The 46,134-nt window shown below is 66.8% G+C and carries 44 protein-coding genes and 1 pseudogene; 18 read left to right on the forward strand and 27 right to left on the reverse strand.

Features of this window, described 5'->3' with window-relative positions; all coding sequences use genetic code 11:
* Positions 1-446: pseudogene (locus LXN01_RS15030) on the reverse strand (hypothetical protein); the annotation flags it as partial.
* A gap of 239 nt (positions 447-685) precedes the next feature.
* Positions 686-2,311, reverse strand: coding sequence for a lipase maturation factor family protein (locus tag LXN01_RS15035; RefSeq protein WP_236866490.1), 1,626 nt, complete (start codon positions 2,309-2,311; stop codon positions 686-688).
* Between the two features lie 181 nt (positions 2,312-2,492).
* Between LXN01_RS15035 and LXN01_RS15040 the strand changes: the two genes are divergently transcribed.
* Positions 2,493-5,174, forward strand: coding sequence for an ATP-dependent Clp protease ATP-binding subunit (locus tag LXN01_RS15040; RefSeq protein WP_236866492.1), 2,682 nt, complete (start codon positions 2,493-2,495; stop codon positions 5,172-5,174).
* 156 nt (positions 5,175-5,330) lie between these two features.
* Here LXN01_RS15040 and LXN01_RS15045 read toward each other — a convergent pair whose 3' ends face one another.
* Complete coding sequence (locus LXN01_RS15045) at positions 5,331-5,912, reverse strand: dihydrofolate reductase family protein (protein WP_236866494.1); 582 nt, start codon at positions 5,910-5,912, stop codon at positions 5,331-5,333.
* 1,161 nt (positions 5,913-7,073) lie between these two features.
* Positions 7,074-8,093, reverse strand: coding sequence for an aldo/keto reductase (locus LXN01_RS15050; RefSeq protein WP_425547676.1), 1,020 nt, complete (start codon positions 8,091-8,093; stop codon positions 7,074-7,076).
* Positions 8,094-8,322: 229 nt separating this feature from the next.
* Here LXN01_RS15050 and LXN01_RS15055 point away from each other — a divergent pair, with 229 nt between their 5' ends.
* From LXN01_RS15055 to LXN01_RS15090, 8 genes are all read left to right on the forward strand, one after another.
* Positions 8,323-8,985, forward strand: coding sequence for an MBL fold metallo-hydrolase (locus LXN01_RS15055; protein ID WP_236866495.1), 663 nt, complete (start codon positions 8,323-8,325; stop codon positions 8,983-8,985).
* A gap of 77 nt (positions 8,986-9,062) precedes the next feature.
* Positions 9,063-9,551 (forward strand): MarR family winged helix-turn-helix transcriptional regulator, encoded by a 489-nt coding sequence (locus LXN01_RS15060; RefSeq protein ID WP_236866497.1) that lies wholly within the window; start codon positions 9,063-9,065, stop codon positions 9,549-9,551.
* Positions 9,552-9,715: 164 nt separating this feature from the next.
* Positions 9,716-10,810 carry a hypothetical protein gene (locus LXN01_RS15065; protein ID WP_236866499.1) on the forward strand — a complete coding sequence of 365 codons (1,095 nt, stop codon included), beginning with the start codon at positions 9,716-9,718 and terminating at the stop codon, positions 10,808-10,810.
* 90 nt (positions 10,811-10,900) lie between these two features.
* Positions 10,901-12,715 carry a glutaminase A gene (glsA, locus tag LXN01_RS15070; RefSeq protein WP_236866501.1) on the forward strand — a complete coding sequence of 605 codons (1,815 nt, stop codon included), beginning with the start codon at positions 10,901-10,903 and terminating at the stop codon, positions 12,713-12,715.
* A 192-nt stretch (positions 12,716-12,907) separates the two neighbouring features.
* On the forward strand, positions 12,908-13,552 hold the full coding sequence (locus LXN01_RS15075; protein ID WP_236866503.1) for an ABC transporter permease: 645 nt from the start codon (positions 12,908-12,910) through the stop codon (positions 13,550-13,552).
* Entirely contained in the window at positions 13,549-14,748 is a 1,200-nt protein-coding gene (locus LXN01_RS15080; RefSeq protein ID WP_236866505.1) for an ABC transporter ATP-binding protein, read from the forward strand. Before LXN01_RS15075 ends, LXN01_RS15080 begins: the two co-directional genes overlap by 4 nt.
* On the forward strand, positions 14,745-15,542 hold the full coding sequence (locus LXN01_RS15085; protein ID WP_236866507.1) for an ABC transporter permease: 798 nt from the start codon (positions 14,745-14,747) through the stop codon (positions 15,540-15,542). Before LXN01_RS15080 ends, LXN01_RS15085 begins: the two co-directional genes overlap by 4 nt.
* Before the next feature lie 60 nt (positions 15,543-15,602).
* Positions 15,603-16,541 carry a glycine betaine ABC transporter substrate-binding protein gene (locus tag LXN01_RS15090; protein ID WP_236866509.1) on the forward strand — a complete coding sequence of 313 codons (939 nt, stop codon included), beginning with the start codon at positions 15,603-15,605 and terminating at the stop codon, positions 16,539-16,541.
* Between the two features lie 172 nt (positions 16,542-16,713).
* On the opposite strand, the gene LXN01_RS15095 is transcribed toward LXN01_RS15090, so the two are convergent.
* On the reverse strand, positions 16,714-18,234 hold the full coding sequence (locus tag LXN01_RS15095) for an asparagine synthase-related protein (protein ID WP_236866510.1): 1,521 nt from the start codon (positions 18,232-18,234) through the stop codon (positions 16,714-16,716).
* Between the two features lie 185 nt (positions 18,235-18,419).
* Between LXN01_RS15095 and LXN01_RS15100 the strand changes: the two genes are divergently transcribed.
* Positions 18,420-19,970 (forward strand): outer membrane protein assembly factor BamB family protein, encoded by a 1,551-nt coding sequence (locus LXN01_RS15100; protein WP_236866512.1) that lies wholly within the window; start codon positions 18,420-18,422, stop codon positions 19,968-19,970.
* A gap of 42 nt (positions 19,971-20,012) precedes the next feature.
* Here LXN01_RS15100 and LXN01_RS15105 read toward each other — a convergent pair whose 3' ends face one another.
* From LXN01_RS15105 to LXN01_RS15165, 13 genes are all read right to left on the reverse strand, one after another.
* The gene (locus LXN01_RS15105) at positions 20,013-20,822 is read right to left on the reverse strand and encodes a GvpL/GvpF family gas vesicle protein (protein WP_236866514.1); all 810 of its coding nucleotides are present in this window, start codon (positions 20,820-20,822) and stop codon (positions 20,013-20,015) included.
* Positions 20,819-21,142, reverse strand: a complete 324-nt coding sequence (locus LXN01_RS15110) for a gas vesicle protein K (RefSeq protein ID WP_236866516.1) — start codon at positions 21,140-21,142, stop codon at positions 20,819-20,821. The genes LXN01_RS15105 and LXN01_RS15110 overlap by 4 nt, the downstream gene beginning before the upstream one ends.
* The gene (locus tag LXN01_RS15115; RefSeq protein WP_236866518.1) at positions 21,132-22,190 is read right to left on the reverse strand and encodes a gas vesicle protein GvpJ; all 1,059 of its coding nucleotides are present in this window, start codon (positions 22,188-22,190) and stop codon (positions 21,132-21,134) included. Before LXN01_RS15115 ends, LXN01_RS15110 begins: the two co-directional genes overlap by 11 nt.
* Positions 22,187-22,720: a gas vesicle protein gene (locus LXN01_RS16255; RefSeq protein WP_272902542.1), complete on the reverse strand. Its 534-nt coding sequence runs from the start codon at positions 22,718-22,720 to the stop codon at positions 22,187-22,189. The genes LXN01_RS15115 and LXN01_RS16255 overlap by 4 nt, the downstream gene beginning before the upstream one ends.
* A 49-nt stretch (positions 22,721-22,769) precedes the next feature.
* Complete coding sequence (locus LXN01_RS15125; protein WP_236866520.1) at positions 22,770-23,603, reverse strand: gas vesicle protein GvpO; 834 nt, start codon at positions 23,601-23,603, stop codon at positions 22,770-22,772.
* Complete coding sequence (locus LXN01_RS15130; protein ID WP_236866521.1) at positions 23,600-23,854, reverse strand: gas vesicle protein GvpG; 255 nt, start codon at positions 23,852-23,854, stop codon at positions 23,600-23,602. Before LXN01_RS15130 ends, LXN01_RS15125 begins: the two co-directional genes overlap by 4 nt.
* Before the next feature lie 3 nt (positions 23,855-23,857).
* Positions 23,858-24,613 (reverse strand): GvpL/GvpF family gas vesicle protein, encoded by a 756-nt coding sequence (locus LXN01_RS15135; RefSeq protein ID WP_236866523.1) that lies wholly within the window; start codon positions 24,611-24,613, stop codon positions 23,858-23,860.
* On the reverse strand, positions 24,613-24,993 hold the full coding sequence (gene gvpJ / locus LXN01_RS15140) for a gas vesicle protein GvpJ (RefSeq protein WP_236866526.1): 381 nt from the start codon (positions 24,991-24,993) through the stop codon (positions 24,613-24,615). The genes LXN01_RS15135 and gvpJ overlap by 1 nt, the downstream gene beginning before the upstream one ends.
* A 75-nt stretch (positions 24,994-25,068) precedes the next feature.
* Positions 25,069-26,496 (reverse strand): SRPBCC family protein, encoded by a 1,428-nt coding sequence (locus LXN01_RS15145; protein ID WP_236866528.1) that lies wholly within the window; start codon positions 26,494-26,496, stop codon positions 25,069-25,071.
* Complete coding sequence (locus tag LXN01_RS15150; protein ID WP_236866530.1) at positions 26,489-27,160, reverse strand: hypothetical protein; 672 nt, start codon at positions 27,158-27,160, stop codon at positions 26,489-26,491. The genes LXN01_RS15145 and LXN01_RS15150 overlap by 8 nt, the downstream gene beginning before the upstream one ends.
* Positions 27,161-27,304: 144 nt before the next feature.
* Positions 27,305-27,946 (reverse strand): DedA family protein, encoded by a 642-nt coding sequence (locus LXN01_RS15155; RefSeq protein WP_236866532.1) that lies wholly within the window; start codon positions 27,944-27,946, stop codon positions 27,305-27,307.
* 107 nt (positions 27,947-28,053) lie between these two features.
* The gene (locus tag LXN01_RS15160) at positions 28,054-28,878 is read right to left on the reverse strand and encodes an amidohydrolase family protein (RefSeq protein WP_236866534.1); all 825 of its coding nucleotides are present in this window, start codon (positions 28,876-28,878) and stop codon (positions 28,054-28,056) included.
* 12 nt (positions 28,879-28,890) lie between these two features.
* Positions 28,891-29,418, reverse strand: coding sequence for a DinB family protein (locus tag LXN01_RS15165; protein ID WP_236866536.1), 528 nt, complete (start codon positions 29,416-29,418; stop codon positions 28,891-28,893).
* Between the two features lie 120 nt (positions 29,419-29,538).
* Between LXN01_RS15165 and LXN01_RS15170 the strand changes: the two genes are divergently transcribed.
* The 6 genes from LXN01_RS15170 to LXN01_RS15195 all read left to right on the forward strand — a co-directional run bounded on the left by LXN01_RS15170 (position 29,539) and on the right by LXN01_RS15195 (position 35,067).
* A complete protein-coding gene (locus LXN01_RS15170; RefSeq protein WP_236866538.1) occupies positions 29,539-29,742 on the forward strand; it encodes a zinc-ribbon domain-containing protein in 204 nt (67 codons plus the stop codon).
* A gap of 380 nt (positions 29,743-30,122) precedes the next feature.
* A complete protein-coding gene (gene dnaK / locus LXN01_RS15175; RefSeq protein WP_236866540.1) occupies positions 30,123-31,994 on the forward strand; it encodes a molecular chaperone DnaK in 1,872 nt (623 codons plus the stop codon).
* On the forward strand, positions 31,991-32,716 hold the full coding sequence (locus tag LXN01_RS15180; RefSeq protein ID WP_236866541.1) for a nucleotide exchange factor GrpE: 726 nt from the start codon (positions 31,991-31,993) through the stop codon (positions 32,714-32,716). The genes dnaK and LXN01_RS15180 overlap by 4 nt, the downstream gene beginning before the upstream one ends.
* Before the next feature lie 204 nt (positions 32,717-32,920).
* Positions 32,921-33,937, forward strand: a complete 1,017-nt coding sequence (locus LXN01_RS15185) for a DnaJ C-terminal domain-containing protein (RefSeq protein WP_236866543.1) — start codon at positions 32,921-32,923, stop codon at positions 33,935-33,937.
* Positions 33,938-33,985: 48 nt separating this feature from the next.
* The gene (locus LXN01_RS15190; RefSeq protein WP_236866545.1) at positions 33,986-34,510 is read left to right on the forward strand and encodes a heat shock protein transcriptional repressor HspR; all 525 of its coding nucleotides are present in this window, start codon (positions 33,986-33,988) and stop codon (positions 34,508-34,510) included.
* 122 nt (positions 34,511-34,632) lie between these two features.
* Positions 34,633-35,067, forward strand: a complete 435-nt coding sequence (locus tag LXN01_RS15195; RefSeq protein ID WP_236866547.1) for a hypothetical protein — start codon at positions 34,633-34,635, stop codon at positions 35,065-35,067.
* A gap of 67 nt (positions 35,068-35,134) precedes the next feature.
* On the opposite strand, the gene LXN01_RS15200 is transcribed toward LXN01_RS15195, so the two are convergent.
* The 6 genes from LXN01_RS15200 to LXN01_RS15225 form a co-directional block, all read right to left on the reverse strand.
* Positions 35,135-35,917 carry a maleylpyruvate isomerase family mycothiol-dependent enzyme gene (locus tag LXN01_RS15200; RefSeq protein ID WP_236866549.1) on the reverse strand — a complete coding sequence of 261 codons (783 nt, stop codon included), beginning with the start codon at positions 35,915-35,917 and terminating at the stop codon, positions 35,135-35,137.
* Positions 35,918-36,050: 133 nt separating this feature from the next.
* Positions 36,051-36,857, reverse strand: coding sequence for a DUF3618 domain-containing protein (locus LXN01_RS15205; RefSeq protein WP_236866551.1), 807 nt, complete (start codon positions 36,855-36,857; stop codon positions 36,051-36,053).
* Positions 36,854-37,213: a phage holin family protein gene (locus tag LXN01_RS15210; protein ID WP_236866570.1), complete on the reverse strand. Its 360-nt coding sequence runs from the start codon at positions 37,211-37,213 to the stop codon at positions 36,854-36,856. The genes LXN01_RS15205 and LXN01_RS15210 overlap by 4 nt, the downstream gene beginning before the upstream one ends.
* A gap of 299 nt (positions 37,214-37,512) precedes the next feature.
* Entirely contained in the window at positions 37,513-38,511 is a 999-nt protein-coding gene (locus LXN01_RS15215; protein WP_236866553.1) for an ATP synthase subunit B family protein, read from the reverse strand.
* Positions 38,512-39,171: 660 nt separating this feature from the next.
* Positions 39,172-40,281, reverse strand: a complete 1,110-nt coding sequence (locus LXN01_RS15220) for an LPXTG cell wall anchor domain-containing protein (protein ID WP_236866555.1) — start codon at positions 40,279-40,281, stop codon at positions 39,172-39,174.
* A 272-nt stretch (positions 40,282-40,553) separates the two neighbouring features.
* Positions 40,554-41,705, reverse strand: a complete 1,152-nt coding sequence (locus LXN01_RS15225; protein WP_236866557.1) for a diacylglycerol/lipid kinase family protein — start codon at positions 41,703-41,705, stop codon at positions 40,554-40,556.
* 54 nt (positions 41,706-41,759) lie between these two features.
* Between LXN01_RS15225 and serS the strand changes: the two genes are divergently transcribed.
* Both serS and LXN01_RS15235 read left to right on the forward strand, forming a co-directional pair.
* Complete coding sequence (serS, locus tag LXN01_RS15230; RefSeq protein ID WP_236866559.1) at positions 41,760-43,046, forward strand: serine--tRNA ligase; 1,287 nt, start codon at positions 41,760-41,762, stop codon at positions 43,044-43,046.
* Between the two features lie 113 nt (positions 43,047-43,159).
* Positions 43,160-43,963: an HAD family hydrolase gene (locus LXN01_RS15235; protein WP_236866561.1), complete on the forward strand. Its 804-nt coding sequence runs from the start codon at positions 43,160-43,162 to the stop codon at positions 43,961-43,963.
* Here the strand turns inward: LXN01_RS15235 and LXN01_RS15240 are convergent.
* The 3 genes from LXN01_RS15240 to LXN01_RS15250 all read right to left on the reverse strand — a co-directional run.
* Positions 43,948-44,784 (reverse strand): HAD family hydrolase, encoded by an 837-nt coding sequence (locus LXN01_RS15240; protein WP_236866563.1) that lies wholly within the window; start codon positions 44,782-44,784, stop codon positions 43,948-43,950. The genes LXN01_RS15235 and LXN01_RS15240 overlap by 16 nt on opposite strands.
* A gap of 7 nt (positions 44,785-44,791) precedes the next feature.
* A complete protein-coding gene (locus LXN01_RS15245) occupies positions 44,792-45,433 on the reverse strand; it encodes a hypothetical protein (RefSeq protein WP_236866565.1) in 642 nt (213 codons plus the stop codon).
* 2 nt (positions 45,434-45,435) lie between these two features.
* Positions 45,436-46,134: proteasome activator (locus LXN01_RS15250; protein WP_236866567.1), on the reverse strand; the 699-nt coding region annotated here is incomplete at its 5' end.

Consider the following 46,134-nt stretch of genomic DNA (forward strand, 5'->3'; position numbering starts at 1 on the left):
GTTCGGCGGAGCGTTTCGGCTGCTCGCAGCAACGCGACGGCCTCCTGGTCGGAGGTGGTGCCGGCGGTCGCTGCCACCATTCCGGTGTGCTCGGACAGCGCATCGAGGACACTCAGCAGGCCGGGTGCGGCCGATTCCAGATGGGCTTGCGTGGTCTCATCGAGCAGTCCCGACCGGACAGCAGCGGGCGCCTCGGGAGCGGCGTCATTCTCAGGTGCGGCTGATGCTGTGGAAGGTGGGGGAGTGCTGCTGGAGCCGGCTGAGGTCGCCGGTTCGGTGATCGCGGCAGGCTGGGTCGGCGCCTCGGGAGCGGCGCTGCCTCCGGACTCGGCGGGCGCCTCGGCAGGGGTGGGGACATCGTCGGGGATCGGTCTGCTGGGAGGTTCGGCCTTGGCAACCAGCGCGGCCAGAACCTGTTTGACGTTATCGGGATCGATCAAGGTCATGGGGGAACCTCCGATGCTCGTACCCCAAGCCTATCAATAATAGAACGCGAATAGAACAGAATTGCTGATAAAGGTGGAAAAAGTTTGATGGATCGCAGACGACGCCAACCACAGCTCATTGAAGCGAGGCGCGAGCGATGCGCCGGTTCGACGTGCCGCCATGGTTGCCGTGACGCCACGGTCGCCGGACCGCCATGGTCGCCGCGCCTGATTGGACTGGCGCCGCCCACCAAGTCCCGTTAATGCCGTCCCCGCGGCGCGACGAGCGTCCCCAATTCCTCCCGCACCCACCACTGCCCGGTCTCCTGCGTCTCAGCCCGGGTTGCGTAGCGATAGTCGAAGACGCGCGCCCGGATGAGGGCGGGCGGCTCACCATCGAACGGATCGACTCGCAGCAGACGCAGGATTGCGGGATCGGCCGCCAGCAGCTTCTCGAGCAGGCGCGCGAACCACTGCTCGTGCCACGAGCCGAGCGCCAGGAACCACATCATCCAATCAAGCCGCAGGTGATAGGGCGCGAACTGCCTCGGCATCCGTGAGACATCGCCCGGCTTCCCTTTGAACTCGTAGGCGTGCCAGTCCTTCTCCTCCGGCCTTTCGCTCAGCGTTCCTTCGATGATGACCTCTCGGCGCTCCTCCGTCATCGATCCGAACGCGCCGTAGGCGTTGACCAGATGCCATCGGTTGAAGCTCGCGTTCATCAGCTGATGCGGTGAGAACAGATTGCGCAGCGGCTGCCAGCTCAGAAACAGCAGGAACACGAAGACCACGGCGATGAGGGAGTGCCACCAGATGGGCGATGTCTCGACCACTCCCGCCTCGACCACTCCCGCCTCGGCGGCCTGGACGGTGGCGACGACTCGCTCCCATTCCCAGCCCGGCCAGGCCCCGCCGAAGACCCAGCGCAGGAAGGAGTCGCTGATGCCGGAGAAGGCGAGGATGATCGTCAGCCAGTTCAGCCAGGCATAGTTGCCGGTGATGACGAGTGCCAGCTGGCTGACGATGATCAGGCACGCGGCGATCGAGGCAATGGGCTGAGGGAAGAACAGCAGCCATGGCATCACGAGCTGGATGACGTGACTGCCCAGGGTCTCGGACTTGTGCCACCATTCGGGCTTCTGATGCGCCCAGCGACTGATCGGATTGGGCATCGGCTGGGTCTGGTGGTGGTAGTTCATCGCGGTGAGGTTCCGCCATGAGGCATCGCCTCGCATCTTGATCATTCCCGCGCCGAATTCCAGCCGGAACATCAGCCACCTCAGGAACAGCACGATGAGCAGCGGTGGGGCGACCTCGTGCGATCCCAGGAACCCGACGATGAAGCCGGCTTCCAGCAGCATCGACTCCCAGCCGAACCCGTAGAACCGCTGGCCGATGCTCACGATCGACAGGTACAGGCCCCACATCGCGAGGAAGATCGGAATCGGAGCCCAGGCCGGTCCCAGCTGCGGCAGTCCGATGACCGCCGAGGCGGCGAGCACCATTCCCGTCACGCAGATCGCTCGCAGCAGCCGGTCGCTGTACGGGGTCCGGTGCCAGCGGAAGAGGCTCGGCGAGGGGTGTGAAGCGCGCCGTCCGGTCCTACGGGAGTCGCCGTTGCCGACTCTGCCGCCCGCGAAGCCCCCGCCGCCGCGCCGCAATCCACTGCGGCCGGAGCCGCGCCGGGCCGGCGGCTCCGGGGGCATAGTGCGCCGGATGTAGTCCGGCGCAGGAGTCAGTCCCTGCTCTCCCAGCAGTGCGGGGAACTGGTTGAACGTCGAGAGGAACGCGACGAAGTAGACGGCCGCCACTCCGCGCACGACGACCTCGCGCGCGATGGTGTAGTCGTGGGCGTCGAGTATCGACAGCCAACTGGTCCAGTCCATCGTGGCCTCCTCCGTCGTCGTGCTCACTGCGGCCTCGCGGCTCGGCCCTGCTCCTCCGCTTGGCAGGACCCCGACCTGAGGCGGCGAACCGGAACACTACAATTCTGGACTGCCGGGAATACCCCGCATACCCTCGGCGTTACTTGAGTCAGACACACTCAACTTTGCAAGGAGGACACAGATGCCCGCATTCTTCGGCCCTGCCGGATCCCATGGTGGCGACTCCTTCGACGAATTCCTCGCGCGCTTCCTCCAGAGCCAGCGAGGAGGCCGTCAGGGGCGCCCCGTGGACATCACGCAGCTGATGAGCAAGCGGACTCACGAAGTCATCAACCGCGCAGCCGAATATGCTGCGGAGCACGGCCACGCAGAGGTGGATGCCCTTCACATCCTCCGGGTCATGATCCTCGAGGATCCAGCCGCCACTGCGGTGCGCCACGCAGGTGCCGACCCGGAGGCCATCGGCCGCGCAGTCGACGACCGACTGCCCGAGCCTGCCGCTCAGAAGCCGGACAGCGCTCCGTCGCTGACCGGATCGGCGCAGAAGGTGCTGCTCGACGGATACCAGGTCGCGCGCGCCTTCGGCTCCACCTACATCGACCCGGAACACCTGTTCTTCGCATTCGTGCTGAACCAGGATTCGCCCACCGGACAGATCCTGGCTCGCGCCGGAGTCACCCAGGCCTCTCTGCAGGCCGGTGCCCAGGCCGAGGCGCAGGCCGCCCAGAGCGGTGCGCCAGGTCAGCAGGGCGCCCCCCAGGGCCAGAACGGCTCGATGCTCGAGCAGTTCGGCCTCGATCTCACCGCCGAGGCGGTCGAGGGTCGCCTCGATCCCGTCATCGGCCGTGCCGATGAGATCGAGCAGACGATCGAGATCCTGGCTCGCCGCACCAAGAACAATCCGGTGCTCATCGGTGAAGCGGGCGTCGGCAAGACCGCCATCGCGGAAGGCCTTGCACAGGCCATCGTCGCCGAGGAAGTGCCCGCGCAGCTCAAGGGCAAGCGCGTCATCGCGCTCGACCTGCCCGGCATGCTCGCAGGCACCCGCTATCGGGGTGACTTCGAAGAGCGCCTGACGACCGCGCTGGACGAGATCGCGGCGGACAAGGGCAACACGATCGTCTTCATCGACGAGCTCCACACGGTGGTCGGCGCCGGCAGCTCCGGAGAGTCCGGAGCGATGGATGCCGGCAACATCCTCAAGCCGCGGCTCGCTCGGGGTGACCTGCACCTGGTGGGCGCCACCACGCTCAAGGAATACCGGACGATCGAGAAGGATGCAGCCCTCGAGCGCCGCTTCCAGCCGGTGACCGTCGGCGAGCCCAGCGTGGAGGACGCCGTGCAGATCCTCACGGGCCTGCAGGACCGCTACGCCGAGCACCACGGAGTCAGCTACACGCCGGAAGCCATCCGCGCCGCGGTCGAACTGTCGGATCGCTACATCACCGACCGCTTCCTGCCCGACAAGGCGATCGACCTGATCGACCAGGCCGGCGCCCGACTGTCGCTCAAGCGCGGACCGAAGGTCGACGTCGACGCCCTGCGTTCCCGGCTCGGCGAGCTCGAGGCGGAGAAGAACAGCGCGATCAGCGCCGAGAACTACGAGCGCGCCGGCGAGATCCGTGACGAGATGACCGCGATCAGCGAGCAGCTGGAGGCAGCCACGTCCCAGCAGGCCCGCGGCCCGCGCGAGCTCGCCGGCACCGGCACCGCGGCGACCGGCGGGGCCGGCACCTCGGGAATCGGCACCTCGGGAACCAGCACGATCGGTGCCCCGGTGACTGGCGCCTCGGCGGTGGGCGCGGTGGGTACTGTCGGCGAGGACGAGATCGCCGAGGTGGTCGCGCGGGCCACCGGCATTCCGGCGGCTCGGCTGACGGAGGCGGAGAAGTCGCGGCTGGCGCGGCTGGAGGACGAGCTCCACCAGCGCGTCATCGGCCAGGACGACGCGGTGACCGCGATCGCCAAGGCGATCCGCCGCAGCCGCACCGGCATGGGCGACGCCTCGCGACCCGTCGGCAGCTTCCTGTTCCTCGGCCCGACGGGCGTGGGCAAGACGGAGCTGGCCAAGGCGCTGGCGGAGACCCTGTTCGACGACGAGTCGGCGATGGTCCGCTTCGACATGAGCGAGTTCGGCGAACGCCACACCGTCTCGCGGCTGGTCGGCGCTCCTCCGGGATACGTCGGCTACGACGAAGCCGGGCAGCTGACCGAGCAGGTGCGGCGCAGGCCGTACTCGGTGGTGCTGCTCGACGAGGTCGAGAAGGCGCACCCCGACGCGTTCAACATGCTGCTGCAGGTGCTCGACGACGGTCGGCTGACGGACGGACAGGGCCGCACGGTCGACTTCCGCAACACCGTCTTCATCATGACGAGCAACCTCGGCTCGGAATTCATGTCCGGCAAGGGCGCCCCGCTGGGCTTCAGCACGGGCGACACCGAGGACTCCGAGCGCGAGCTGCGCGCCAAGGTGATGGGCCGGCTGCGCGAGGTGATGCGGCCCGAGTTCCTCAACCGGATCGACGAGATCGTGATGTTCAAGCGGCTCGACCGCGAGCAGCTGCGCGAGATCGTCCGGCTGCAGCTGCGCCGGTCCGAGCAGCGGCTGGCCGCGCAGGAGATCACCCTTGAGGTGGACGAGGCGGCCGTCGACTGGATCGCCGATGCCGGATACGAGCCGGAGTACGGCGCCCGCCCGCTGCGCCGCGTGATCCAGCGCGAGCTCGACGACCGGGTGGCAGACCTGCTGGTCGCCGAGGCGGTCGTCTCCGGGGGCACCATCAGAGTCACGGTCGACGATGCCGGGCAGCTGCACGTGAGCGCCGGACGGCAGGCCGAGGCGATGGCCGGGGCAGGTGCATGACGGTCAGCAGCCGGGAGGACTGACACGCTGCGCGGGCAGGTGCTGAGGCGCTGAGGCGGAGCGCGGTTCTTTGCCCGGTAGCGCGAAAGTGCGGAAGTGACATCGCATATGACGTCACTTCCGCACTTTCGCGTCAGCCACCGAATTCTTGCGCGATCAAGCCTGAGCCGTGGGCCGGTGCTTGGGTCGGTAGACGCGCGCGGCGCTGCTGAGATTCTCCTCGTCGACGGAGACCAGCTCCCAGTCGATCCGGCAGCCGCCGGGCACACCGAAGATCCGGGTGCCGTCGCCCAAGAAGACTGGCGCTTCGTAGATCTGGAGCTCGTCGATCAGCCCGAGCTGCAGCGCCTGACGCGCGATGTCGGCGCTGACGATCATCAGATCCTTGTCCCCGGCCGCCTCGCAAGCGGTGCGGATGGCGTCCTCGACGGGCCCGCCGAGCGCGCTGATGTGCGGATCGCCGGCGAGTTCCTCCGGGCGGTGCGTGAGCACGAATTGCGGTCCGTCCCACGCGCCGCCGTAGGCCTCTGCAGTGAGCTCTCCTCGCTCATCGGCCTGCGCCTGGGCGGCATCATAACCGCGACGGCCCGAAAGCATGGCGCCGACTTTCGAAGTGACGCGCTCCATGGTGCCATCGGCCAGCGGTGGGGCGGTTTCCTCCAGCCAGCGCATGTCATGTCCGGGTCCGGCGATGAATCCATCGAGGGATGACGTGAAGCCGTAGACGACTTTTCCCATGTCGAGATCTCCTTTGATCTGGGCAGTTGTGCAGACTGTCTGTCGAGGCCGGCGCTGCCGACGAGCAGGGCGCCGACGAGCGGACCCCGACGAGCGGACCCCGACGAGCGGGCCACGACGAGCAGAGCGCTGGTGCGAGGTCCTCGCGATCAAGCGTAGAAGCTGCGAACGGCGCCCTGCTTATCCATTCCTGCGAACTCGGGCGGACAGCGGCGGCGTTCCCCATCACTGGGAACGCCGCCGCTGTCCGCCCTCGGCCCTCAGCCCTCGGCCCTCAGCCCTCGGCCCTCAGCCCTCGGCCCTCAGCCCTCGGCCCTCAGCCCTCGGCCCTCAGCCCTCGGCCCTCAGCCCTCGGCCCTCAGCCCTCGGCCCTCAGCCCTCGGCCCTCAGCCCTCGGCCCTCAGCCCTCGGCCCTCAGCCCTCGGCCCTCAGCCCTCGGCCCTCAGCCCTCGGCCCTCAGCCCTCGGCCCTCAGCCCTCGGCCCTCAGCCCTCGGCCCTCAGCCCTCGGCCCTCAGCCCTCGGCCCTCAGCCCTCGGCCCTCAGCCCTCGGCCCTCAGCCCTCGGCCCTCAGCCCTCGGCCCTCAGCCCTCGGCCCTCAGCCCTCGGCCCTCAGCCCTCGGCCCTCAGCCCTCGGCCCTCAGCCCTCGGCCCTCAGCCCTCGGCCCTCAGCCCTCGGCCCTCAGCCCTCGGCCCTCAGCCCTCGGCCCTCAGCCCTCGGCCCTCAGCCCTCGGCCCTCAGCCCTCGGCCCTCAGCCCTCGGCCCTCAGCCCTCGGCCCTCAGCCCTCGGCCCTCAGCCCTCGGCCCTCAGCCCTCGGCCCTCAGCCCTCGGCCCTCAGCCCTCGGCCCTCAGCCCTCGGCCCTCAGCCCTCGGCCCTCAGCCCTCGGCCCTCAGCCCTCGGCCCTCAGCCCTCGGCCCTCAGCCCTCGGCCCTCAGCCCTCGGCCCTCAGCCCTCGGCCCTCAGCCCTCGGCCCTCAGCCCTCGGCCCTCAGCCCTCGGCCCTCAGCCCTCGGCCCTCAGCCCTCGGCCCTCAGCCCTCGGCCCTCAGCCCTCGGCCCTCAGCCCTCGGCCCTCAGCCCTCGGCCCTCGGCCGTCAGCCTGCGGCCCTCAGCCCTCGGCTCTCGGCTCTCAGCCTTCAGACCTCGGCCTCAAGCGCTCGGCTCAGGCGAAGGGCAGGGAAGCAGCGTCGAGCTTCTCCAGATCGTCGGCACTGAGCGTGATCCCGGTCGCCGCAAGCAGGGCGGGCAGCTGCTCGGGGGTGCGAGCCGAGGCGATCGGCGCGGTGACGCCCTTGGCCAGCAACCATGCCAGGGCGACGCTGGCCGGTTCGACCGAGCGCGCCTCGGCGACCTCGACCAGCGCGTCGACCACCGCGAAGCCCTCATCGGTCGCGAAGCCGGACGCGAAGTCCTCGCGGGTCTGCCCCTTGAGGTCCTCGGCCTTCCGGTACTTGCCTGTGAGGAAGCCCGAGGCGAGGGCGAAGTACGGAAATACTGCGACCTCGTACTCGCGCGCGATCGGTGCGTACCCCTGCTCGTAGTCCTTGCGATTGACGAGGTTGTACTGCGGCTGGATCGCGACAGGCAGTGTCAGGCCCTCGCGGGACGCGACCTCGAACCATTCGCGCATCCGCTCGGGGGTGTAGTTGGACAGGCCGATATGCCGGACGCGACCCGACTGCACGAGCTCATGGGCGGTGCGGACCTGGTCCTCGATCGACATGGACTCGTCGTCATAGTGCGCGTAGTAGATGTCGACGTACTCGGTCTGCAGACGCTGGAGGGATTCATCGAGCGCGGCGTCCGCGTTCTCGGCAGACAGGCCGGGGCGGGACTCCAGGCCGCCGACCTTGGTTGCGATGATGACCTGCTCGCGGTTGTCGCGCGCAGCCAGCCAACCGCCGATCACCGTCTCCGATTCACCGCCGGAGAGACCCTCGCCCCATGCGGAGTAGAGGTCGGCGGTGTCGATGAAGTTGCCGCCTGCCTTGACGAAGGCATCAAGAACGGCGAACGAGGTGTCGCGGTCGGAAGTCCAGCCGAAGGTGTTGCCGCCGAGGTTCAGCGGGTAGACGTCGAGATCAGTGCGCGGGATGAGTGTGATGGTGGCTCCTTGGTGTGGATGAGTGCGAGGGTGCGGCTCTGGAACAGGCCGAACCTGTCGCTTGACACGGAAACTAATCTAGGAGCAATTGACTTGTTGTGTCAAGTGACTGTGGCGAGAACCCGGTACGGTGCGCAGGCCCGACAGCTTCTCATGGCGCCTCCTCGGCGCTCTGGCCGCGTCGAGGTGCCATCTGGCTCTGGCCGGCCGCGTCGAGGCGCCATCGGCTCTGGCCAACTGTGCGGAGGCGCCATAGGTTGTGAGTGAGGAAGCTGAGAATGCTCGATGAGGAGTGGAAGGAGTCCCGATGGAATCGCTCGAATTCACAGTCTGGGGGCACGCCGGGGTCCGCCTCGAGCGCGAGGGCGGAAGCTTGGCTGTTGATCCCGGCGGCTTCACTGATCCGCAGATCCTCGCAGGCGTGAGTGCTGTCCTGGTCACCCATGAGCATGCCGACCACGTGCAGCCCGAGAAGATGGCCCGCGCGCTGGCGGATACTTCGGGGTTCCACCTGTGGGCGCCGCGAGGAGTCGTCGAGGCGCTGGAAGACGCGGGCGCCTCGGCGGAGAGGGTGCACGTGGCGTCCCCGGGGGAGGATTTCGAGGCGGCCGGGTTCCGGGTCCGCGTGCTCGGCGGTGAGCATGCCGTTATCCACCCGAATCTGCCGCGCGTGGCCAATCTTGCCTATCTGATCGAGGAGTCGGTGCTGCATCCGGGCGACTCCTTCCCGGAGCTACCGGCAGGTGTCGCAGTCGACGTGCTGGCCCTTCCGGTGAGTGCGCCGTGGATGAAGATCGCCGAGGCGGTCGATTTCGCGGCGGCCGTCTCGCCACGGGTCGTGGTCCCCATCCATGACGCGATCCTGTCGGATGAGGGGAAGGCGATCGTCGACAGGCTGGTCCCGAATCTCATCGGCGAGGCGTCGTATCGGCGGCTGGCGCCCGGTGAGGCGCTCGCAGTGAGTCGGTGAGAGTGGGCGGCGCCGGTCCGGCGGGCGGTGCCATGCGCGTTGCTTGCCGTGTCAAGTCGTCTCGATAGAATCGACTCATGACTGAGAGCACTGACGAAGACGTCCGCTGGCTGAATGAGCGGGAGACCCAGACCTGGCTCGACGTGTGGTCGCTGATGGTGTGGCTCCCGTCGCGACTGGACGCCCAGCTGCGGGCCGAAGTCGGTCTGAGCCATGCCGAGTACAACGCTCTGTCCCAGATGTCGATGGCCCCTGACCGCACCATCAGACTGAGTGAACTGGCGGCCGTGTCCAATATGACGCTGTCGCACCTGTCTCGGGTGATCACCCGACTGGAGAAGGCCGGTTGGGTGACGCGATCACCTGACCCGGCCGATGGTCGCTACACCCTGGGCTCGCTCACCGCGGCGGGGTGGGAGAAGATCGTCGATGCCGCTCCGGGACATGTCGAGACAGTCCGGCGCTACGTGTTCGACACTCTCACTCCGCAGCAGGCTGAAGCGCTCGGTGAGGCGGCAGCCAAGATCGTCGCTGCGCTCAGCCCGCCGGGAATGATGCGCGCCTGAGCTGCCGAAGATCGGACAGCTGCGAAGATCTGACCGCTCAGCTCCGGCAGCCACACCGATCACCCTGTCATCCTCTCGCCGCACCGCCCGCGCCCGCTCGCGGCGGCGCGGCAATCGGCAAGCCGACTTGACACATTCGAGGTCCTTCATAGGACGATGGGCGCATGGAAGAGTCGACCGCAACTTTGGGGCTGATGGCGGATCCGGGCCTGCCGGCCCAAGTGGCGGAGGGCATCGCCGAAACGGTAGCCGAAGAGCTGACCGAGGAATTCGGCTTCAGGTGGACGGTGGACGTCAGCCGGCAGCGACTGCCGTTGAATGCGGTGGGCGACATCCCGCTGTTCCAGCAGGCGGGGCGGCTCCGGGACTCTCACGGCTGGGACTACCTGGTGTATCTCACCGACCTGCCGCGCATCCACAATCACGAGATCATGCTGTGCGATGTCAGCGCCGAGGCACGAGCCGCGATGGTGTCAGTGCCCAGCCTCGGGGCCTTCAGGGTGACGAAGCGAGCGCGGAGACTGGTGAGCGCGCTGACCAGCTCGGCGCAGCAGAACACCTACGACTACCCCTCCGAGGAGCTCATGCAGCAGATCATGGCCAGCCGGCCCGTGTACCGACACGCGGAACCGGAGAATGATGACGTCGTCAGCATCTTCCTGCCGGGTGCGCGGAACCGCCTCGAACTGCTGTCCGGGATGATCCGCAGCAATCAGCCCGGCCGCCTCGTGCCGGCCCTGACGAACTCGATCGCGCTCGCCCTGGCGACCGGGGCGTTCGGCGTCTTCTACGGTTCGATCTGGAACCTCGCTGATGCGCTTCACCCCCTGCGCCTGCTCCTCATCAGCGTTGCCGTCACCGCCGTGCTGGGCATCTGGCTGATCGGCCGCAACGACCTGTGGGCTCGGGGCCGCAACCCGGCTGCGGCATGGCAGCCGCGCCTCGACAACGCCGCGACGGTCATCACGATCAGCCTCGGCGTGGTGCAGATCTATCTGGTCATCTTCGCGGTGCTGTTCGTGCTCGCTCTGACGATCGTCGAGAAGGGATATCTCGAGGAGCAGCTGGGTCATGCGGTCAACGCCGTCGACTACCTGCACCTGTCGTGGCTGTCCGCCTCGCTCGGCACCCTGGCCGGAGCCCTGGGGTCGAACTTCAACAGTGAGGAGATGATCCGCGAGGCGACGTACAGCAGGCGAGTCTACGAACGGCGCAAGCTCGCCGGCTCCTTCGGGGACTCGGACGATTCCTCGGACTGAGGTGCGGTGGCGCGCCGGGCATAGGTTCCCAGGCCTGAAGCGGCCGTTGCCGGGCGTGCTCCGAGCGGTCCTGGTGCATAGGCTGTCAACATGCAATCGCCGATCCAGGAGTACCTCGAACATCTGCACGCAGAGGTGCTGAAGCTGCGCGACGGCGCGCCTTATCCTGTGCACCCGGGGGACCGCGAGCCGGACCCGGGTGCCTTCGGCATCTGTCTTGCCACCGTGGACGGGTACGTGTACTCCGTCGGAGCCGCGGACCAGGAGTTCTCCATCCAGTCGATCTCCAAGCCCTTCACCTACGGGCTGGCGCTGGAGGAGCACGGACTTGAGGTGGTGGACGCGAAGGTCGATGTCGAACCCTCGGGCGACCCGTTCAACGAGATCTCGCTGGCGCCGGGATCCGGCAGGCCGGCCAACGCGATGATCAACGCCGGCGCGCTCGCCGTGGTGTCGATGATCAAGGGCTCCGGCGGAAAGTCCGCCATCAAGCGCATCGTCGACCGCTACTCGGACTTCGCCGGCCGCGAGCTGACCAGCAGCAAGGCGGTGTTCGACGTCGAGATGCGCCACAGCGACCGCAATCACGCGCTCGCCTACCTGCTGAGCTCGTTCGGAATCATCGAGGAAGGTCCCACGCGGGCGCTGGAGCTCTACCTCCGGCAGTGCGCGGTGCAGGTGACCTGCCGCGACCTCGCGCTGATGGCGGCGACGATGGCCAACGGTGGGATGAATCCGCGCACGGGGGACCAGGTCCTCGACCTGGAGAACGTGGAGCGGGTGCTGTCCGTCATGATGACCTCGGGAATGTACGACGATGCCGGCTCCTGGGTCAGCAGCGTCGGGATGCCGGCGAAGTCCGGAGTGGGCGGCGGCACCCTGGCCGTGCTTCCCGGCCAGGCGGGTCTGGCGGTGTTCTCCCCGCCGCTGGACGATCACGGCAACAGCATCCGAGGCGTGGAGACGTGTCGGCGGCTGTCGCGGGACATGGAGATGCACTTCGTGCGCTCGGCGCGGACCGGTCGTTCCGCGGTCAGGGCGACCTTCGCCATCTCCGAGCTGCCGTCCCGGATCCGTCGCACCGAGCCCGAGGCCGAGGTCCTCGAGCGGTTCGATGACCGCTGCCGGATCATCGAGGTCAACGGCGACCTGCTGTTCGCCGGCACCGAGTCGCTGGTCCGCGCTGTCAGCGAACTCGACGAGCACGTTGAGCTCGTCGTCCTCGACCTGCGCCGCGTCGACGAGGTGGGCGCTGTCGCGCTGCAGATGCTGGGAGGCGTCGAGCGGCGCCTCCGGGAAGCCGACCGGCAGCTGGTCCTGGTCGAGCGGATCGGGTCGGCTGCCGCCTCGGCGTTCGAGCCCGAGGCGGACGTCCCCTCGTTCCACAGCCGGGGAGAGGCGGTGGAGCACTGCGAGAACCGCCTGCTGGCCAGGTACGGCGGCTCCGCCCGGGAGCCGGACCGGGTGGAGGTCGTCGACAGCCCGGTGCTGGCATCGCTGGAGCCGGAGGAGCGGACCAGGCTGGTGGGGCTGATGGAGCGCCGCACGTACTCCGACGGTGAGGTCATCCGCAGGGTGGGGCAGCGGTTCGGCGGAATCCATTTCATCGTCTGCGGTCAGGTCAGCAACTTCGCCACCGACCCGTTCGGGCAGCGGGCCCGGCTCAACACGCTGAGCGCCGGCATGACGTTCGGCGAGCTCGCCCTGGGCACCGAGGAGCGGCAGGAGACCACCGACAAGGCCGAGGGCGAGGTCGAGCTCATGGTCCTGACCCCGGAGGCGATCGCGGAGCTCGAGGAGGCCGATCCGCAGGCCGCCCTGCGGCTGTGGCACGCGCTGACGCGGGACGCCTACCTGCTGGTCGACCGCTACCTGCGCGAGACTCTGGTCCGGCTGACGTACTGACGCCGAGCTGCGCATCGCGCAGTCCCTGCACCTGCTGTCGCCGGCGAAGGGAGCCGGCCCGATCCGCCGATCCTGAAAGTCGGCCTCATCGGGTTTGAGAGTTCCCTGAACTATAGTGAAACGAGCGGGCGAGAACCGCCCACATGCTCGCCGGCCCGAGAGCCGGCCCCCGACCCAGCAAGGAGGTGCACCGTGGAATTCCTGGAGTTCCTGGTCGATCGAGCGGACGACATGCTCGAACTGGGCCTGGAGCACGCCGCCGTCGTCGGCGCAGCCGTCCTCATCTCCACGGTCATCGGCGTGGCGCTGGGCATCGCGACCTATCGCAGCGAGCGCGCCCGTGAGACGGTGCTGGCGATCACCGGCTCCTTCCTGACGATTCCGTCGTTCGCGCTCTTCATCCTGCTGCTCGGGCCGCTCGGCCTCGGCTGGCGACCCGTGCTGCTGGCCCTGGTGATGTACGGGCTGATGCCCGTGGTGCGCAATACCATCACGGGCCTGCGCGAGGTCGATCCGGCCGTGATCGAGTCCGCCAAGGGGATGGGCCTCAACCGCCGTCAGCAGCTGCTGCGCATCGAGCTGCCGCTGGCGTGGCCGGTCATCATCACCGGTGTGCGAGTGACCACGCTCGTGCTGCTCGGCATCGCCGCCATCGGCGCGATCGTCAACGGACCCGGTTACGGCGAGCTGATCTTCACCGGGCTGGCCCGGGTCGGCACTCCCGTAGCGGTCAATCTCGTGCTGGCCGGCGCCGTCGGCGTCATGGTGCTGGCTGTCCTGTTCGACCTTGTCTTCTACGCTGTCCAGCGAATCACGACCCCGCGAGGTATTCGATGACTCAGACCCCGAACTCCGCCGAGCACCCGGTCATGATCCGCTTGGAAGGCCTGACGAAGCGCTTCCCGGGGCAGCAGCGCAACGCCGTCGACGAACTCACGATGGACATCCGCGAGGGCGAGATCGTCGTCCTCGTCGGCCCGTCCGGCTGCGGCAAGACCACGACGATGAAGATGATCAACCGAATCATCGAGCCCAGCTCGGGGCGGATCGTGCTGGCCGGTCAGGACGTCACGAAGGCTGACCCGGACCAGCTGCGTCGCAGGATCGGCTACGTGATCCAGCAGATCGGCCTGTTCCCGCACATGACCATCGGCGAGAACATCGCCACCGTCCCCAAGCTGCTCGGCTGGGACGCCAAGCGCATCCGTGCGCGGGTCGACGAGCTGCTGCGGACCGTGAATATGGACCCGGACGAGTACCGGAGTCGCTACCCCAAACAGCTCTCCGGCGGTCAGCAGCAGCGGGTCGGCGTCGCCCGCGCCCTGGGCGCGGACCCGCAGGTGATGCTCATGGACGAGCCGTTCGGCGCGATCGACCCGATCACCCGCGACCGGCTGCAGAACGAGTTCCTGCGGGTGCAGTCCGAGGTGCGCAAGACGATCGTGTTCGTCACCCACGACATCGATGAGGCGATCAAGATGGGCGATCGGATCGCGATCCTGCAGGAGGGCTCCCGCATCGCGCAGTACGACACGCCGGAGCGGATCCTCACGGCTCCGGCCAACGACTTCGTCCGGGATTTCATCGGCGGAGGCGCGGCGCTCAAACGCCTCAACCTGTCGCGGATCCGCGACATCGAGCTCAGCAGCTGGCCGACCGTCAGCGCCGGTGACAGCGTGGAGCGCGTGCGCCAGGCGCTCGCCTCGTCCGAGCACTCCGCTGTGCTCGTGCTCGATGCCGAGGGCCGACCCGAGCGCTGGGTCGGTGCCGAGGACCTCCGCCGAGGCGCCGACGGCTCACTCGACCAGGTGGGCTCCGTGCCGCGGGCCGTCCTCGAACCCCGCGCCACGCTCAGCGACGCCCTCAACGAACTCCTCGCAGCGCGGTACGCGGTCACGATCGTCGTCGACGAGCAGGGGCGCTACCTCGGGGTCGTCGACATCGACCAGCTCAATGACGCCATCCGCTCGATGCGCACTGCCGCGGTCGCCGAGGCCCGCAGCGAGCTGAGCCCGCCGGGAGGCCCCCAATGAGCATCTCCACGTCCGAGCGCAGGCGCGACGCGGACGTCGTCACGCAGACCCCGGTGTCCGCGGGCAGGCGCCGCGGCTGGCAGGGCTACCTCGTCATGCCGGCGATCCTCGCCCTGATCCTGCTGGCGCTGTACCTGTGGGTCTCGAGCATGGAGCTCGACTCGATCGAGGCCCGCTCCCTCAATGCCCAGTCGCTCCTGACCGCGCTGGGGGAGCACATTGTGCTGGCCGCCGTGTCGACGGTGGTGACCCTGGTCATCGCGGTGCCGCTGGGAGTCCTGCTGACCCGACCGTTCACGCAGCGGGTGCGCCCGTTCATCATCGGCGTGCTGACTCTCGGACAGGCTGTGCCGACCATCGCCATCCTGGTGCTGCTGGCCGTCGCCTTCCTGTTCCTGGGATTCCAGGCCGCGATCGTCGGCCTGGTCCTGTACGCGATCATCCCGGTGCTGCTCAACACCATGGTCGGATTGGAGCAGGTCGACGAGAACGTGCTCGAAGCCGGGCGCGGAATGGGAATGTCGAAGGGTCGAGTGCTCACCCGCCTCGAGCTGCCGCTTGCGGTTCCGGTGATGCTGGCCGGTGTCCGCACCGCGCTGGTGATCAACGTCGGCACTGCCACCCTGGTCACATACATCAACGCCGGCGGCCTGGGCGACATCATCGTCGCCGGTCTGTCGACCAACCGCGTGGTCGTGCAGATCGTCGGCGCGGTGCTGACCGCCGTGCTGGCCCTCTTCATCGACTACCTGGCAGGCATCGCCGAGGACTTCCTGCGGCCCAAGGGGCTGTGACCTCGTGGACGCGGAACTCGGATCAGACTCGCGAATCGGAACAGAAACGGAGCGAACACCATGACACGGAAGACGAAGCTCAGTGCGGCCGCCGCGGCGGCAGCCGCCGTCTCCCTGCTGCTGGCCGGATGCGGCGGAGGCGGCGGGGAGGAGAGCCCCAACGAGGGACTGCTCGAGGGTGCACAGCTCATCGCCGGTTCGAAGGAATTCACCGAATCGGTTCTGCTGTCGCAGATCACGACCGTGGCGCTCGAGGACGCCGGCGCCTCGATCGAGGACCAGACCGGCATCTCGGGCTCGGCGACGGTCCGCGAGGCGCTGGAGACCGGGGAGGTCGACTTCTACTGGGACTACACCGGCACGGGCTGGGTCAACATCCTGGGCAATGCACCCGAGGACGCGCCCGAGGACCTGTACCAGGCGGTCGCCGATGCGGACAAGGAGAACGGTGTCGCGTGGCTGCCGCCGGCACCGTTCGAGAACACGTACCGGATTGCTGCCAAGCAGGACTTCGCCCAGCAGAACGGCCTGCAGACCATGTCCGACGCCGCGACGTTCATTAACGAGAACGCCGACCAGGGCCGGGTGTGCGCTGCCAGCGAGTTCATCAACCGCGATGACGGGCTGCCCGGCCTGCAGGAGGAGTACGGCTTCGAATTCTCCGAGGTCGTGGAGCTGGATCTCAACCTGATCTACACGCAGGTCGGCGAGACCTGCGAGTTCGGCGAGGTGTTCTCCACGGATGCGCGGATCGTGGCCAATGATCTCCAGGTGCTCGAGGACGACAAGGAATTCTTCGTCGAGTACCAGGGATCGATGACGCTGCGGCAGGAGACGCTCGACCAGTACCCTGCGATCGCGGAGATCATGGCCCCGATCTCCGAGAAGCTGACCAACGAGGTCATGATCGAGCTCAACGGCAAGGTCGACACCGAGGGTGAGAACCCGGAGGACGTCGCCCAGGAGTGGCTCGAGGAGCAGGGCCTGATCGGCGGCTGACGGCTGCTGGTGCGTGAGCCGCTCGGCTCACGCACCGGCCCGCTTGAAAGTCACAAGAGAAACTGATGGTCAGAAAAGTCCGCTGTTCGGCATGAATAGCGGACTTTTCTGACCACCAGATCGTGTCAAGTGCGGGCGCCTCGGGCGTTGTCGCGATCGGGGTCGGTGCCGGTCACGCCTCGGCGAAGCGGCCGACCGTGGCCTGGGCGTTGACTCCCTGCAGGGAGGAGTAGAACATGCGGTAGTAGGCCATCTCCTCGCGGGTGCGCAGCGGCGGGTCCACGACGTCGGCCGCGGCGGAGAGCTGGTCGTCGGTGACGGTCGCGCTGAAATGATCGCGAAGCACGTCGTTCATTCCCGTGCCCTCCCCGAACTGCTCCTTGCGCCGCCACAGCACCTCGTCCGGCAGCCACCCGTCGAAGGCCCGGCGCAGCAGCCATTTGGCCGGCCGGTCCTCCGTGAGGAGCTTCCACTCGGGCGGCAGCGCCATCGCCAGCTCCACGACGTCGAGGTCGAGAAAGGGCAGGCGGGGCTCCATGCCGAGCGCTCCGGCGACGCGGTCGACCCGCTGCAATCCGCCGATGTGCATGCCCCGGAGCGTGTCCAGCAGCTCGGCGTGCAGCTCGGCGGGGTCGGTCAGCTGACCGTAGTGCGAGTAGCCGGCGAACAGTTCGTCGGCACCTTCGCCCACCAGCACGACCTTCACATGCCGGCCGGCCAGCTGGGAGACGAAGTAGTTCGGGACGGCCGAGTGGACGAGTGTGGGGTCGAAGGACTCCAGCCCGGCCACCACACGCGGCACCACGTCGATGGCGTCCTGGGCGGTGTAGATCAGCTCGCGGTGATCGGTGCCGCAGTACTCCGCCACCAGGCGGGCGGCCTCGAGATCGCCGCTGTCGTCCAGACCCACCGCGAAGGTCTTGAGTTTGGTGCCCTTCGGCTGGCGGCGGGCGGCGATCGCCGTGACGATGCTCGAATCGACTCCGCCGGACAGGAGCACTCCCTTGGGCTGGGCGCCGGCGAGGCTGCGCTCCACGGCTCGGATCAGCGTCTCCCGCACCGCGTCGAACACCCAGGCCGGCGGGTCCTCGTCGGGGGCGCGACTGAGCAGCAGCACGGGTGAGGCACCCGGGAACTCCCGGATCTCCTCGAGTCCGGCCTCAGGGGTCCACACGTGCCCCGGCGGGAATGGTTCGACATCCGGCCGCAGCATCTTGTCGAACGCCTTCATCTCCGAGGCGAAGATGACGGTGTCGTCGTTGCGCACCCAGTACAGCGGAGCCAGGCCCAGCACATCGCGACCGGCGATGAAGCGACCGTCCGCGGCGGCGATGACGAGGGCGAACGGTCCCCACAGCTGTTCGAAGGCGGCCTTGCCGAGTTCGTCGAAGAGGACGACGGCGGTCTCGAAGTCTGATTCTGTGCGGAACCGCTCTGCACCCATGCGCTCACGAATGCGGCGGAAGTTGTGGATCATCCCGTCGCCGGTCAGCCAGACGTCGTCATTCCGACCGCCGCTGAGGGGCTGTCCGCCTGTCTTCGGATCCACGATGGACAGGTACCGGCTGCCCACCCAGGCGTTCTCGAGTGCGCGGCTTCCGGATCCGTCCGGTCCGCGGTGAGCCAATCGTTCCAACATGCGCTGCCCCATCCGGTGATCGAATGGGCCGTGGGCTGCAACTACGCCTGACATCGCCGTCCTTTCGCTGGTCTTCCCAGTGTATGCGCCAGGTGGCGGGGTGCGGTGCTTCCCTCTCGAACCATCCGAGATGTTCGATCCGGATCGGCAGTTGCTGGGACCCCGCGCCCGATGCCTTGAGAGAAAGGTCCATAATTGGAACTACTTTCGGTCTTCGGCCCCGAACACGATGGAGTGTCATGTTCCGATATTCGCGAGCAGTGTTGTCAGTCCTTGGTGCGGCAGCCCTGCTGTTGACCGGCTGCACCGCGCCAGGCGCACCCGGCGAAAGCTCAACCCAGGCGGGGGAACCCGCTCCATCCGCTGCTCCTCGCCTGTCCGATCCGATCGACCTCAACTACGCGGCCGAGCTGTTGACGGACGACGGCCGTGGCCGGGCCCTGCTCGTCGACTGGGAGGCCGGGAAGGTGCGCGCAGTAGATTCTGCCGGAGCGGATCTATGGACGAAGCCGATTGACATCGATCCTGAACGTTCCGCCGCTCCCTCTGCCTACACCTACAACGAACTTGTCATCGTCGATGACCAAACCGGGAACTTGAGCGCTCTCGCCTGGAACGATGGTTCGGAAGCGTGGACCTTCTCCGTCTCCGAGGCGGGGGCCGGATGTCACTATGAGTGGGGCTTCGGTTCGCTTGCCACCGGTCCCAGTAGTGTCCTGTCGAGGGGCGACCTCATCCTGATGGAGTATTTCATGGCGGCCAAGGATGAGAACTGCGCGCCGAGGGAAGCCTCAGCGGCCAGTGACGACGGGGGGAATGAGGGCGATCCGGTGGTCTTCGCCATCGATCCCGCGACAGGTGAAGAGGCTTGGCCCGCATTGACTGTCGGTTCTGACGGTCTTCCTTTCGGGGGCCGCTCCGTGCGGGTTGCTCCCCAGGGCGATTATGGATATTTCTCGTGGGCTGATTCCACGGATTCGCTCCTGACCAGGATTGATCTGAGCACTGGTAACACCGCGACTCTGCCAATTACAGATCTTCGCACCATCGACGACACGGGAGCCGAATATTACTCTGTGGTCCCCACAGCTGAAGCCGGATCACTGATCTACGAGTTCGGCCACGAGGATCCTGACGACCCGATGAGCGTCGGCTTCGGTCGTTGGGCACTGATGACATTGCCGACCACGCTGCCGGAGGAAGATCCGGGTGAGCTCGCGCCACTCTCACTGTTGGAGCACCCCGACGTGGCCGATGCGATGTCGATGCAGAACACCTTCGAACCCGTTTGTAGCGCAGAACCGGTGTACACCCCCCAGGGTGACTCGACATGCGTGATGGTGCAGCTCTTCGCTTCGACGATCAAGTACGTGGGCTCGGATCTGAGCACTCCCGCTGGTTGGTACTCCGACGCCGGTGGGATGCGCGATTTCGACTCTGTGGGAACTCACTACAGCCCACAGCGCGCAGCAGTTGACGGGCCTGATGGACCACTGATCATCGTGCCCGGCCTGGAATCGTCCATCATGGCTCTAGATGCCGGGTCAGGCGAGCGGATCTGGGAGGCCGGAGAACATCCTGGTGAAAATCCCTGGGGAGGGCAGGGGTACCTGCCGGCTGTCGGCAAAGTTGTTGTGGCCGACGGAAAGAAGACAACCTTCTACGATGCTGTCACAGGGGAAGAGCAGGATTCGCACCCTGCGGAAGAGTTCGCGGCCCTGTCCTCGGGAACCCGGTTTGCAGTTGTCTCCGGCTCTGAGTCCTCGCAGATGTGGTCGATCGTCGAGTGAGCAGCCGGACCGGCAGGCGCCTCGAGGCGTCTATTCAGGTGCTCACTCCGCCGGTGCGGGTGCTTCCGCTCCCGGCGACGCCGGCTCCGGCACCTCGGCGAACGAGTAGGGCGGCCAGGGGCCCAGGTACCGGATCTCGGTTCCCGGCTGCTCGTCCCGGATCTCGGCCAGCGCGATTCCCACCTGCTCCATGTTCTCCTCCGGAACGAGCAGGGAGACGCTGAGGACCGCCACGGAGCCCGGGGTGCGACCGGGTCGGCGGTTCTCGGTCAGGTCCTCGGACAGCGCCGCCAGGCGTCTCCGGTAGTCGGGATAGAGGCGATCAGCGAGCTTCTCGGTGATCTCCCTCTCGAATGTCTCCAAACGCTTCCGGTACAGCCGCTGCACGCCTGCCGGCCGCTCAGCAACCGACTGGCGCATCTCGCGGACTTCGGGGCTGCTCTCGCTGACCGTCTTCTGATCCAGCGAGATCTCTGCTCGCAGCTCGACCCGGCCGCGCAGCCGTTCGAGGTGGGAGCGCAGAGCGGATTCGCTGTCGCCCAGCCAGCTCGTGAGGCGCTCGTGCGCCGTCAGTGCGCCCTGGGGGCTCACGATGACGTTGAAGCTCACGGGCAGGGCGGTCCCTGCCCTCTCCCACGCCGCGTCGACGACCCGGCTGTGCTCGAGCACCCAGCGCTTCACCTCGTCGTCGGGCCCCTGGATTGGCGTCGTGTCGTGCTCGTGGACTGCTGCGGCGATTCCGCCCGGCGTTCCGACGACGGTGACCGGGGCATCGTCGATGCCGGTTCCGAGCTGCTCGCCGATGAGTTCGGCGGGAACGATCGCGTAGACGTACAGACCGATCTCGCTCACGTGATGTTCTTTCCTTCCTCTTCCGCCCAGCGGGAGGGATTGATCAGCTTGTCCACCACCTCGTCGACGACGTCGTCGAGGCCGCGGTGCAGGTCCTCGACCGAGGCGGTGATTCCGTGCTCGGCCTTGATCTCGTCCATTGCCTCGTCAAGCTCCATCAGCGCCTCGCCGAGCCGGTCCTGCTCCTCTTCCGTCAGGTCGCCGCCCTCGAGCCGTCGCACCGCCTGGGTCTCGAGTGCTTCCTGGATCACCTCGACCAGGGTGACGACCAGGGTGAGCACTCCATGCTTGAGGCTCTTCTCATCGATTTCAAGCGCCATTCTCCGCCTCCGATGTGTGCGCTGATCCCGGATCTCGATTCACCAGGACAGCGATCTCCCGCTCCCATTCTCCGATGTCGGCACTGGTGAGGTAAACCCTGTCGCGGGAGCCGACCACCTGCAGGATGTTGGAGTGTCCGACCGGGGTCTGGCCCTCGGCCGGCTCCACGCTCAGAATCTCGGCCGGCGCGAGGTTCACCGCCGGCCGGGCGTCGAGCGGTCCCTTCCAGGTGAAGCCTGTCCGAGTGTCGAGGCGAGCGTGCCCCGCGCGCCAGATCTGCCCCTGAGCGCGCCGCTCGAGGTACCACATGTGTCCTTCCCGAAGCAGCGTGTCCGGTTCTCTCTGGGCCGGTGGCGCCTCGGGAGGCTGTGCTCCTGCAGCCGTGCTTTCATGAGCCGAGCTCTCGGGCCCCGAGCCCTTCCGGACGTGCGGAAGGCCGATGCTGCCGATCACCAGCTCGCGAATGCGCTGCGGAGCGGCCGCCGAGAGCATTGTGGTCGCATCGTCGGAGGTCCGCACGATCAGGCGTGTGCGCTCCTCTCCGCCGATGGTGCGCTCACCCTGCAGGCTGAGATCCATGATGTCGGACAGGTCGGACTGCCACAGGATCTCCTTCGGATCCCGGCGGAACGCGACGAGACGCTGATTGGTCACGTAGATATTCCCCGGTCGCCAGATGCGTGAAAAACCCTCCTGGAAGTGGCCTCCGGCCATCTTGGCGATGACTTCTTCGCCGGGGCGCAGCGGGAAGTTGCGGGCGACCGATCTCTGCACCCAGAGACGGGTCTTCTCGTCCCAGTCCCGCATCATTCCGTACTCGAGCATGGTTTCCATGCCTGCGATCGTGGCGCGCAGATTGATGCCGATCAGCGGGATGTCGGCGACCGAGATGATGAGATCAAGGTTGAGGTATGTGCCCTTGTTGAGCAGCACCTCGATCAGGTCGGGGAGGGTGACCTGCGGATTGCGAGTCGGCTCCATCCCGGCGGTCTGGCCGGAACCGTGAGCGGTCGGCGCTGTGCTGCCGCGCTCCGCCAGATCTGTCATGAGCGCCCTTCGGCGGCTCTCTGATCGTCGGCAGGCTCTTCCACGGGCTCGGATGTCGAGGAGTCGGTCTCCGACCGGCTGTTCGGGTTCGCCTGTTCGGATGAGTCCGACGGGACGGACCTCGCCCGACCCAGCTCGCCCTCGGATTGGTCCTGGGATTCCTGCGCTCGCAGCGCCTGGGCGCTCTGCCAACCGCACCAGGGGCACATCTCGTTGAGGAGCCGGGATTCGACAACCTTCTTCCCGCAGCTCGGGCAGGTTTCCTTCGTCTCCACGGCATTTCTCCAGGCGACGGTGTCGGTGTTGGTTCCGGCGGGGAACTCCAGTCCGTACTTGGCTGCCGTCTCGAACGAGGCCAAGGCTGCCCGGATCCGAATGCCGAGCAGCTCGACACCTGCGACTGAGACCATGATGTCCGCGTTGAGCACCAGCCCTTTGTCGAGCAGTGTCTCGACGACGTGGATCAGCGTGCCGTCCCGGTCCCGCTGCGGCTCCATCCCGCTGCCTGGGACATTGCGCGCGACTGTCATATTCCGGCCTCCTTACGCCCGCGGGTGTTCCAGGCGAACTTGATAGGAATCACTCCTCACGTGTCCGTCCGCGCAGGTAGCGAGCTCCGCGGGTGTACCCGACCATCTCGCCGTCCTCGTCAAGGGTGACGATGTATTCCGCCATGATGTCAGCTGAGTCCGGGATCCGAGCGGATTCCACCACTTCGACGGTGACTCGCCATCCGTCTTCATGGGGTTCGACGCCGACGATCGACTCGGGTGTCCGGGTCGTCAGCTCCTGCAGCTGTGTCACGGCTTCAGCGGCCGCTCTTCGGGCGTTGAGCTTCCGGCGCTTCTGACCTCCGGAATCGGCAGTGTCCTTGCGGCTGTCATTCCCGGAGCTCCTGCTGCCCCGATCAGCCGACTCCTTGTCTCCCTGGGAACCTTGGCCCGGGGAGGATCTGTCATCGGATCGCTGCCGCTGGGAACCCTGGTCCTGGGAGGACTGCTGTTCGGATCCCGAGTCCTTGCTGCGAGAGCCCGAGGACTGCTGGTTCTGGTCGGAGCCCGACTTCGAGGACTGCTGCTGCGAGCTCTCGCCTCCGGTGTCACGATCGGACTGCCCGTCGGACGACTGCCGGTCGTCCTGAGAATCGGATCGGTCGCGACTCTCAGCCTGCTTCTGCTGGTTCTGGTTGTCCGACTGGCTCTGCTGGTTGCCGGACTGTTGACTGGTCGACGAGTCCTGCGACTGGCTCTGCTGGCCGGACTGGCTCTGCTGGCCGTCTGCCTTCTGCTGGTTGCCGGCTTGCTTCTCGCTGTCGGACTGCTTCTGTTGGTCGCCGGACTGGTTCTGCTGCTTGTCGGACTGCTTCTGGTCGTCCGACTGATTCTGCTGCTCGTTCGATTCCTGCTCGCTCATCCCATGTCCTCCTGTCGTGGTCGGCGATTGGCCTCGATCAGCCGAGCCACCAGTTCCTTCTCCATCTCGGCTGCCTCCTCATCGCTGACTGTCCCGGCTTCACGGGCATCGGCGACCTCTTCGAGTTTGCGGCGGATGATCCCCGGGTCGTAGTACTGGCGTTCGGCTTCCTCCTGCACCTGCTCGGCCACCCAGATCGTTCCCTTGATGGGTGCGAGAGGCCAGCCGAACAGAGCGGAGAAGAGTCCCATCGGTCAGTCTCCGTTCACGAAGTCGTACGGGGCCTGCGGGCCCACGAGCCGAAAGCTGATCTCCTCGTGCATGTCCTTGGCGATGCTTTCGACGGCGTTCTCGAATTCGCTCTGGCGTTCCCGAGGCACCAGCAGGGCCAATTCCACAATGTCCTCGGCCTGACCGGCTTCGCGGTGCACGACGTCGCGGGCGAACGGGGACAGTGCTTCTCTGATGCTCTCGGCGTCGGTCGGCCGCATTCTGTCGAAGGTCGCCACGATCAGCTCCCCGAGGCGGATTCGCTCGTTGCGAGTCTCGTCTTCCGAGGTGCCGGAGATGGCCTCGCGAAGCCGAGCGATCTCCGGATTGCCGGCAATCATCGCAGCCAACGCCACGTCCCGGAGGTAGCGCGCCCGAACAGTGAACTGGACCGCCCCTTCGACGGTGCGAAGCGCCTCGGAGAACTCGGCTTGGCGGGGAGACAGCACTTCTTCCGTGAGTTCCTCGGCCGAAGGCACCACTGTCCCGAAGGTCATCGGCAGCACTGCCACCGACCGTGATGCTGTGTCGAGCACATTCGTGTGGGCGAGCAATCCGTCGGGCGTGCCGAACTCGTCTCCCGGGGAGAGCTCGGTCACGAGTGCCGCGACCGTGCCCTCCGCCAGAGCAGAGACGGGTCTGCCCTCCACGCCTACGAGATCGTCCGGCAGATTCGCATCTGCCTGAACGATCCCGTAGACGTAGAGGCCGTCGAGAGCCTCAGAGGCGGCTCCCGCCATCAGGAGGATTCCTCCCGCTGCTTCTCCTTGTCGGAGTCGTCCGGTGTCAGCGCATCCTTGACGCTGTCGACGGCGCCCCCGATCTTGCCCCTGGTACCGCTCTCGGTGAGTCCTTCCATGAGTTCCGGAAGGTCCTTGCCGCCCTGCGCAGCGAGGTCGAGGCGGTTGGTGGCTTCTGCGAAGCGCAGGTAGGTGTCCACGCTCGCGATCACGATCCTGGCATCGATCGTGAGGATCTCGATGCCGACAAGCGAGACGCGGACGTAGGCGTCGATGACGAGGCCTTTGTCGAGGATGATCTCAATGACGTCCGCCAGTGAGCTGGACGAAGGACGGTCGACGTAGCTTCCCTGTGAACGACGTGCTGTGGTTGTGCTCATGATGTCTGCCTTTCGAAAGGACCGGAACCGATGCTGGTCAGTCGGAGGGTGACGCTCAGCGGCTGGCCACCGAGCTCATTGGTTCTCCGACTGCGCGGGAGGTTCCTCTTGCTGTGTCTGGTCAGCCTCGGGCTGCTGCTTCGAGTCCTCGTCGCCGGACGAGGACTCGTCGCCGGACGAATCCGCGTCGCTTTCCGTGGGCTGGTCGTGCACTGGCTGGTCGGTTTCGGCGGGAGCCTCCTCCTGCTCATCATCTGCGTCGGCCTGGTTCCCGGAGTCTGCAGATGGCTGATCCTCTGCAGGTCCGGTGTCGCCCTCCGATGCTGAACCCTGCGCGTCCTCGTCGGACGCTTGCGCATCCGACTCGGGTTCAGAGGGCGAGCCCTGGGTTTCGCCCTGACTGGGCTCGTCCTGGGTTTCGCCCTGGTCCTGTGCCTCGGTCTGCTGGTCCTGGTCCTCATCCTGGGACTGGTCCTGATCCTGTTCGGATTCGGCTTCGGACCGGTCCTGGGCTTCGTCCTGGGGCTGGTCCTGGCCGGGCTCGCCCTGCTCGAGCTCGCCCTGGGGCTGGTCCTGATCCTGGCCCTCTTCCTCAGAGTCCTCCTGCTGGGCCTGCTCTTCCTGTTCTGCCTCGAGAGCCTCTTCGTGGGTGCGGACAACCTCGCTGTCACGGATCTCGCCGCGCCAGCCCTCCACGCCGTCGGGATCGAGAATGGTCGAGGTCATGACGTGGTTGACGAATAGCTTCAACTCCACCCGAATGCGCCGGCCTGCGGCCCGCCAGATGTTTCCGGTCTTCTCGACGAACCCCTGCGGGTGGTACTCGATGACGACGACGATCCGAGTCAGCCGGGGTGTGATCTCGTGGAAAGTCACGCCTCCATCGAGGTAGCCCTTCTCGCCGGTCGACTTCCAGACGATCTGCTCATCCGGCACCTGCTGGATGACCGTCGACTGCCAGCTGCGATGCGACAGGAAGATCTGGCCCTTGAAGGAGAGCTTCTCGTCGGACTGCTCCTCCGAGTGCTCCAGCTTCTTCATGAAGCCGGTCCAGTCTTCGAACTGGGTCCACTGGTTGTACGCGACCCGCACCGGGACTCCGACCTCGATGGTCTCGACGATGTTGGAGAATTTCTTCTTCTTCTTCCCTCCTCCACCGCCGCCGCCCCCGAAGACCTGCTTCACGGATTCCGTGGCGCCACTCATGAGGCCGCTGAGCCCAGCCTTCACTGGCGAATCTCCTTGCGCGAGCTTCTCCGCACCCTTTGTCGCCGCCGCGCTGACGGCTCCTCCGCCACCGTCTCCGGTGGCCACCGAGTTCAGGCGTTCGATGAGGCCGTCGATCCTGTCACTGAAGCTGCTGATCGCCTTCTCACCGGCGGCGGACGCGAAATCTCCGAGCTGGTTCTTCAACTCGTCCAGCGGGAGCTGGTCGACGATCTCGCCGAAGGCCGACTTTGCCGACTTTCCGGACGAGTTCTGGCCCTGATCCTGCTCAGCCATTCTCGTTCCCTCCGTTCTGCTCGTTGCTCGGGGAGGTGCCCTGCTCGGCGTCCTGGTTCGAATCCGCGCCAGCATCCGAAGACTGTGCTGACTCATCACCCTGCTCCGCGCTGTCCCCGCTGTCCGCGTTTCCGGAGTCATCGTTCGATGCCTCGGCGCTCGCGGACTCATCTGTGGACGAATCGCTGCCCGAGTCCTGGTCGTCCGACGCCTGATCGTTCCCGTCATCGCCGCTTGAGGATTCGCTCGAATCGCCGCTTGAGGACTGGCCGGTCGACTCCTGGCCTGACGATTCTTCGCCCGACGACTCCTGGCCGGAAGACTCGTCGGTTTCTTCTCCGCCGCTCTTCGTCTCTGCGCGAAGATTCTCCGAGCGCTCCTGCAGGCCCTTGCTCAATGCATCGACGCCCTTGCTGGCGGTGGCGATCGCGGCGCCCTTGGCGGCATCCGCCAGTCCGCCGGTGATCTTCTCGGTGGCGCGCTTGATCTCCGGGGAATCCTGGAGCCGCTGCCCGATGGACTTCAGACCTTCATTGTCGCCGGACTTGAATTTGCCGAACGCGATGCCGCTCGCGACCATCAGCGCGAGTTTCATCTTCTTGGATCGTCCGAGCAGATACCCTGCTGCAAGGACTGCGGCCAGTTGTGCGTTGTTGCCCATCATGTGCCTCCGGTGTGGGGAGCTAGGTGCTGCGGCCAGGGAATATTCATTGGACCCCGATATACCTCAGTGTTCAGCGGCACACCGCAAGTGTCAAGGTGTCTTGTGTGAACCCAAGCGTCAAGGAGTCTTGTCCGAAAGCGCCGTCTACATGTCGAGGTCCAGTGAGGGCCTGCCCCGGGGTGCAGGGTCCTGGGACCGGCGTTCCCGCAGCCGTCTGAAGCTCTCGAAGCAGAAGCCGAGCACCAGCGAGATCCCGATGCCGGTCGCGACGCCGATGAGGGGCTGCTCCCGGAACGCCAGCCCTCCTGCGTAGCCGATGCCCGTGCTGTACACCGACCAGATGAATCCGGCGAGCGCCGCGTACATGAGGAAGCGCGACCGCGGATAGCGCACGGTGCCCGAGGTGAAGGTCGCAGCGGTGCGGCCGCCGGGAACGAACCGGGCGGCGATGATGATCATCCCGCCGCGGGTATGCAGCCCCCGGCTGGCCCATGCGAATGCCTTCGCTCCCCGCCTTCGGTGCCGGATGCGCCGCGCGAGCGGCCCTGCGCCTCGTCCGACGAGGTGGCAGGAGAAGTCGCCGACGAGAGCGGCCAGCGTCGCGACTGCCACGAGGGCGATTGCGCTCGGTCCACCGTCACCCGCGGCGTAGGCGCCCGCGGTGATGAGCAGCGTCTCAGCGGGCACAACTGGAAACAGCGCATCGATCGCGGTGACTGCGAAGATGAGCACATAGAGCCAAGGAGAGGCGATCGTGGCTTCCAGCAGGTTCAGGAACGCTTCCATGGCCGTCTTTCAGCAGACGAGACGTGAGCCGCAGCGGACGGGCCGCGGGCAGTCCTCATCCTCCGAGGGTGAGGCAATCATGGCACGGATCGTGGGCTCGGAACGGGTCACCGCTGTTCGGATCCGGCTTGAGGCGCCTCCGGCGGCAGGTCGGCCGATCGCTCGGTGTCCCCGCGTGCGGGCCGCCGGTAGAAGTCGGCGGCGTTGGCCCACAGCACGCCGTCCAGGTGCTCGGCGGGCACCACCTGCCGGACGAGTTCGATGTCGGAGGGGGAGAACGGCCTGCGGGCACGGGTCGATGGCAGGTCGGTGCCGATCATCAGCGCCGTCGGGTCGACCGCAAGGATGGCTGAGATCGCTTCGGCAGGGTCGACCTCGATCCGACCGAATCCGGTGGCCTTGACCTTCGCTCCCCTCTCGACCAGGCGCAGCAGGTGCGGGAGTCCGTCGCTGTGGAGTCCGAGATGGTCGACGCTGACGGCCGGCAGCGCCGCAATCGTGGCCTCCAGCTCGGGCAGTGATCGGGAGTCGATGTAGAGCTCCGCATGCCAGCCCGCGGTGTCGTGGACCCGCCGAGACAGCCGGTCGAGGCCCTTCGGCACCTCTGAACCGCCGCGTCGAACGTTGAATCGGACAGCCCGGACTCCTGCCCGGTCGAGAGCCAGAATCTCCTGCTCGGTGACTGACCCGGGCAGCTGGGTGACTCCGACGAAGTCGGGACCCAGACGGGTGAGCGCGTCGACGAGGAAGGTCTGGTCGAAGCCCTGGAACGACCCGGAGACAACAGCACCCCCCGCGATCTCAAGACCTGCCGTCGCCTCCCGGTACTGCTCGACCGTGAAGGCGGGCGGGAGGTATCCGTCGTTGCCGATGAGCGGAAAGGACGGATCGATGATGTGCAGGTGGGCGTCGAAGATTCGAGAGCGGCTCACCGGTTCGCTCGCTCAGCCCGAGACGTCCAGCAGATGATGCCGTAGCTCATGCAGCCCGTATCGAGTGAGGGTCGTCACGGTGAAGGCTCGTCCGTCCTCGCGATGGCCCGTGCGGTTCCACTGAGCGCCGCCGATCGCCGCGAGGGCGGAGGAGTAGTCCGAGGCGGCATCGCGCAGTCCCGTCAGGACCTCGCCGGGGTCCTGGGATGGGTAGTCCTCGGCCACCGCAACCGCGTCGCCGTCGAAATTCGGCAGCACGGGGTCTTCTTCATTCAGCATCAGCAGCAGCCGGTTTCGGAACAGGGTGAGGATGTCGCGGACGTGCGCGGCGTATTCGACGTCCGACCAGCGTCCGGGCCGCGGCCGCTGCGCTGCGGTCGGGCGCGCCAGGACCTTCTCCCACCGAGTGATCGCGGCGCTGACCTCGGCCGAGGCGCCGCTCACCTCCTCACGGCCGGTGAAGCCGCAGTCGGGGCAGCCCTGCTCGAGCACCTCGGCCCAGTCGCGAGTGTCCGGTTCGATGCTTCCGTGCTCAGCCATGGCATCGACTGTAGCGGGATATCGACGGACCGTGCAGAGGTTCCCTGTGAACCCGTGAGGGAGCCGAATCCGAGCAGCGACTCGGGCCCAGTGTCGATGAGGAGCCTCTAGACTGACGGTGTGCTCTTCATCTTCGGTCTGGGAACGAAACAGCAGCGCCTCGGTGCCGGTACGGTGCGGACGTGTCCCCGCTGCAACAACACCACCCAGTGGGAGCGGATCCGAGAGTTCAAGCAGTTCACGCTGTTCTTCGTCCCCCTGGCGCGCTGGAATCGGCGGCGCCTGGAGAGGTGCAGCATCTGCAGTGCCGCAATCGAAGTCTGAACGTGCTGCTGCGCGGAGAGCGGTGCCCGGTCTTCACGTGAGCCACGATCCCGTGCGATGCGGGACGAGCAATCTCAGCAGAGCCTTCGTTCCCTCTGGTGCTGAGGCCTCGTTCGAACGGTTCTGCCGGCCGTAATCAGCCCGGCGCGGGGGTCGAGCCACGGTGCCGATCGAACTCCGGGAACCGGAACTCGCGACCCGGAATAAATCGCCGCGATCCAAAGTTGAGTCTAGTGTACGCAACTTTCGGAAATCCGATTTGACACCGGATCCACGACATTGAAGGCTTGAGTCAAGCGGACTCAATGCGCGGAGGCAGCCCGAGCGGCTTCGACGCGCACTGATTTCGGCACTCATCGATCAACAGAAGGAGCTCACTCATGGCACGTGCAGTAGGCATCGACCTCGGCACCACCAACTCGGTCGTCGCAGTCCTCGAAGGCGGCGACCCGAAGGTCATCGCGAACGCAGAGGGCGGCCGGACGACCCCGTCGGTCGTGGCCGTCAACAAGAACGGCGACTGGCTCGTCGGCGAGATCGCCAAGCGTCAGGCCGTCACCAACACCAAGAACACCGTGGCCTCCGTGAAGCGCCACATGGGCACCGACTGGAGCACCGAGGTCGGCGGCAAGACCATGTCCGCCCCGGAGATCTCCGCACGCATTCTGCAGAAGCTCAAGCACGATGCAGAGGAGTACCTCCAGGAGGACGTCACCGACGCCGTCATCACCGTTCCGGCCTACTTCAACGACGCGCAGCGTCAGGCCACCAAGGACGCCGGTCAGATCGCAGGTCTCAACGTCCTGCGTATCATCAACGAGCCGACCGCGGCTGCTCTGGCGTACGGCCTGGAGCGCGGCAAGGAGGACGAGCTGATCCTCGTGTTCGACCTCGGCGGCGGCACCTTCGACGTGTCCCTGCTGGAAGTCGGCAAGGACGAGGACGACTTCTCCACCATTCAGGTGCGCGCCACCTCGGGCGACAACAAGCTCGGCGGCGACGACTGGGATCAGCGGATCGTCGACTGGCTCGTGCAGGAGATCAAGAGCGGCTACGGCGTGGACCTGTCGAAGGACTCCACCGCCATGCAGCGTCTGAAGGAGGCTGCCGAGCAGGCGAAGAAGGAGCTCTCCAGCGCCACGAGCACCAACATCTCGCTGCAGTACCTCTCGATGTCGGAGAACGGCCCGATCCACCTCGATCAGTCCCTGACGCGGGCGAAGTTCGAGGAGATGACCAAGGATCTGCTGGAGCGCACCCGCCGGCCCTTCAAGCAGGTCATCGAGGATGCCGGCATCTCCCTGTCGGAGATCGACCACGTCGTGCTCGTCGGCGGCTCGACCCGGATGCCGGCTGTCTCGGAGCTCGTCAAGGACCTGACCGGCGGCAAGGAGCCCAACAAGGGCGTCAACCCGGATGAGGTCGTCTCCATCGGCGCCGCTGTGCAGGCCGGTGTGCTGAAGGGCGAGCGCAAGGATGTGCTGCTCATCGACGTCACTCCGCTGTCGCTGGGTCTGGAGACCAAGGGCGGTGTGATGACCAAGCTCATCGAGCGCAACACTCCGATCCCGACCAAGAAGTCGGAGACCTTCACCACCGCTGAGGACAATCAGCCCAGCGTGTCGATCCAGGTCTTCCAGGGCGAGCGTGAGTTCACCCGCGACAACAAGCCGCTGGGCACTTTCGAGCTCACCGGCATCGCTCCGGCGCCGCGTGGCGTCCCGCAGATCGAGGTCTCCTTCGACATCGACGCCAACGGCATCGTCCACGTGTCCGCCAAGGACAAGGGCACCGGCCAGGAGCAGTCGATGACCATCACCGGCGGTTCGGCGATCCCGCAGGAGGACATCGACCGCATGGTCCGCGAGGCGGAGGAGCACGCGGAGGAGGACAAGCAGCGTCGCGAGGCCGCCGATCGGCGCAACATGGCGGAGAACCTCGCCTACTCGACCGAGAAGCTCATCAGCGACAACGAGGACAAGCTGCCCGAGGACGTCAGGACCGAGGTCACGGCCGACGTCGAAGCCCTCAAGGAAGCGCTCAAGGGCGAGGACGACGGCGCCGTGAAGTCGGCCTACGAGAAGCTCTCGCAGAGCCAGACCAAGATCGGCGAGGCCATCTACTCGCAGAACGCCGCTGACGGTGCCTCCGCAGGTGCTGCGGGCGAAGGCGCTGCGACCGCCGACTCCTCCGCAGATGAGGACGAGGTCGTCGACGCGGAGGTCATGGACGAGGACGAGGAGAAGAAGTGACAGCCGAGAATCCTGACAGCGGCACGGCTGAGCCGGGCTTCTCGTTCAGCGACAAGCGGCGCATCGACCCGGAGACCGGAGAAGTCCGCACGCCGCAGGCCTCGGGCCGGGCCGAGCCGCAGGGCTCGGCCGGGTCCGAAGCACCGGCCGGAGCGGACACTCCGACCGGAGTGCCGGGATCCGACGCTGATCAGCCGGAAGTCCAGATCCCCGAAGCGGGGGACGAGGCGGAGGTGCTCGATGATTCGACCGCCGGCCAGGCAGAGGGCGAGGACGCGGAGGTCGCGAGCGGGCTGAGCGCGGACGCGCAGCTGGCGGCCGACAGGCTCGCGGACCTGCAGCGGCTGAACGCCGAGTACGCGGCCTACCGCATGCGTGCGGAGCGCGACCAGGCGCGGGCGCGCGACGAAGGCGTCCAGACCGTGGTCGAGGCGCTGTTCCCGGTGCTTGACGAGATCAAGCTGGCCGATGAGAACGGTGATGTCACCGGCCCGTTCGAAACGCACGTCACCAAGCTGGTCTCCACTCTGGAGAGGCTCGGCGTGCAGCAGTTCGGAGAGCCCGGCGAGGAATTCGACCCGAACGTCCACGACGCGCTCATGCAGCAGCCGTCGGAGGAGGTCGAGAACCCGACCGTCTTCATGGTCATGCAGCCCGGCTATCGGATCGGCGAGCGGGTCGTGCGCGCGGCTCGCGTTGGAGTGCACACTCCTGCCGAGTGATCCGTTCCCGAGGCGCCTGCAGCACCTGAGCGGTGCCGGCGCCTCGGGCACGGGCCCGGTGAGCGGGAGGACGGGCGTGATCGCCTGCCGCCTGCCGCTCGGCACGTGAGGATCGAAGAGTCCCATGAGACAGAATTCAGACAGCAGAACAATGCAGAATGAGCACGACAGCATGAGCGCGAGCTCGCGGAAAGGAGGTGTCAGGTGAATACCGGTCCTCAGAACGAATGGTTCGAGAAGGACTTCTACAAGACCCTCGGCGTGTCGAAGGACGCGTCCGATGCGGACATCAAGAAGGCCTACCGCAAGCTGGCGCGCAAGTATCACCCGGACACCAATCCGGGCGACAAGGCCGCCGAGGAGAAGTTCAAGGAGATCAGCCAGGCCAACCAGGTGCTGGCCGACAAGGAAACGCGCGAGCAGTACGACCAGGTGCGGGCGATGGGCCGCGAGCCTCGCTTCACCGCGGGTTCGGGCGGGTCCGACGGCGCGGGTGGTTTCGAGGACATCTTCTCCGGTCTCTTCAACACCGGAGGGGGTCAGCGGACTCGCTACACGACGCGGGGGACAGGCGGCTACGGCGGCGGGGACGTGCCCCCGGACCTGTCGGATCTGCTCGGCGGGTTCGGCGGGTCGCCCTACGGCGGCGGTTTCTCGACCGGGCCGCAGAAGGGTGGGGACATCAAGGCGACCACTCGCCTGTCCTTCACCGAGGCAGCCAAGGGCGCCACGGTCAAGCTCAAGATGCCCAGTGGAAAGCCGCTGTCGGTCCGCACGCCCGCTGGAGTCAAGGACGGCCAGAAGATCCGCGTCCGGGGCAAGGGGAAGCCCAGCCCCAATGGCGGCGAGACCGGCGACGTGGTGCTCACGATCAATGTCGACAGACACCCCGTGTTCCGGCGCGACGGCGACAACCTGCGGATGGAGCTGCCGGTGACCTTCGACGAGGCCGCACTCGGCGCTGAGGTCGAGGTGCCCACGCTGGGCGGAATGCCGGTGCGGATGAAGGTGCCGCCGGGCACTCCTTCCGGCCGGGTGCTGCGCATCCGCGGCAAGGGTATCGAGGGCAAGGAGCGCACCGGCGACCTGCTCGTCACGATCGAGGTCGCGGTCCCGCGCAACCTCACACCCAAGGTGAAGGAAGCGATCGAGGACTATCGGAAGGCCACCGAGGGCGAGGACCCGAGGGCGGGCCTGTATCAGACAGCGAAGGCGAGCTGAGCCCGTCGGCTGCGCAGGAGGTGGAGACAGTGAAGGGAGGTGCAGGACATGGACATCAGGTCGAACACGGGCATGTACACGATCTCCGTGGCAGCGGAGCTTGCGGGCATGCACCCGCAGACGCTGCGCCAGTACGACCGGATCGGGCTGGTCATCCCGAAGCGGACTCGTGGCCGCGGCCGGCGCTACTCGGCTGACGACGTCGAGAAGCTGCGGCTGATCCAGCGGCTGTCGCAGGAGGAGGGCATCAACCTGGCCGGAATCAGGAAGATCCTCGAGCTGCGAGCGCAGGTCGACGAGCTCGATCAGCGGGCGAGCGAGCTCGCTGACCGCCTGGGCGAGGCAATGGAGCGGCTGCGCCGGACCGGTCGCGTATTCGCCGCCGGCAGCTCCGGTGATGTGGTCACGATCCTTCACGGCCAGCGGCCCGAGATCCGGATCGCCGGCGCGCTGATGCCGGGGACGACCGGTCGCAACGCGCTGCGACACACCGGCGCGGGAAGCGGTCGCGGGGAGCGGGATCGACGCGATGGCCGTGGCGAGCTGGTCGTCTATCGGCGCTTCAGCGCCTGAGGTTCGCCCCTGACCAGGAAGGGTCGCGGCGGTTAGGCTGGTCTCGTACGACATCGAACCACGAACACCGACCGGCTCATTCGATCAGCTGCACGACTCATCCAACGAAAGGCAGATCACCGATGGCTCTCAACACCGTTGCAAACGTCGCGCTCCGCGCGGTCCCGGGTGCGTTCGTCCTCAACTCCGGCATCAGCAAGCTCGGCATGGACGAGGGAACTGCGAGCTACCTGCAGGCCGAGGCGGCCAAGGGCGTTCCTGCACTGGCCAATCTGGAGGCGGCGCAGTTCGGCAAGCTGCTGACGTACGGGGAGATCGCCGTCGGCGCCACCCTGCTGCTCCCGTTCGTGCCCAATCGGATCGCCGGATTGGCGCTCGGTGCCTTTTCGGCAGGGATGATGAGCGTCTACTTCCGCGACGACTCCAAGACCGAGGACGACGGCATCCGGCCATCCGGCGAGGGCATCGCGCTGGCCAAGGACTCCTGGCTCTCAGCGATCGCGATCGCGCTGCTGACCGGGGGAGCGAAGAGGGCCAAGAAGCGCAAGAAGAAGTGATTCTCACAGCGAAGTGACACTGCCGGCGGGGATTTCTCCGCCGGCAGTGCTGGTTTCGGGGGACGGATCAGAGCCAGGGCGGGGGCGCGGGCAGGTCGACCGGCCGGATGTTTCCGGCTCCGCCCTTGCCTTCGTCCTCGGCGACCGAATTGGGCCAGCCTCGACCCGTGAGGAATGACAGCACCTCGGCGGCTTCGCCCGAGAGCGGGACCGGCTGCGCCGGAATCTGGTCCGCGGGCCCTGATGCGATGACCCACTCGTCCCGGTCGGGCCGGTCGGTGAGCGCGATGCGATAGTGGACGGGTTCATCGCGGCGCCGCCAGACGTCCTCGACGTCCGCCAGCAGCCGATCGACCACCTCGGCGGGAAAATCGCGGGTGGTCATGCCGATCCCCAGGTCGAGCGAGTGAACCCATACCTCTCGGGCTCGCAACCAGGGAATGTCAGCGGCGAGGATCGGCTCTCCACGGCCGGAGATGAGGTCGGCACTCCAGGCCGCCTCGGGCATGGTCCCGAGCTCCTCGGTGAGCTCCTCGGCCACTTCGTGGGCCATCGTCATGGTGTCCGCGCCCGAGGTGTGCGCCGCCGCCTCCTCGATCTGGCGATCCCGAGCCTCTCGGGACGGATACATGCGATTCTCGACGCCGGTCTTCGCCCAGTCGAGCAGACGCAGGAAGCCCTCCGCATTGAAGGTCACGTGCAGCGCCACGTGCTTTCGCGTCCACCCGGGCAGGACCGAGGGTTCGTCGAGGCCGTTGAGCGACAGCTGGTCGAGCGCCTGCAGATAGAACTTCTCGCCCAGCAGGCGGAAGCCGAGATCTCGCTCGAGATCGTCCTGATTCATCTCCATGCCCTCACAGTACAAGTTCTCCGGCTCACGCCCCGCCCTGGTCACCTGCCGCATGTCCCGGTCGGACATGCGATCGGCCCTCGGGACGAAATCCCGAGGGCCGATAGTCAGTGCTGGGCTGCGCCCGTCGCGATCACTGACCGGCGTCTCTCACGTTCTCTCCGGAGGACTGGGCCTCCGACTTGAGGCGTTCGGTTTCGCCCTGCGCGTCGGACTTGACGGTCTCGGCGCTGCTCTGGGCCTGATCGCGGACGCTCTGCACGGCCTCCTGGGCAGGCTCCTGCAGGTTCTGGCCCATGTCCTTGGCAACCTGCTGAGCTTCCTGCATCATCGGCTGCGCGGCGTCCTTGGCCTGGACGGCGAGCTCCTGCTCCTTCTGGGATGCCGGGATGAGGCTGCCGATCAGCCAGCCTGCGCCGAGCGCGATCATGCCGACCGCGAGCGGATTGCCGCGGGTGCCCTGCTTGATCTGCTGGGGCATCTGCTGGACCGCGTCCCGCGCGGTGCCGGCTGCGTCACGGACGCTGCCTGCGGCGTCCTGCGCCGTGCCACGGGCGCTGTCGGCAAGCTGGTGGCCCTTGGCCTGTGCCTGCTGACCGCGGTGCTGAAGCTCGGAGCCGGCATCATCGGCGGTGCCCATGATGCTGTCCTTCCAGGAGCTCAGCTTGTCCGCGATCTTGTTCTTCTGGCGTTCGGCCACCTTCGATGGGGAGACCTTCTCGGCCATCGCATCGACGTCGTAACCGAGATTCCGGCGCGTCTGCTCGATCTCTTCGCGGATCTGCTCAGGCGACTTGTTCGCGTTGTCCGAGGACTGGAAGCCCGGGTCGCCGCCGGGGTAGCCGCTTGCGGGCGCGGTGGGATTGACACCGTAACCGGGATCGGGCTGGACAGCGGGATCGACTGGGTTCTGGTAGGCAGGGTCATACGGATGTGTCATGGCGTTTCCTTCGCGGGGTTCACGGTGGGCGGAATCTCCTTGGCAGTGTCCATGGTCCGAGGAAGACCCTGGATCTGCTTCAGCTTGTTGCGGCCGACGACGGCGAGAACGGCTGCGATGACAGCCCAGATGACTGCCACGACGAGCGCGGACCATCCGTTGCCGATGAGCGAGCCGAGAGCCACCCACAGGGCGTTGGACAGGAACAGAAGGACGAACAGGGCCGCGATCGCAGCACCGACGAGGAGACCTGCGCCGGCTCCGGCGCGCTTGGCCGATTCGGTCGCCTCGGCCTTGGCCAGGGCGATCTCCTGCTGGATGAGCGTCGAGGTGTTCCGACTCAGTGAGGAGAACATGTCGCCGAGCGATTGATGCTCGGCCCTGACCTCGGCCTGCGCCTCGGAGTAGGCCTCTCGGTCGTAGCCGCGGTCCCAGCCATGGCCTGCGGCGTTGGCCGGGTACTGCTCTCCGGACTGCGGCGGCTCCTGCGTGACGTAGGCCGTCTGCGGATTGGGGTGCGCCCCCGGGCCGGTGGCCGGCGGAACACCGTGCGCGTACTGGGGTGCTGCGCCGTGGCTTCCGGCCGGCCCGCCCGGCTGGGCGTTCCAACCGCCCGGAGGCGGAGCAGGCTGCGCACCCTGATTCGGGTCATAGCTCATCGGTTGTACTCACCGCTCTCCGGGAAGTGTCCGGTGGTGCCGGGCCGATCGTGATCAGGAATTCCGTACTGGCCGTAGCCGGCGCCGACGCCGCCGTGGGCCTGGCCCTCCGGCTCATAGGTGCGGGCTTCCGGCGGGACCGCGGGGTAGCCGGTGTGACCGCCTGCAGCGCCGTAGTCCTGCGAGTAGCCGGTACCGCTGAATCCCTGTCCGCCGTACTGGCCCGTGCTGTACTGACCGCCGACTCCGTACTGGCCCGTGCTGTACTGACCGCCGACTCCGTACTGGCCCGTGCCGTACTGGTCCACACCGTACTGGCCGGCGCCCGAGCGGCCGCTGGAATCGGAGTTCTTCCTGCTGTCGGTGAGGCCGCGGGTGGCGCGTCCGAGTACCAGGCCGACGCCGGCGGTGATCGCCAGGAAGGTCAGAGGCTTGCGCGAGGCGAACCGGCGCACGTCGTCGACCAGGTCCATGGGCTCGCCGTTCTCCAGCCGGTCTGCGACTGCAGAGACCTTCTCGTCCGCGAAGCTGAGGATGTTGCGGGTGACCTCCCCCTGGGGAGCCTCCCCGCGCTGGATCGCGGCGAGGTCGTCCGAGACTGCTCGGACCGACTGAGCGGCCCGGTTCTGCTGGGTGGAAGCCTGCTCGCTGACATCGCTCTGGACACGGCTCAGAAGTGAGGATGCCTGGGATTTCGCCTCGTCGGCGACCTTGCCGGCCTCCTGCTGAGCGCTCTCCTTGACGTTCGACGCCGAGGAGCTGGCTTCGCTCTTGAGGTGCTGGCCCTCCTGCTTGGCCGTATCCTTGGCGTCGGAAGTGCTGTCCGATCGGCCGTAGGAGCTGTGCTTGCCATAGGTGGTCGGTTCGTCGCTGCTGAGCACAGCTCCCTGGGATGCCGGCACCGGTGGCTGCGTGGAGAATTCGCCGAATGGGGCGGTCTCCGGCGGGCTGGGCTGTCCGGTGTAAGGGTCGTGGGTGTTTCTGTTCTCGGTCATCAATCCGATCCTTTCGTGAGGCGGCGACTTGAGAGAAGCACTGTAAAAACAAGTTGCCTTGTGTTCTTTACCTTTTCAGCCGGTCAGCAGAAGGTCAAGGGGACTTGAGTTGAAAGGCCTGGGAGTTTGCACCGAGAGGCGCCAGTGCGGCTTGGCGCTGTTCGGACCGGGAAACGCGCGGAGAAGCGAGGCGCGGGTCCGGGGCACACTGTTGCGGTGTGGCGACAATGCCGCTGAGAGTGGTCCGGCGGCGAAGCAAAGAGCCCCCTCCAGCTGGAGGGGGCTCGGTGGGGATCGGTATCAGCAGCGGCCGGATCCTGGAGGGGGATGAATATCACAACCCGGCCGAATTACAGTAGTCAGCTTATGGTTCCCCCCGGCGCGGCCCAACTTCTGTAATCAAAGTTCAGAATCTGATGCACAGTTGAACTACGTCACGAGAGGACTGGCGCGCGCTCATCGTGTGTGCTCTGAACCGCTACTCATCTTTTGGCCGCGCTTGACCGATCTCTTGACTTGGGTCGGCCGCTAGCTGGGAAACGCCGGCGCCTGAACGCGGAAGTGCCCGCGAACCGGTGGGTTCGCGGGCACTCCGTCTGATCTGCTCCCGAGGCGCCTGCTGGGCGTTCGGGTGCCCTCAGCTGGTGCTGGTGGGCTGGATCAGATGTCGGCCGGTCCGGTCTTGGCGGCGCGGCGGCGGGTCAGGAACACGGTGGCCGCGCCCAGGACGAGGAGCCCGGCGCCGGCTGCGAGGCCGGTGAGCTCGGTGCCGGTGCGGGGCAGGGTGCTGCCGGCGGTCGCGTCGTCGTCGGTGGAGTCGTCCGAGCCGGCGTTGGCCTCGTCATCGTCGGTGCTGGGGCGGTCGCCGACGTAGAAGGTGTCGGTCCACTCATTGTCGCCGCAGGCTGCGGTGACGGTGTACTCGCCGATGTAGGCGCGAGCGCTCTCCGGGTCGAGGCCGCGCACACCGTCGACGGCGATGCCGTCTTCGTCGGCGATTCCGGTGGCCTCGTAGGCCTCCACGTCGTCGCGTCCTGCGGTGACGGTGAAGGTGACTTCCTGGCCGGGCTCGCAGCCGAGGACGGCGAAGGCGACACCCTCGTTGACGAACTTGTCGGTGGAGACCTGCTCGGTCTCGAGGTTCAGGCCCTCGCTGAGCTCGCCGAACTCCCAGGTCCACTGATCCTCAGTGGGAGTAGGCGTCGGAGTTTCGGCCTCCTCGCCCTTACTCTCGTCGTCAGACGCTTCGCCCTCGATGGTGATGGCAGCATTGAGCACCACCTCGTCAGCGTCCGGGTGGGTGAGGGTGAGATCGACTTGAACCTCTTCTCCAGGTTCGAAGTCGGAGGCATCGCCGTCGTAGAAGACGGAGACGGCAGCAACACCGTCGTCGTCAGCTTCCTCGACGTCGTCGGTGAGGCTGTTGGCGACACTGGTGCCAGGAATCATGTTCGAGACGACGAAGGTGACGCCCGCATCCTCGTCCGTGAGGTCTTCGGCCGAGACGACCTCCGGCTGAACGGTGACGATGGCTTCTTCATTCGACACGGCAGTCGTCTCGGGCGACACATCACCCTCGTCGGTGACATCTTCTTCAACGGTTTCCTCGGAGGTGTTCTCGTCCTCCGGAGTCCCGTCGTCGACTGGGGTTTCCTGGACTGGGGTCTCGGACGGCTCGGGGGTCGGGGTCGTACCTGCAATTGCGGGAACTGCGCCGAATCCAGCGATGGCGACGGCCACGGCAGGTGCGAGGAGGATGCTCTTCTTCAAGGGGGTGCCTTTCGAAATGGGGAGGGGCTGTTATTGATCTGAACCTAACGTTCTCTCAGCGGACACCAAACTTGTGTTCAGCCGAGCTTTCAAAAGTCCCATTCCGAATCTCGGCAGACACGGCTGGTGCAGCCGGCTCCCACCGGCCCCGTCCCAAAGGGAAAGAAGGAGGCTCCGGGCCCGTGAGGTTCCGCCGGCCGCGTCCTCCTTCGACGTCTTCGGCGACGTCTCCAGGCACCGCCGCAGCGGCATCGAACCGCCGCGCAGCGCTGCTAGGGCACCGGAATGGGCCAGCCCTCGAGGCGAATCAGCCGGGTCTGCTCCCGAGTCGCGGTGCGCACGACAAGGGCTCGCTCATCGAGCCACATCTCCAGGTACCGACTCGCACCGACTGCGTCTCCATCCAGCTGGACCTCGATCGGCTCCTCCGCCTCGACGACGATCCTCCGGCAGCGGTGGAAGTTGGTGTGGATTCCCCTGCGCTTGTGCCGCCCCAGGATGGAGGCGGCGACACCCACCCAGTCGGCCATGTTCTTGGGGCTGATGATGATGACATCGAGGATCCCGTCGTCGTACTCCGCCTCGGGCAGCAGCATGACCCCGCCCTGCAGGCGGCCGCAGTTGCCGCCGATCACTGAACGGATCTTGGTCATATACGGCTCCTCGTCGTCGACGCTGACCTGCACCCGTGTGCGGTGGCCTGCCAGCTTCCTGCTGCCCGCTTCCAAGTAGGCCAGCCAGCCGACCCGGGACTTCAGCTCCTCGTCGGTGTCTGCCATCACCGCGGCGTCGAAGCCGAGCCCGGACATCACCATGAATGCATGGTCCTTGCCGCCCGGCTCGATCCGCGCCCGAGCGACATCGATGTGCTCGTCCTTGCCCCACAGCGCGATCCGCAGCGCCCACTCCGGCCGGTCGAGCACGATCTTGAGGTTGCGCGCCAGCAGATTGCCCGTCCCCATCGGCACGATCCCCATGGGGACCCCGGTGCCGGCGAGCACCTCGGCAACGGCCCGGACGGTGCCGTCACCGCCGGCGGCCACGACGAGGTCGACCTCCTCGGCCAGCGCTTGGCTCGCCATCGCATATCCCGGGTCCTCGATCTCGGTGTCGTACATCAGAGGAGCATCCCAGCCCTCCTGCCGGCAGACGGCCGCTGCAGTCTTGGCGAACTCCTCCGCCCCGATCTTCGACGGGTTGATCACGATCGCCACCCGCGGCCGGGCGGGCGCTGCCTCGACAGCCTGATGCTCCGGTCCCGAGGCGCGGGCGAGTTCGGAGGGCGTCCCAGGCCGGTCCTCGAGGTGGGCGGCCTGCAGGCGACGCTGCCGCCGGCTCCCCAGCATCCCGCCGATGACGATCCCGACGATGAGCGCGATGACGAGCAGGATGGTCAGGAGGACGATGTCGATGCCGGTGCTCATGCTGACAATCTAGCCGGTCGTCGCGTGTCCGCGGCTGACTGTAGGCTTGAAGCCGTGATCGATATACAGCAGCTCAGAGACAATCCCGAGGCGTTCAAAGCCTCCCAGCGCGCACGCGGAGCCGAAGAGTCCCTGGTCGACGACATCCTCGCTGCGGATTCGTCTCGTCGGGCCGCCATCACCACGTTCGAAGAAGCACGTGCGGAGCAGAAGACCTTCAGCAAGTCCGTGGCCACGGAGAAGGACAAGGACGCCAAGGCCGCGCTGGTGCAGCGTGCCAAGACGATGTCGGAGAAGGTCAAGGCGCTGCAGACGGAAGCGGACGAAGCCGCCTTCGCGTTCGAATCACTGGTCTCCAGGCTGCCCAATCTGATCCTCGACGGCGTTCCGCCGGGTGGGGAGGAGGACTCGGTGGAGCTCCGCCGCGAAGGCACCCCGCGTGACTTCGAAGCAGAGGGAATCGAGCCGCAGGACCACCTCGCGATCGGTGAGACGCTCAAAGCGATCGACATGCAGCGGGGAGCCAAGGTCTCCGGCGCCCGGTTCCACTACCTGACCGGCTTCGGAGCCCGCCTGGAGCTGGCGCTCCTGACCATGGCCATGGACACTGCGCAGCAGGCCGGATTCACCCCGGTCATCACCCCGACCCTCGTCAAGCCCGAGGTCATGGCAGGCACGGGATTCCTCGGCGAGCATGCCGATGAGATCTACCGGCTGGAAGCGGACGATCTCTTCCTCGTGGGCACCTCGGAGGTGGCCCTGGCCGGCTATCACATGGACGAGATCATCGACCTGTCCGACGGCCCCATCCGGATGGGCGGCTGGTCGTCCTGCTATCGGCGGGAGGCCGGCTCCTACGGCAAGGACACCCGCGGCATCATCCGCGTCCACCAGTTCCAGAAGGTGGAGATGTTCTCGTTCGTGCGCGTCGAGGACGCTGAGGACGAGCACGCCCGCATGCTCAGCCTGCAGGAGGAGATGCTGGCGAAATGCGAGCTGCCGTACCGAGTGGTCGACATCGCCGCCGGTGACCTGGGTGATTCCGCGGCCCGGAAGTTCGACTGCGAGGCGTGGGTTCCCACCCAGCAGACCTATCGGGAGCTCACCTCGACCTCGAACTGCACCACATACCAGTCGCGGCGCCTGAAGATCCGCGAACGCGGCCCCGAAGGGCAGACCCGCCCGGTGGCCACGCTCAACGGCACCATGGCGAACACCCGCTGGCTCGTGGCGATCCTCGAGAACCACCAGCAGGCCGACGGCTCCGTCCGCATTCCGGAGGCACTTCGGCCCTATCTGGGCGGAATGTCCGCTTTCGGCCCGGAGGGGCCGATCCACTGAGCCACCGACCGTCCGGGAATATCCTGGCCGGTCGCGATGTCTTTTCTGCAGAGAGAATCTGCACGCCAACACGGCCGGTTGACAGGAAGACCGGCGAGAGAACCGGAGGAAGCATGGAACCGCATATCGTGGCACTCGACGTCGACGGCACGATCGTCGATTACGACGACATGATGACCGACCGGGTGCGGAATACGATTCAGAAGGTCGCAGACGCCGGTCATCATGTCGTGATCGCCACGGGGCGTGCAGTCAGCGGTTCGCACGAGGTGGTCAACCGCCTCGACATCAGGAACGGCTTCGTCGTCAGTTCGAATGGCTCGGTCATCACACGCCTCAGCCCGGAACTCGACGAGGGCTGGGAGCTGTTCCACGTGGAGAGCTTCGACCCGGAACCGGCCCTGCGCCGGATGTCCGAGGCGCTGCCCACCGCCCATTTCATGGTCGAGGACACCGAGCTGACACGCTGGGCGACCGGTGAGTTCCCGGACGGGGAGCTGCAGTCGATCACCAGCATGCAGCTCGTATCCTTCGAGGAGCTCACGCAGAAGCGCGCGACCCGCATCGTGATGCGTGATCTCAACGGCACCAACGAGGAATTCGTCGCGGCAGTGGAGAAGATCGGCCTGCACGGAGTGACCTACTCGGTGGGCTGGAGCAACTGGCTCGACATCGCCCCGGAAGGCGTTTCGAAGGCCAGCGGACTGCAGGTCGTCGCGGACGAGCTCGGTGTCGACCGCGTCCACACGGTCGGGGCCGGCGACGGCTCGAATGACCACGAGATGATCCAGTGGGTGGCCCACGGCGTGGCGATGGGTCAGGCCAAGCCCGAACTCAAGGAGATCGCGAACGTGGTCACGGGCACCGTGACTGAGGACGGACTGGCCGAAGCGCTCGAGGACTACTTCGGAGTCTGAGCTCCAGTCGCGCCCCGAGCAGCGCCTGCCAGCCGGGAGAGTGTCGCTGTGATTCCCCCGTCGAGCACCTCGGGCACCACCGCATCGGCCGCGGCGATGGCGAGGGGATGACCATTGGCCATCGCGTATGACGATCCGGCCCAGCTGAGCATCTCCACGTCATTGGGCATGTCGCCGAACGCCGCGACCGCCTCGACCGGGATGCCCTGGGTGCTGCAGTAGGACGCCAGCGTCCTGGCCTTCGTCACCCCGGAAGCCGACAGCTCGACGAGGCCATTGCGTGGATTCGAATGGGTGGAGTGCAGCGTGCCCCCGACCACCGCGCGCACTGCGCTGAGAATGCCGTCCGAGTCGCGGGAACCGGTCCGCAGCAGGATCTTCGCGACACCGTCCAGCTCCATGCTCTGGTCGTGGTCGATGTACACCGCCTCCTCCGGGAAGCGGGTGTGGAAGCCATGCTCCAGCCGCAGTCCGTCCAGGGTCTCGAAGCCGAGCACCGCCTCCGGCATCTCGCTGCGGATCCGCTCGATGAAGCCGGCAAGAGTGGCTGGATCCACGGTGTGAGCGGCGACGACCTCGGAAGTCCGCAAGTCGTACACGATCGATCCGTTGGCGCAGATCACCGGTCCCAGCTCCGGAACGCTGTCATGGATCGGAGCCAGCCACCGGATCGGCCTGCCGGTCACCGGCACGAACTCGATCCCCGCCGCCAGGCAGTCTCGGATGGCCGCCACTGTGGGCGCCGGGATCGGCTGCCAGTCGTGGAGCAGGGTCCCGTCGACGTCGCTGGCGATCAGCCGGACGGGGATTGTATGAGTCACTCGGTTGTCATCCGTTCTCGGGTTCGTGAGAATTCTGGGTCAGGCGTTCGCCGCGGGCCACCAGCTCCGCGACGTCGGCGATGTACGCTCGGGCAGCCGCCGACGGCTGACCGGGATCCGTGCCGGTGCGCACGGCGACATGCGCCATCGCGGCGGCCTGGCACGCCTCAGCGAGCTTGGCAGCGGCCTTCGACATCAGCTCGGGAAGATCCCCGAGCTGTGCCCGGGTCGTGGACGGAATCACGAGGCCGTCCACCGGGCAGTCGGCATGGGCATGAGCGGCGAGCGCGTCGAAGCGCTCGGCCAGCAGATTGAGGACGAGCGTCTGCTGGGCGACCACCTCGGCCGCATCCGCGACCGCAGTCTGCCGACCGTCGACTGCCGAGGCGCCGGTTGCCGAGGCGCCAACTGCCGAGGCGCCGGTTGCCGAGGCGCCGCGGGACGCATCACCGGCCGAGTCCGCCCTTCGAGCCTCGATGCCGTCGACCTCCGTGCGCAGGGCGACAGCCGTGGTGTAGAAGCGGTCGACTGCCCGGTTGAAGCGGTCGCGGTGCTGCCGCCACAGTCCCGTGCCGTACTGGTCGTCGGGGTGCACTCGGGGGGTGCGGCGGACGCCGACCGCGGACCTGAGTCTGGACCAGAGCCCCATCGTCAGAGGTAGTTGCCGGGTCCCGGATGACCTTCGTCGCCGGATGGGCGCTGAGCGCGTTCCTGCGCCGCTTCAGGGCTGATCACGGTCGTTCCCGGAGGCAGCTGCCCTGACTGCCGTGCCTGCTGAGCCAGAGACTGCTGCGCCATGATCGCCGTCTGGATGCCGTGGAACAGCCCCTCGAGCCAGCCGACCAGCTGTGCCTGAGCGAGGCGGAGCTCCCCGTAGCTCGGAGGCGATTCGGTGTCGACGGGCATGTTGAGCCGCTTGAGCTCGTCGACCAGCTCATCGGACATCCCGACTGCCAGCTCCTCGACGGTGCGGCGATGAATCTCGGCGAACCGGACCCTGGCTGCCTCGTCGAGTTCCATGTTCCGCACCTCTTCGAGCAGCTGCTTGGCCATGGTGCCGACCCGCATGAGCTTGCCGGGTTCGGAGATCGCGATGCCCGACTGAGCATCCTCGTCCTCGCTCGCGTCCTCTCCTTCGGCGCCTCGCTGTCCGCCGGCACTCTGCGCACCATCGCCGGTCTGCTCACCATCAGCGGCCTGCTCGGCCTCGGCACCCTGCTCGTTCTCGGCACCCTGCTCGTTCTCGGCACCCTGCTCGTTCTCGGCACCCTGCTCGTCAGCTGCGGCATCCGACCGGGTCGGCTGCTCGCCCGCCTCTGCCGGGCTCGGCTGCTCGTCCGCCTCCGCGGT

It is taken from the genome of Brevibacterium daeguense (genome assembly GCF_021729135.1).
In the GTDB taxonomy this organism is placed as follows: domain Bacteria; phylum Actinomycetota; class Actinomycetes; order Actinomycetales; family Brevibacteriaceae; genus Brevibacterium; species Brevibacterium daeguense.

Coding starts and splice junctions, on each gene's coding strand:
- LXN01_RS15035 (WP_236866490.1), bottom strand. CDS start 2,311: ATGGACTGGACCAGTTGGCTGTCGATACTCGACGCCCACGACTACACC.
- LXN01_RS15040 (WP_236866492.1), top strand. CDS start 2,493: ATGCCCGCATTCTTCGGCCCTGCCGGATCCCATGGTGGCGACTCCTTC.
- LXN01_RS15045 (WP_236866494.1), bottom strand. CDS start 5,912: ATGGGAAAAGTCGTCTACGGCTTCACGTCATCCCTCGATGGATTCATC.
- LXN01_RS15055 (WP_236866495.1), top strand. CDS start 8,323: ATGGAATCGCTCGAATTCACAGTCTGGGGGCACGCCGGGGTCCGCCTC.
- LXN01_RS15060 (WP_236866497.1), top strand. CDS start 9,063: ATGACTGAGAGCACTGACGAAGACGTCCGCTGGCTGAATGAGCGGGAG.
- LXN01_RS15065 (WP_236866499.1), top strand. CDS start 9,716: ATGGAAGAGTCGACCGCAACTTTGGGGCTGATGGCGGATCCGGGCCTG.
- glsA (WP_236866501.1), top strand. CDS start 10,901: ATGCAATCGCCGATCCAGGAGTACCTCGAACATCTGCACGCAGAGGTG.
- LXN01_RS15080 (WP_236866505.1), top strand. CDS start 13,549: ATGACTCAGACCCCGAACTCCGCCGAGCACCCGGTCATGATCCGCTTG.
- LXN01_RS15085 (WP_236866507.1), top strand. CDS start 14,745: ATGAGCATCTCCACGTCCGAGCGCAGGCGCGACGCGGACGTCGTCACG.
- LXN01_RS15090 (WP_236866509.1), top strand. CDS start 15,603: ATGACACGGAAGACGAAGCTCAGTGCGGCCGCCGCGGCGGCAGCCGCC.
- LXN01_RS15095 (WP_236866510.1), bottom strand. CDS start 18,234: ATGTCAGGCGTAGTTGCAGCCCACGGCCCATTCGATCACCGGATGGGG.
- LXN01_RS15100 (WP_236866512.1), top strand. CDS start 18,420: ATGTTCCGATATTCGCGAGCAGTGTTGTCAGTCCTTGGTGCGGCAGCC.
- LXN01_RS15110 (WP_236866516.1), bottom strand. CDS start 21,142: ATGGCGCTTGAAATCGATGAGAAGAGCCTCAAGCATGGAGTGCTCACC.
- LXN01_RS15115 (WP_236866518.1), bottom strand. CDS start 22,190: ATGACAGATCTGGCGGAGCGCGGCAGCACAGCGCCGACCGCTCACGGT.
- LXN01_RS16255 (WP_272902542.1), bottom strand. CDS start 22,720: ATGACAGTCGCGCGCAATGTCCCAGGCAGCGGGATGGAGCCGCAGCGG.
- LXN01_RS15125 (WP_236866520.1), bottom strand. CDS start 23,603: ATGAGCGAGCAGGAATCGAACGAGCAGCAGAATCAGTCGGACGACCAG.
- LXN01_RS15130 (WP_236866521.1), bottom strand. CDS start 23,854: ATGGGACTCTTCTCCGCTCTGTTCGGCTGGCCTCTCGCACCCATCAAG.
- LXN01_RS15135 (WP_236866523.1), bottom strand. CDS start 24,613: ATGGCGGGAGCCGCCTCTGAGGCTCTCGACGGCCTCTACGTCTACGGG.
- gvpJ (WP_236866526.1), bottom strand. CDS start 24,993: ATGAGCACAACCACAGCACGTCGTTCACAGGGAAGCTACGTCGACCGT.
- LXN01_RS15145 (WP_236866528.1), bottom strand. CDS start 26,496: ATGGCTGAGCAGGATCAGGGCCAGAACTCGTCCGGAAAGTCGGCAAAG.
- LXN01_RS15150 (WP_236866530.1), bottom strand. CDS start 27,160: ATGATGGGCAACAACGCACAACTGGCCGCAGTCCTTGCAGCAGGGTAT.
- LXN01_RS15155 (WP_236866532.1), bottom strand. CDS start 27,946: ATGGAAGCGTTCCTGAACCTGCTGGAAGCCACGATCGCCTCTCCTTGG.
- LXN01_RS15165 (WP_236866536.1), bottom strand. CDS start 29,418: ATGGCTGAGCACGGAAGCATCGAACCGGACACTCGCGACTGGGCCGAG.
- dnaK (WP_236866540.1), top strand. CDS start 30,123: ATGGCACGTGCAGTAGGCATCGACCTCGGCACCACCAACTCGGTCGTC.
- LXN01_RS15190 (WP_236866545.1), top strand. CDS start 33,986: ATGGACATCAGGTCGAACACGGGCATGTACACGATCTCCGTGGCAGCG.
- LXN01_RS15195 (WP_236866547.1), top strand. CDS start 34,633: ATGGCTCTCAACACCGTTGCAAACGTCGCGCTCCGCGCGGTCCCGGGT.
- LXN01_RS15200 (WP_236866549.1), bottom strand. CDS start 35,917: ATGGAGATGAATCAGGACGATCTCGAGCGAGATCTCGGCTTCCGCCTG.
- LXN01_RS15205 (WP_236866551.1), bottom strand. CDS start 36,857: ATGACACATCCGTATGACCCTGCCTACCAGAACCCAGTCGATCCCGCT.
- LXN01_RS15210 (WP_236866570.1), bottom strand. CDS start 37,213: ATGTTCTCCTCACTGAGTCGGAACACCTCGACGCTCATCCAGCAGGAG.
- LXN01_RS15215 (WP_236866553.1), bottom strand. CDS start 38,511: ATGACCGAGAACAGAAACACCCACGACCCTTACACCGGACAGCCCAGC.
- LXN01_RS15225 (WP_236866557.1), bottom strand. CDS start 41,705: ATGAGCACCGGCATCGACATCGTCCTCCTGACCATCCTGCTCGTCATC.
- LXN01_RS15235 (WP_236866561.1), top strand. CDS start 43,160: ATGGAACCGCATATCGTGGCACTCGACGTCGACGGCACGATCGTCGAT.
- LXN01_RS15245 (WP_236866565.1), bottom strand. CDS start 45,433: ATGGGGCTCTGGTCCAGACTCAGGTCCGCGGTCGGCGTCCGCCGCACC.